At 45.4% G+C, this 57,671-nt stretch carries 42 protein-coding genes (1 of these 42 cut by a window edge); 24 read left to right on the forward strand and 18 right to left on the reverse strand.

The window, feature by feature from the left end; translation table 11 throughout:
* Positions 1–54 precede the first annotated feature (54 nt).
* Positions 55–612 (forward strand): PadR family transcriptional regulator, encoded by a 558-nt coding sequence (locus ACUUJN_RS01090; protein WP_023986500.1) that lies wholly within the window; start codon positions 55–57, stop codon positions 610–612.
* A gap of 222 nt (positions 613–834) precedes the next feature.
* Here the strand turns inward: ACUUJN_RS01090 and ACUUJN_RS01095 are convergent, their stop codons facing one another.
* A complete protein-coding gene (locus tag ACUUJN_RS01095) occupies positions 835–1,986 on the reverse strand; it encodes a glycosyltransferase family 2 protein (protein WP_023986501.1) in 1,152 nt (383 codons plus the stop codon).
* Positions 1,987–2,337: 351 nt separating this feature from the next.
* Between ACUUJN_RS01095 and ACUUJN_RS01100 the strand changes: the two genes are divergently transcribed.
* From ACUUJN_RS01100 to ACUUJN_RS01135, 8 genes are all read left to right on the forward strand, one after another.
* Positions 2,338–3,060, forward strand: a complete 723-nt coding sequence (locus ACUUJN_RS01100) for a GntR family transcriptional regulator (protein ID WP_023986502.1) — start codon at positions 2,338–2,340, stop codon at positions 3,058–3,060.
* Positions 3,061–3,354: 294 nt separating this feature from the next.
* Positions 3,355–5,739 (forward strand): phosphoketolase family protein, encoded by a 2,385-nt coding sequence (locus ACUUJN_RS01105; protein WP_034094952.1) that lies wholly within the window; start codon positions 3,355–3,357, stop codon positions 5,737–5,739.
* 278 nt (positions 5,740–6,017) lie between these two features.
* Positions 6,018–6,860: an aldo/keto reductase gene (locus ACUUJN_RS01110; protein WP_076265135.1), complete on the forward strand. Its 843-nt coding sequence runs from the start codon at positions 6,018–6,020 to the stop codon at positions 6,858–6,860.
* A gap of 183 nt (positions 6,861–7,043) precedes the next feature.
* The gene (locus ACUUJN_RS01115) at positions 7,044–7,703 is read left to right on the forward strand and encodes a PspA/IM30 family protein (RefSeq protein WP_023986505.1); all 660 of its coding nucleotides are present in this window, start codon (positions 7,044–7,046) and stop codon (positions 7,701–7,703) included.
* Positions 7,704–7,729: 26 nt separating this feature from the next.
* Entirely contained in the window at positions 7,730–8,764 is a 1,035-nt protein-coding gene (locus ACUUJN_RS01120) for a TFIIB-type zinc ribbon-containing protein (RefSeq protein WP_484669171.1), read from the forward strand.
* Entirely contained in the window at positions 8,761–9,555 is a 795-nt protein-coding gene (locus ACUUJN_RS01125) for a TPM domain-containing protein (protein WP_023986507.1), read from the forward strand. Before ACUUJN_RS01120 ends, ACUUJN_RS01125 begins: the two co-directional genes overlap by 4 nt.
* Before the next feature lie 140 nt (positions 9,556–9,695).
* A complete protein-coding gene (locus ACUUJN_RS01130; protein WP_028541887.1) occupies positions 9,696–10,688 on the forward strand; it encodes an SPFH domain-containing protein in 993 nt (330 codons plus the stop codon).
* A 258-nt stretch (positions 10,689–10,946) separates the two neighbouring features.
* Positions 10,947–14,696 carry an alpha-L-arabinofuranosidase C-terminal domain-containing protein gene (locus ACUUJN_RS01135; RefSeq protein WP_484669172.1) on the forward strand — a complete coding sequence of 1,250 codons (3,750 nt, stop codon included), beginning with the start codon at positions 10,947–10,949 and terminating at the stop codon, positions 14,694–14,696.
* A gap of 102 nt (positions 14,697–14,798) precedes the next feature.
* Here ACUUJN_RS01135 and ACUUJN_RS01140 read toward each other — a convergent pair whose 3' ends face one another.
* Positions 14,799–16,196: a phytase gene (locus ACUUJN_RS01140; RefSeq protein ID WP_279834994.1), complete on the reverse strand. Its 1,398-nt coding sequence runs from the start codon at positions 16,194–16,196 to the stop codon at positions 14,799–14,801.
* A gap of 110 nt (positions 16,197–16,306) precedes the next feature.
* Positions 16,307–17,182 (reverse strand): helix-turn-helix transcriptional regulator, encoded by an 876-nt coding sequence (locus ACUUJN_RS01145; protein WP_484669173.1) that lies wholly within the window; start codon positions 17,180–17,182, stop codon positions 16,307–16,309.
* Positions 17,183–17,374: 192 nt separating this feature from the next.
* Here ACUUJN_RS01145 and ACUUJN_RS01150 point away from each other — a divergent pair, with 192 nt between their 5' ends.
* The 3 genes from ACUUJN_RS01150 to ACUUJN_RS01160 all read left to right on the forward strand — a co-directional run bounded on the left by ACUUJN_RS01150 (position 17,375) and on the right by ACUUJN_RS01160 (position 22,383).
* Complete coding sequence (locus ACUUJN_RS01150) at positions 17,375–19,318, forward strand: glycoside hydrolase family 127 protein (RefSeq protein ID WP_068938371.1); 1,944 nt, start codon at positions 17,375–17,377, stop codon at positions 19,316–19,318.
* A 27-nt stretch (positions 19,319–19,345) separates the two neighbouring features.
* Positions 19,346–20,716: a glycoside-pentoside-hexuronide (GPH):cation symporter gene (locus tag ACUUJN_RS01155; protein ID WP_023986522.1), complete on the forward strand. Its 1,371-nt coding sequence runs from the start codon at positions 19,346–19,348 to the stop codon at positions 20,714–20,716.
* 275 nt (positions 20,717–20,991) lie between these two features.
* Positions 20,992–22,383 (forward strand): MATE family efflux transporter, encoded by a 1,392-nt coding sequence (locus tag ACUUJN_RS01160; RefSeq protein WP_053324395.1) that lies wholly within the window; start codon positions 20,992–20,994, stop codon positions 22,381–22,383.
* 88 nt (positions 22,384–22,471) lie between these two features.
* Here ACUUJN_RS01160 and ACUUJN_RS01165 read toward each other — a convergent pair whose 3' ends face one another.
* Positions 22,472–23,461, reverse strand: coding sequence for a zinc-binding dehydrogenase (locus ACUUJN_RS01165; protein ID WP_484669174.1), 990 nt, complete (start codon positions 23,459–23,461; stop codon positions 22,472–22,474).
* A 135-nt stretch (positions 23,462–23,596) separates the two neighbouring features.
* On the opposite strand from ACUUJN_RS01165, the gene ACUUJN_RS01170 reads away from it, so the two are divergent.
* On the forward strand, positions 23,597–24,469 hold the full coding sequence (locus ACUUJN_RS01170; RefSeq protein ID WP_484669175.1) for a LysR family transcriptional regulator: 873 nt from the start codon (positions 23,597–23,599) through the stop codon (positions 24,467–24,469).
* A complete protein-coding gene (locus ACUUJN_RS01175) occupies positions 24,447–25,595 on the forward strand; it encodes an RDD family protein (protein WP_484669176.1) in 1,149 nt (382 codons plus the stop codon). The genes ACUUJN_RS01170 and ACUUJN_RS01175 overlap by 23 nt, the downstream gene beginning before the upstream one ends.
* Positions 25,596–25,755: 160 nt before the next feature.
* On the opposite strand, the gene ACUUJN_RS01180 is transcribed toward ACUUJN_RS01175, so the two are convergent.
* The gene (locus tag ACUUJN_RS01180) at positions 25,756–28,014 is read right to left on the reverse strand and encodes a beta-L-arabinofuranosidase domain-containing protein (RefSeq protein ID WP_484669177.1); all 2,259 of its coding nucleotides are present in this window, start codon (positions 28,012–28,014) and stop codon (positions 25,756–25,758) included.
* Between the two features lie 130 nt (positions 28,015–28,144).
* Between ACUUJN_RS01180 and ACUUJN_RS01185 the strand changes: the two genes are divergently transcribed.
* From ACUUJN_RS01185 to ACUUJN_RS01210, 6 genes are all read left to right on the forward strand, one after another.
* A complete protein-coding gene (locus ACUUJN_RS01185; RefSeq protein ID WP_028541895.1) occupies positions 28,145–29,038 on the forward strand; it encodes an AraC family transcriptional regulator in 894 nt (297 codons plus the stop codon).
* 112 nt (positions 29,039–29,150) lie between these two features.
* A complete protein-coding gene (locus tag ACUUJN_RS01190) occupies positions 29,151–29,606 on the forward strand; it encodes a PTS sugar transporter subunit IIA (protein WP_023986529.1) in 456 nt (151 codons plus the stop codon).
* Entirely contained in the window at positions 29,606–29,923 is a 318-nt protein-coding gene (locus ACUUJN_RS01195; RefSeq protein ID WP_023986530.1) for a PTS fructose transporter subunit IIB, read from the forward strand. Before ACUUJN_RS01190 ends, ACUUJN_RS01195 begins: the two co-directional genes overlap by 1 nt.
* Before the next feature lie 99 nt (positions 29,924–30,022).
* Positions 30,023–31,138 carry a PTS fructose transporter subunit IIC gene (locus ACUUJN_RS01200; RefSeq protein ID WP_023986531.1) on the forward strand — a complete coding sequence of 372 codons (1,116 nt, stop codon included), beginning with the start codon at positions 30,023–30,025 and terminating at the stop codon, positions 31,136–31,138.
* A 43-nt stretch (positions 31,139–31,181) separates the two neighbouring features.
* Positions 31,182–33,857, forward strand: a complete 2,676-nt coding sequence (mngB, locus tag ACUUJN_RS01205; protein ID WP_076159860.1) for a mannosylglycerate hydrolase — start codon at positions 31,182–31,184, stop codon at positions 33,855–33,857.
* A 46-nt stretch (positions 33,858–33,903) separates the two neighbouring features.
* The gene (locus ACUUJN_RS01210) at positions 33,904–35,871 is read left to right on the forward strand and encodes a BglG family transcription antiterminator (protein WP_341063620.1); all 1,968 of its coding nucleotides are present in this window, start codon (positions 33,904–33,906) and stop codon (positions 35,869–35,871) included.
* Between the two features lie 38 nt (positions 35,872–35,909).
* On the opposite strand, the gene ACUUJN_RS01215 is transcribed toward ACUUJN_RS01210, so the two are convergent.
* Together ACUUJN_RS01215 and ACUUJN_RS01220 are read right to left on the reverse strand one after the other, a co-directional pair.
* Entirely contained in the window at positions 35,910–36,314 is a 405-nt protein-coding gene (locus ACUUJN_RS01215) for a type II toxin-antitoxin system death-on-curing family toxin (RefSeq protein ID WP_023986534.1), read from the reverse strand.
* The gene (locus tag ACUUJN_RS01220; RefSeq protein ID WP_013308294.1) at positions 36,311–36,574 is read right to left on the reverse strand and encodes an AbrB/MazE/SpoVT family DNA-binding domain-containing protein; all 264 of its coding nucleotides are present in this window, start codon (positions 36,572–36,574) and stop codon (positions 36,311–36,313) included. The genes ACUUJN_RS01215 and ACUUJN_RS01220 overlap by 4 nt, the downstream gene beginning before the upstream one ends.
* 194 nt (positions 36,575–36,768) lie before the next feature.
* Here ACUUJN_RS01220 and ACUUJN_RS01225 point away from each other — a divergent pair, with 194 nt between their 5' ends.
* The 3 genes from ACUUJN_RS01225 (at position 36,769) to ACUUJN_RS01235 (ending at position 40,036) form a co-directional block, all read left to right on the forward strand.
* Positions 36,769–37,707 carry a YwqG family protein gene (locus ACUUJN_RS01225; protein ID WP_484669178.1) on the forward strand — a complete coding sequence of 313 codons (939 nt, stop codon included), beginning with the start codon at positions 36,769–36,771 and terminating at the stop codon, positions 37,705–37,707.
* 210 nt (positions 37,708–37,917) lie between these two features.
* Positions 37,918–38,436 carry an RNA polymerase sigma factor gene (locus ACUUJN_RS01230; protein ID WP_484669179.1) on the forward strand — a complete coding sequence of 173 codons (519 nt, stop codon included), beginning with the start codon at positions 37,918–37,920 and terminating at the stop codon, positions 38,434–38,436.
* Complete coding sequence (locus ACUUJN_RS01235) at positions 38,420–40,036, forward strand: DUF4179 domain-containing protein (protein ID WP_484669180.1); 1,617 nt, start codon at positions 38,420–38,422, stop codon at positions 40,034–40,036. Before ACUUJN_RS01230 ends, ACUUJN_RS01235 begins: the two co-directional genes overlap by 17 nt.
* Positions 40,037–40,163: 127 nt before the next feature.
* On the opposite strand, the gene lacZ is transcribed toward ACUUJN_RS01235, so the two are convergent.
* From lacZ to ACUUJN_RS01275, 8 genes are all read right to left on the reverse strand, one after another.
* Complete coding sequence (lacZ, locus tag ACUUJN_RS01240; protein ID WP_264454292.1) at positions 40,164–43,208, reverse strand: beta-galactosidase, LacZ type; 3,045 nt, start codon at positions 43,206–43,208, stop codon at positions 40,164–40,166.
* 52 nt (positions 43,209–43,260) lie between these two features.
* Positions 43,261–44,085: a carbohydrate ABC transporter permease gene (locus tag ACUUJN_RS01245; protein ID WP_025722097.1), complete on the reverse strand. Its 825-nt coding sequence runs from the start codon at positions 44,083–44,085 to the stop codon at positions 43,261–43,263.
* The gene (locus tag ACUUJN_RS01250) at positions 44,082–44,978 is read right to left on the reverse strand and encodes a carbohydrate ABC transporter permease (protein ID WP_013308301.1); all 897 of its coding nucleotides are present in this window, start codon (positions 44,976–44,978) and stop codon (positions 44,082–44,084) included. Before ACUUJN_RS01250 ends, ACUUJN_RS01245 begins: the two co-directional genes overlap by 4 nt.
* Before the next feature lie 101 nt (positions 44,979–45,079).
* Positions 45,080–46,369, reverse strand: coding sequence for an ABC transporter substrate-binding protein (locus ACUUJN_RS01255; RefSeq protein WP_023986539.1), 1,290 nt, complete (start codon positions 46,367–46,369; stop codon positions 45,080–45,082).
* A 231-nt stretch (positions 46,370–46,600) separates the two neighbouring features.
* Entirely contained in the window at positions 46,601–48,421 is a 1,821-nt protein-coding gene (locus ACUUJN_RS01260; RefSeq protein ID WP_484669181.1) for a cache domain-containing sensor histidine kinase, read from the reverse strand.
* Between the two features lie 38 nt (positions 48,422–48,459).
* Entirely contained in the window at positions 48,460–50,019 is a 1,560-nt protein-coding gene (locus ACUUJN_RS01265) for a response regulator transcription factor (protein ID WP_484669182.1), read from the reverse strand.
* A 260-nt stretch (positions 50,020–50,279) separates the two neighbouring features.
* A complete protein-coding gene (udk, locus tag ACUUJN_RS01270; RefSeq protein ID WP_013308305.1) occupies positions 50,280–50,915 on the reverse strand; it encodes a uridine kinase in 636 nt (211 codons plus the stop codon).
* A 75-nt stretch (positions 50,916–50,990) separates the two neighbouring features.
* Positions 50,991–51,512 (reverse strand): ClbS/DfsB family four-helix bundle protein, encoded by a 522-nt coding sequence (locus ACUUJN_RS01275; protein ID WP_071639122.1) that lies wholly within the window; start codon positions 51,510–51,512, stop codon positions 50,991–50,993.
* A gap of 374 nt (positions 51,513–51,886) precedes the next feature.
* Between ACUUJN_RS01275 and ACUUJN_RS01280 the strand changes: the two genes are divergently transcribed.
* Entirely contained in the window at positions 51,887–53,980 is a 2,094-nt protein-coding gene (locus tag ACUUJN_RS01280) for a pectate lyase family protein (RefSeq protein WP_484669183.1), read from the forward strand.
* A 91-nt stretch (positions 53,981–54,071) separates the two neighbouring features.
* Here the strand turns inward: ACUUJN_RS01280 and ACUUJN_RS01285 are convergent, their stop codons facing one another.
* The 3 genes from ACUUJN_RS01285 to ACUUJN_RS01295 all read right to left on the reverse strand — a co-directional run.
* Positions 54,072–54,416 carry a hypothetical protein gene (locus tag ACUUJN_RS01285; protein WP_023986544.1) on the reverse strand — a complete coding sequence of 115 codons (345 nt, stop codon included), beginning with the start codon at positions 54,414–54,416 and terminating at the stop codon, positions 54,072–54,074.
* Between the two features lie 147 nt (positions 54,417–54,563).
* Entirely contained in the window at positions 54,564–57,524 is a 2,961-nt protein-coding gene (locus ACUUJN_RS01290) for a DEAD/DEAH box helicase (protein WP_484669184.1), read from the reverse strand.
* Positions 57,521–57,671 carry the 3' portion of an SWIM zinc finger family protein gene (locus tag ACUUJN_RS01295; protein WP_053324408.1) on the reverse strand. 1,514 nt of this gene lie beyond the right edge of the window, so only the last 151 of its 1,665 coding nucleotides appear in the window; its start codon lies off the right edge, out of view; the stop codon is at positions 57,521–57,523. The genes ACUUJN_RS01290 and ACUUJN_RS01295 overlap by 4 nt, the downstream gene beginning before the upstream one ends.

A 57,671-nucleotide genomic window follows, 5' to 3' on the forward strand; every position in this document is an offset into this window, starting at 1 on the left:
AAAGCATGACATACTACGGAGATTTGCTAGAGGTAACAGGAGGCACAATATATAATGGCGAGACAGTCAGGAAAAACCAATACAATGTTTGCGGTATTAGGCATTCTGAGTCTGGGTCCTCATACCGGTTATGATATAAAGCAACATATGGAGCAAAGCACTAGTTACTTTTGGAATGAGAACTATGGTCAGATCTATCCCAGCCTGGCAGAGCTACTGGATCGAAAAGATATTGCAGTCGAGGTTATTCGACAGAAAGGAAAGCCTGACAAGAAACTCTACAGCATTACCGATCAGGGAAGGCAGACGTTGTCAGACTGGCTTTCTCAGCCCATGGAGCATGTGGTGATGCTTAAAAAAAATGAGCTGCTGTTGAGGGTGTTTTTTGGCGGGAATTCTTCGCCTGAAACGATTATAAAGCACATACAGGAGTATAAAGAAAAGCTAGTGGAAAGCTTGCATATTTTTGAAGAACTTGAACGTTGGCTTATCAACGTAGAGCATAAAGACCATAATCACAAATATTGGATGATCACAATGAGCTATGGTAAAAGTCAGTTTAGCAGTTTAATTAGCTGGTGCGATGATAGCATTAAAATATTGAGTTCTTAGCAGTTGGTAAAACTCATATGTAATGAATAATCAGAAAGCATGCTGGACTATCAGAGGAATAGTAAACTAGTAACGACAATTCTTGTCGTTATCTCCGGACATGGCGACTCCTCCTCCATAAAGCTGCTTGCCAAGTTGGGCTCGCACCTTTATGGAGGAGTTTTTTTATCCCGTAAGGAGGATGCAATACACATGATTTTGTACGCTGTAAATGAGTAACTATTATTCCACCAGCTTTTCAGACTTCACCAGCATTTCTCGTAACACGTGAGCGACTCGACTTTTCCGGTTCTCTGCTTTCTTTTTTATCAAGTGTAATGATTTTTTGTATGCATGAGTATGGCTTTGATCGTAGAACTGTTTGGCTGCAATGCGTAATGTTCTTCTTAATAACAGTGCTGATGAGCGTGTTAACCTAGAGCGGAATCCCCTGCGCAATACCCGCAACGTATTTTTGTAGGTCTCAAAATCCTCGGATGGAGGGATAAGGGCAAATAAATTTAACGAGGAGTCATTGAATCCGTAAGTTTCATACATGATTCTCAGATTTTCTGTATTTAAAACGTTACCTCTGAGATAGGTTGGATGTTCCTGATGATATCCGACCACCTCTTTGATGCAATAAAAAGGGATCTTCAAGCGATGCAGTCTATAGCCAAGGTCCCAGTCTTCGAGTCCATACAGCACAAACCGTTCATTGAAACCTCCAATACGAATCAAGTGGCTGCGTCTGATGGCTACACAACGAGTAACCAGCAGCATCCAGGGAGCGACATCCGTTGTGGCAAATTGTTTCTGCGTATTGGGGGGGACTCTTGTGGGACTAACTACTTTAGACAGTGCACCCGTTTGGTGAAGGATATCTTCAGGGGTTATGATTGGAGTAATTTCGTTCGCTGCTTCATAGTCAGCATTCCATAAGTTGGACTGCGTAAGTATGTTGCGACATTGTTCTTTTTCTTCAGGAGAAAAGTCAGGGTAATAATGGGTAAAAGCATCGTCCCATGAGTGAGGAATGCCTGAGAGCACAGACTTGGGATATTTACGGTGATAACGGCTCACGATCCTAATGAATTCCGGTAATACTACAAAGTCAGCGTCGCAGAAGATGATGTATAGCCCTTTTGCACGGCGCAGTCCCAAATTTCGAACGGCAGATCGACCGCGTTGTTCCTGATGTGACACATAGATAAGAGGATAGGATGCTTTGAAGCCTTCGACCATTTCTTTCGTTCCGTCTGTAGAACCGTCATCAGCTACAATGACTTCGAATAGTTGCTTTGGATAGGTTTGTGTCTCAAATGAAGCGAGTGTGAGCAACAATTGCTGGGCTCGATTATAGGTTGGAATGATGACGCTGTAGCGGATAGCCAATATGATCTCCCCCCACCATTCTTATTAGAAAACGTTTGAACAAGATGAATAATAACAATGTATTCAAGGATTTTAGCCTGGTCTAGTCAAACATCCCTCAAGGTTCGAAACAGGCTTGGTCTTATTACTGATGCTAAGGTGGGGGTTCTGTATTTTCTGCTGTTTTGCAGGTGCGTTCAGTGGTGTTATATATGTGTAATCATGGTATTATGCATAGAGATGTAAAGTAAAAGCGACGGCGCTTCCTATCCGCTGAAAGCCCGCTCAGCAAACAGAAACAAACATGAGATGAAATGGGCAAGTTATGGTAAACTATATAGAGTTATAGAAGACCTGAAAGAGGAGTACTATATGACACAATTTGTCTATAAGCAAATTATTGACGATCTCAAGATGAAAATCTTTGCGGGAAAGTTTGCAGATATGAGATTGCCAGATGAACGTAGTCTTAGTGAGACTTACCAGGTTAGTCGTAGTTCAATTAAACGTGCTCTGACTAAAATGGAGAATGTCGGAATTATTTTCAAAAAACAAGGTTCCGGGACATTTATTAATCCATTATACATAAGAAATGAATCTATCTTTAACTACGAAGGCTCTAATCTAGGGGTCACTGATAATTTTCAAATGCATGGTAAAAAGCCTAAGATCAAAGTATTGAGTTTTGAGGTCATTCCGCCAACGGAAGAATTACAGCGCGATTTGTTCTTGGAGACTCATGATTTTGTTTACAAAATTGTTCGCTTACGTCTGTTTGATGATGATCCTTTTATGATTGAAACGGGCTATATCCCCATTAAAATTGTCCAGAATTTAAATCAGACAATTATCGAGGGGTCCATTTTTAATTATTTGGAAGACTCCCGGAACTTGGCCGTCACCAAATCTTTTTTATCCATTTTTGCAGAACCGTCTCAAGAGAATGATCAAAAGCTGCTACATTTAAATGAAAATGAGCCTGTAGGTATTATGGAAGGTGTGTTCTTTTTAGATAACGGTACGCCATTTGAGTTTTCTCATATGCGATTTCATTACAAATATTTGAAATTTAATACCTTTGTATCGGTTCACTAATGATAAGACTGGAGAATTCTCCGGTCTTTTTTTTATGGTTTTGAAAAAAGGATTGAAGCCTGCAATTACCTCGTTTATTACAAATTTTATTGGTTTATACTTCTATATATTTTAATGTAAGAGCTTTTTTACTGTCTTTTTAATTTATATTTCATAGTATGTTCAAAATTTCACAAAATTGGACCGTATCACTTGTGAAAAAGGTTGAATTAAATTGGGGTAGCGTTATGATGTACATGTAGATGAAATTTCCGGAAATAAATTACAAACAAAACTACTTAGGGAGTGGACACAATGTCATTATCACCCGTGTTAGCAGATTATTCATCTAAAACATATTTGGAAAAACTTGATGCATATTGGCGTGCAACGAACTACATTTCAGTAGGTCAGCTTTATTTAAAAGATAATCCTTTGTTGAGAGAGCCTTTAAAAGATTCAGATGTGAAGGTTAAGCCTATTGGACACTGGGGCACAATTCCGGGTCAAAACTTTATTTATGCACATCTAAATCGTGTTATTAATAAATATGATTTGAGCATGCTTTACATTGAAGGTCCTGGTCACGGCGGCCAGGTTATGGTTTCAAATTCTTATCTGGATGGTAGTTACACTGAAATCTATCCACAAATTACGCAAGATATCCCAGGTATGAAGAAATTGTTCAAGCAATTCTCTTTCCCTGGCGGTATTGCTTCACATGCTGCTCCTGAAACACCTGGATCTATCCATGAAGGTGGAGAATTAGGTTACTCCCTTTCTCATGGTGTAGGTGCCATTCTGGATAATCCTGATCTGATTTCGGCTGTTGTTATTGGTGATGGCGAAGCTGAAACGGGCCCATTAGCCGCTTCGTGGTTCTCTAACCGATTTATCAACCCCATCACGGATGGTGCAGTGCTGCCAATCTTGCACTTGAATGGCTTTAAGATTAGTAACCCAACGATTATGTCTCGTCAATCGAAAGAAGAATTGACCTCATACTTTAAAGGTTTGGGTTGGGAGCCGTTCTTTGTTGAAGGTGAAAATCCGGATCACATGCATCCAGAAATGGCGAAAGTATTGGATACAGCCATCGAGAAGATTGAAGCTATTCAAAAGAATGCGCGTGAAAATAATGACCTTACTCGTCCGGCGTGGCCGATGATTGTATTCCGTTCACCTAAAGGCTGGACAGGTCCGAAGGAATGGGACAACGTGCCGAATGAAAATTCATTCCGTGCCCATCAGGTTCCAATTCCGGTTGATCAAAAAAATATGCAACACGCACCTGCTTTGTTAGAATGGCTGAATAGCTATAGACCAGAGGAATTGTTCGACGAAAACGGTCGTTTAAACTCTGAGCTTGCTGAAATCCTGCCTACAGGCGATAAACGTATGGGAATGAACCCTGCTGCGAATGCGGGTAACCTCATTAAAGACTTGAAATTACCGGATTTCCGTAACTATGCGCTGGATAATTCCGTACCTGGTAAAGTGATTGCGCAAGATATGTCGGTTTTAGGGAAATACGTTAAAGATGTGGTTCTTTTAAATGAAGAAAATCGTAATTTCAGAATCTTCGGACCGGATGAAACGATGTCTAACCGCTTGGCTCCTGTTTTTGAAGTAACCAAACGCCAATGGATGGACCAAATTATTGAACCTAATGATGAATTCTTATCATCCTATGGCCGCGTAATTGATTCTCAATTATCCGAACACCAAGCTGAAGGATTGCTGGAAGGTTATGTATTAACAGGTCGTCATGGTTTCTTTGCAAGTTACGAAGCCTTCCTGCGTGTGGTTGACTCGATGATCACCCAACACTTTAAGTGGCTGCGTAAAGCAACGGATCAAGGATGGCGTGCAGATATCCCATCATTGAATGTCGTAGCAACCTCAACAGTGTTCCAACAGGATCATAATGGGTATACACACCAAGATCCAGGTTTGTTAGGTCATTTGGCTGATAAAAAACCAGAATTTATTCGGGAGTATCTGCCAGCGGATGCCAATTCATTGTTGGCTGTTTTCGACACCATTTTAAATGACCGTCAAAAGATCAATTTGATTGTTTCGTCTAAACACCCACGTCCACAATGGTTTAGTGCTGATGAAGCGAAAGAATTGGTGGACAAAGGGTTGAAGATTATTGATTGGGCAAGTACAGATCAAGGTGGGGAACCTGACCTTGTCATTGCTTCTGCTGGTACAGAGCCAACTATTGAAAGTTTAGCTGCGATTTCCATTTTGCATGAAAAACTGCCTGACTTGAAGATTCGGTACATCAACGTGGTAGATTTGCTGAAACTGAGAAGTCAAAAACTAGACCCGCGTGGATTATCCGACGCCGAGTTTGATCATTTTTTCACAAAAGACAAGCCAGTTGTTTTCGCTTTCCATGGTTACGAAGGTCTGATCAAAGATCTGTTCTTTGATCGTCACAACCATAACTTGCATGTACATGGTTACCGTGAGAATGGCGATATTACGACACCATTTGATATGCGCGTATTGAATCAGATGGATCGCTTCGATCTAGTGAAGGAAGCTGTTCTAAGCTTACCTGACGCTGAGAAGTATACCAACATTGTGGATGAAATGGATGCTACGGTTAAGAAACATCATCAATTCATTCGCGAAGAGGGTATTGATTTACCAGAGGTAGAGAACTGGGTATGGAAAGGCTTGAAATAAAAACACAGACACTTCAACTTTATGTTGGACAACCAAGCCATCAAGCATGAAGTGGAATATATGATCTGGTAGTGGTATACAAGTGCCTGACCCCTTTGACTTCAAGTATGATTTCAATGGGGATCAGGCGCTTTTTGATTTAGCACACAGAGAACTTGGTAGAGAATTTACAAGCTAGTGGGTATATACATATATAGGGAACGAAATGAATTTCTATATTTTGCCTGAGGATTAAAGAGGTGTTATGGTATATGAGAATAGTAAAGGAGGCTGTTAATATGAACCATCAAATTCCGGAGAAGGTATTGAATGATGGCACTAAAGTGCCCGTCATTGGATTTGGGACTGTTGGATTTAAGGGTGCAGATGGAGTACAGGCGATTACCGGCGCAATTGATGCAGGTTACCGTCTGATCGACACAGCGTTCAACTATGAAAATGAGGGGGCTGTCGGGAAAGCGGTCCGGCAGAGCTCTGTGCCCAGAGAGGAATTGTTGATTTGCTCCAAACTACCGGGTCGCCGACATGCTTACCAAGAAGCCATTGTAACGATCGAAGAGTCATTATATAGAGGAGGTCTGGACTATTATGATCTTTATCTGATCCATTGGCCGAATCCCCAAATTGATCGATATGTTGAAGCCTGGCAGGCGTTGATTGAGGCGAAGAAAAGGGGCTATATTCGTTCCATCGGGGTCTGCAATTTTCTGCCCGAGCATAATGAACGTTTAATTCGGGAAACAGGTGTCGCCCCGAGCATCAATCAAGTTGAATTGCATCCATTGTTTAATCAGGAGCACCAGCGTACAAAAGATGCTGAACAGGGCATCGTGACCGAATCGTGGAGCCCCTTGGGGCGTGGTCACAGCATACTGGAGAATGAAAAGATTGGGGAAATTGCTGCTGCTCATGGTAAAACGACTACACAAGCGATTTTACGTTGGCATATCCAACTTGGAGCGATCCCGATCCCTAAGGCCTCTTCTTTAAAACACCAGACGGAGAATTTGGATATTTTTGATTTTGAGTTGTCTCCAGAGGAAATGAACGTGATTTCGGCATTTAGCAGTGAGGATGGGCGGATATGGGGTCAGGACCCCAAGTCCTATGAAGAACTATAATCAGGAACAATAAATAGAAGGGTTCAAAAATCTGTCGCGGGTTTTTGGACCCTTTGCTTTTATAATAAAACGAACACACATCCGAAAGTGATCAGTGGGCCAGTATATAGAGCTATGATGAACATTTTTTACCGGATTTGATGTATGATATGGTGGGATGTAGTCCTTTCGAAGGAGGTCATCATGGGAATTTTGTCGAGGTTTAGGGATATTATGAAAATGAATGTTAACGCCTTAGTGGATAAGGTGGGAGACCCGGAGAGAACCATTGACGATTATATGCGGAATTTAAACAGTGATCTAGGCAAGGTGAAAGCGGAGACGGCCTCAGTGTTGGCTGATGAGAGAAGGGCAAAAAGAGCACTGGATGAATGCAAAGCCGAAATCAAAAAGCTCCAGCATTATGCCAGTAAGTCTGTGGAAGCTGGTAATGAAGAGGAAGCTCGAAAGTTTCTGGAGAGAAAAGGTTTGCAGGCGGAGAAATTGGAACAATTACAAACGTCCTATGATTTAGCTTCGACAAACGCCGTAAATATGAAACAAATGCAGGAGAAGTTGGTGTCCGATATGGGACAACTAGAAGCGCGGCGCGCTGAACTTAAAGGGAAGATGGCGGTTGCCAAAGCACAGCAAACCTTGAACTCTATGGGCAGCAAGAATTCTGCTTTCGAAGTTATGGAAGAACAGGTGAACAGAGCGTATGATGAAGCGATGGCTATAGCCGAGCTTCGGGCAGGAACGAAGGACGACCTGGATGCTTTATTTGCACAATACGAGAAGAGTACGAATGCAGAGGATGAACTGGCTGCGATCAAAGAAAAAATCAACCATAAGGAATCATAACAGTATCTACATGAAGAGGTGAGCAGATGCCGGTTATCGAATACAAATGCCCAAACTGCGGCAGCGGCATGGTCTTTGACGGTGAGACAGGGATGTTATCCTGTCATAGTTGCGGAAGAGAGGACAATATCGAATCTATTCCTGATCCTCTGATAAATCGTATTTTTTCAGAAGATGAGGCCCATGAGTATCATTGTAATAACTGCGGAGCAGTGATTATGACCGAAGTGGAGACGAGTGCAACGGTGTGCAGCTTTTGTGGTTCTGCCGTGGTTCTCGGGGATCGACTGACTGGCAAGCTGGCTCCAGCGCAGGTTATTCCTTTTTCAATCAGTAAGGAAGAAGCCATAGCTGCTTTCAAAAAATGGTGCAAGAATGGCCGTCTTACGCCGAACCGGTTCATGATAGCAGACCGAATCAAGGGAATAACCGGGATGTATGTGCCCTTCTGGTTATATGAATTACATAATAAAATTGAGGTTCAAGGTGAAGGTACCCAAGTGAGAACCTATACGAGCGGAGACTACGAATATACGGAAACGAAGCATTTCGATGTATATCGGAAAATTCGTTTGAATTATGTAAAGGTTCCAATTGATGCTGCGGAGAAAATGAACGATGAGCTGATGGATAAATTGGAGCCTTTTCCATACGATCAGCTAAAACCCTTTAAAACGCCATATCTAGCAGGTTATATTGCGGAGAAGTACAGTTATAACGAAGAAGAGCTTTTCCCGCGAGTTAAAGAAAAAGTGAAGGAATATATTGATGCTTATATTCATTCTACGGTGTCAGAGTATACGGCCGTGAGTTATACGGAAAAGCAAATTGATACTACATTAAAACAAGCGGATTATGTCCTGCTCCCGGTGTGGGTCATACACTATGACTATAATCAATTGGAGCATACGTTTGCTATGAACGGACAGACGGGCAAGGTAGTCGGTAGGCCTCCGATTAGCAAGTTCAAAGTGACGGCTTGGTTTGCAGGCATTTTCGGCATTACTCTCTTTTCATTGAGATTAATCACTTGGTTGATGATGGGAGGGGGATTTTATTGAAAAAGCATAGAGCGATTATAGCCGTTTTGTTGTTCTTTGCTGCTTTTCTGGCAGTTCCTATGGAAATGAAGGGCGAACCAGCAACGACAGAAATGAAGCCATTGATTTATGATGAAGCGGGTCTGCTCAATCAGGAAGAGTATGATGTGTTGAACGCTATGGCTAATCAATACGGAGCGGAAAGAGAAACGGACATTATTATTTATACTACTCTCAATCCCGACAATATGGATGTTATGAAAATGACGCAGGACTTTTATGATGACCATGGCCCTGGGTATGACAGATCTCATGGGAACGCGGTCATTTTAACGATGGATATGAGAAATAGAGAGGTGTACTTGGCCGGATTTTATAAGGCAGAACGGTATCTGGATGATGACAGGCTTACTAAAATACGCCATGAGATTAGCCCGGACCTGACGAACGGCAACTATGGGCTTGCATTTCAAAAGTATATTCTGAGTGCGCACAAATATTTGGCCATCCGTCCAGGGGTGAATCCAGACAGTATATTTTTTAAGGGCTGGCTTCATTTGGCGGTTGCCCTGGGATTGGCGGCGATGATCGTGGGCAAGATGGTTTCCAATTCTGGCGGTCGGGTTACGGTAAATCGGCAGACCTACGAGGATTCGAACGCTTCAGGAGTTCTGGAGCATCGAGATCAGTATCTTCACACAACGACAACGAAACGGAAGATTGAAAAGAGCAGCAGTAGCAGCAGCTCAGGCGGTGGTGGCGGAACGACCAGCGGCGGTCATTCGCATAGCGGCAGCAGAGGATCATTTTAACTGAGGATTTTGTAAAAATCCAATAAGCACTTTCAATGAACAATATATAGATCGAAATGGTCTAGTTCGTCTATATATTGCACTTTGGAGCGACTGGAATCGAATTTTGCAAAATCCTAAATTGAAAGGATGGATACAGTATGGGGTTCTTCAGAAATCAATTTGCAAATGTTGTAGAATGGGAAGAATTTAGAGATGATATGATTTTCTGGAAGTGGAGCAACCGTGAAATTAAAAAAGGCAGTAAATTAATCATCCGCTCCGGTCAAGATGCGATTTTTGTAACTAACGGCAAAATAGAGGGGATTTTCGAGAATGAAGGGTCGTATAACATGGACTCTGACATTATTCCATTTCTATCCACATTAAAAGGGTTTAAATTTGGTTTTAACAGTGGTATGAGGGTAGAGGTCTTATTCGTTAATACGAAGGAGTTTACGGTCAAATGGGGGACGCAGAATCCAGTGCTGATCCCGACCCCTCAGCTGCCAGGCGGTATGCCGATTCGTGCCAATGGCACATTTAATTTTAAAGTGAACGATTATGTTACGCTCATCGATAAGATTGCCGGAGTGAAGGACAGTTATCTCGTTGAGGATGTGAAAATTCGGATTACTTCGGTGTTGGATCAGTTATTGATGAAGTGGATTAGCAGAGAAGGAAAGGACATGTTCAATCTGCAGGCGAATGCTTCTGACATTTCAAAAGGTATTCAAGAAGATCTGGATATGCAAGTGATGGACAACGGTATGACGATTACTGGCTTTCATGTGATGAGCTTCAATTATCCTCAAGAAATCCAAGATATGATCACGAAGACAGCCTCTCATGAAATGATCGGTAATCTGCAAAAGTACCAACAAGTGACGATGACGGACGGGATTGCATCGGGTAATGTAAAAGGCGGCGGTGCTGCTTCGGATATGGCGAGTATGATGATGGGGATGAATATAGCAAATGAAATGATGAAAAATTTGAACCCGAACCCAAAGCCTTCGGCTGAGACTCAGCCTACACCTGCTGCCCCCGCTCCATCTGGAGACGGTAATAAGCCCAATTTCTGTCCGAATTGCGGTACAAAAAACGAAGGAGCTAACTTCTGTCCGAATTGTGGACAAAAATTGAACGGATAACATAGCTACGGTCAAACTTCTTTATTTCAGAAAAGTTCCGACTGGGTCAAGTAATCCTGTAAGCCAAAAGGCAGTTATCGCAGAGTATCTTCTGTGATGGCTGCTTTTTTATGTAGTTCGTTCAAGTATTTTCTTCATAAATCCGATTTATTGGATTGAAAAAGGTACTCAGGATAAGGTACTATAGCTATATAGTATGTATTTATATTAACTAATTAGTTATTACATTAATAAACTATGGGTATAGGAGCAACGAAGATGACCAAATTCCAAGATCAAATCATTGCGCGTTACAAGTTTGATGATGCAGAGAACGTCGGCAAAGATAGCTCAGGGCAAGGTAACGATGGGGTTGCTTCAGGCACAGTAACACCTACGATTTCCCATGCTACCGGTAGAGCAGCTTTGACGCTTGAGGGTGGCCCCAACGGTACATCGTATATCCAGCTTCCTTCCGATCTATTCAAAGATGTAAGCGATAACACCGGTGTGACGGTTACTGCTTGGGTCAACTTCGGCAGATTCACAGATATGTGGGAACGTGTCTTTGACTTTGGTAAAGCCCATACAGGACCCTATATGTTCATGACACGGAATCTGCGCGGAACCCTTTTCACCGAGGCGGATTTGTCCGTAGACCCGGGAAGAGGCTTTGTCAGGGATGAGTGGATGCACATAGCCCTGTCTGTGATCGGCACGGAAGGCGGCACATTAAGCAGTGCCGGTCCGGTGATATATGTCAATGGTGAAGTGGTAGCGGATGGTTCCATCAGCCAAACTTCCAGCGGTAACTATGCCAAGCTGCGTAAATGGTTCGAAACGTTTACAGACTCGTCCAACTACAGCAACAATTTTATCGGTCGCTCCCAGCATGCGGCGGATGTAGACTTTGCCGGCTCCGTTTCAGACTTTAGAATTTATAAAGCAGGCTTGTCGGCAGATGAAGTCATTGAGGTCATGTGCGATTCGTTGACAGATGAAGAGATCGTGAAGCTTGCTAGAGATAAATATTTGTCCTTTCCAACGACGATTGTGACCAAGGACTTATCTCTGCCAACCGTTCTGATGGGCGGTAGAGTAGAAGTGACCTGGAAATCCAGCCAACCTAGTATACTCTCTGACAATGGGCAGGTGCAGGCGATTACCTCCGCACAAGGGGTTACCGTCACAGCTTTATTAACGAAGGGCTTAAGCCAGATTGAAGAAAGCTTTGAAGTATCCGTTCTTCCTGAACAGCTGCCTCCGTACACGCTGACCATTCATGGAAATAAGGAAGTACTGGATGTCAGCGAAGTGATGTACGGCTTGTTCTATGAAGATATCAATAACGCGGCAGATGGCGGGATTTATGCAGAACTCGTTCAGAATCGCTCCTTTGAATCTTTCGAGTTTGATACGTATTCCCATGCTTCCGGTGAATGCGGCTGCTCTACAGGACGGAACCGCAACCCGTTGTTTGCCTGGTCTGGTGATACGGACAAGATGACTCCACAACATAGCGGTGGATTAAATGAGTTTTTAGGCGCAAAAGACAAAGAAGTGAACTCTTATTATGTGACGGTAGCGGATGGTGCAACGATTCGGAACAAGGGCTTTTCCGATTCTAACCAGAATTGTGCCATGTCCATCCAAGAGGGTGCCAAGTATGAGTTTACCATCTGGGCGAAGGCCGATTCAGCTGGCGCAATCACACTGCAACTGCAAGACTCGAATGAAAAGGCTATTAGTGATTCGGTTACGATACAGGTGGAAGGTGGCAACACGTGGAAGAAGTACGGCATCGATTCCAAACTTGTGCTGACAGGCTCAGCTACGGTTCTCGGGCAGCTGGCGCTTACATTTGAAGGGGACATTTCGGTTGATATGGTTTCTTTATTCCCACAAGATGTATGGGGCGCAGGAGAGGAAGCGCAATCCCCATCGGCACATGCTAACTTCCAGGGAAATCCTAACTACCGACTGAGAAAAGATTTGGTGAACGCACTGGTTGGCATGCATCCGAAGTTTTTGCGGTTTCCAGGTGGTTGTATTTCCGAGGGTTCGTTTATATGGGAAAACGTATACGATTGGAAGGAATCGATTGGGGATATCGAGCTGCGCAAGGAAAACTTTAATGTATGGGGCTATATGATGACCATGGGCCTTGGTTATATGGAGTATTTCCAGTTGGCAGAAGACCTGAATGCAGCTCCGCTTCCGGTTATGGCCTGTGGCGTTCTCTGCCAAGCCCGTTCCGATTACGCTCATCCGGCTGGAGGCGCATTAAGAGAATACTATATTAAGAACTTTACAGATCTGATCGACTTTGCGATCAGTGTGGATTTTGAACATAATGAATGGGCTGCTATGCGTAAAAAAATGGGCCATGAAGCTCCGTTCGATCTGCGTTATTTGGGTGTGGGTAACGAGAACTGGGGCACAGAATTCTTTGCCAACTTTGAAGTGTTCAAAACGTCGATTGATGAGTATATGGAGAAAAACTATCCGGGTTATGAGCTGCATATCATCTCCACGGTTGGCGCTCAAGCAGACGACGATGCATATCAACAGGGCTGGAAGTTCTTAAGCGGTAATATGACCGGTTCGGCTAAGGTTGCTTTTGCAGATGGTGACCAGGTGACGGAAGAAACGGTAACCTGGTATGAGAAGCAAAAGGACTATATGGATACCATTGCAGACGAGCACTACTATCGTTCTAACGAGTACCTGCTGAATAACGTGGACCGCTATAACTACTACTACAGAGCTTATAACGTGGACGGCAGTATAAATTGGAAAGCAACATCAAAGGTTTTTGTCGGGGAGTACGCATCAACGGATAAAAATACTTTAGCAGGCGCTGTAGCAGAGGCAGCGGTGATGACGGGCTTCGAAAATAATGCCGATGTCGTTCGGCTAGCTGCCTATGCACCGCTGTTTAACAAGGTGCTGACAGATGGAACCTACAGATGGACGCCAGACTGCATCTGGTTCGATGACGAAACGGTGTGGTTTACGCCGAACTACTATGTACAGCAAATGTATGCTAAATATTTGGGGAATAAAGTATTGAGCACTTCTTTCTCTACTTACAAAAACGGCAAGCCAACGGATCTCATTCCTCAGGGTGGAATTGAAATAGCGACAGGCAACGCGGAAGTTATGATTAAGCGTGTGACTGTTACTTCCAACCAGGACGGCAGTGTTTTGCTGGATCAAGACTTTACCCAGGAATTGAATTCGGCCTGGCAGGTCATTCCCGGTTCCGTGGGCTCTACAGTGGAGGAAGGCAAGGGGCTTGTCCTCAAAGCTCAGGATAGCGGTTTGAATGGTCTGTACATCTTGAACGACAGCTGGAGCAATTACAAGGTAGAGGTGGTCGCTTCCCGTATTTCCGGCACGGACGGTTTTTATGTGGGTGCGGGTCTCACGGATATTTCTGCGGAGAAAAAGGACGTTGTCGAATACGCGATCGGTTATGGCGGCAAGGCTACCGGCGTGAAGGTTTACAAGCAAGGCATAGAAGGCTACACATTGGGTGACTACTCTTCCAGTACAGCGGCAGGTAACTTGAGAGCAGCTAGCTATGAAGAGTTGGCTGACAACACGGACTACACCATAACAGTGAACTACGGCGGTGAAACGGGCAGTAATCTGATTTGCTCATACACCGACGGCGAGACGACCAGCAAAGTGCTGGACTACAAGCTGGAGGCTTACAACAGAGACGTGTTCAACTCGGTAACCCAAGATGCTGAGCATGTATACGTGAAGCTGGTGAATGCTGACAACGTAGATAAGGTAATACAGCTGAATCTACAAGATTTGAGTGTTGAGTCCATCGCTAAGCTGGTTACACTAACCGGCGATTCCTCGCTTGTTCATGTACCTAACGTGAACAAGAAGAATGACGAGAAGGTAGTGCCTACCGAACAACAGATTACGCTTCATACCGATTCTGTCCTCTTAGACTTACCGGCCAACTCGGTAAATGTGCTAGTGCTGGATCTTAAACCTTTTCCTGCTTAAAAGCAACAAGGGGTGTCCCAAGAAGCCGTTTTATGGCTTTTGGAACACCCCTTTTTTTCTATGAATAGAGTCGGAATGTTGAGTTGATTTCCCCGACGGGCATTACTGCGTGCTTCTGTTTACCAATTCACGCGGGTTGATGCCATCGTCTATCGTTAGCGGAGTAGGGGCTCCCGTAGCGATTCGCTCCCAAGGCACCATTTTAAAGTTCTGATTTAACTTTTTGCCGTTTTGAAGATTTTCGTCATCTTGTGCAACGAAGATACCATGAGGGAAATTCTTGCCTAATCCGTAGCCAAGAACATCAATACCGTCTGTGACAGACGTACCGTCAACGGTAGGGCTCGCGCTGATCGTAAAGTTGCTTATATATGCATTGTCGCCTTGTCGTTCATAGATCGCATAGCTGCTGTTTCCTTGACTGGAGGCCATGAGATACCCCTTGCCATCTTTACCGTAATACAATGTAAGTCCTTCTATGTCATCGTGGAGTCTACGCCCATCTGCAATATCAACACGTCGCAGCGGCTCGGATGAACCGTCTGGCTCGGCACTATACTTCCAAATGGCGTAATCCTCTTCAGCGATGTAGATCGTACCATATTCATCATCAGCAACCATGCCCTCAGATTGCGTATCTAGCTTGAACTGGCGGACAAGCTTACCTGCAATTTTGCCACTTCCGTCATCAGTCAGCTCATATTGTTCAAATTCACCCTCTTTGCCCAACACGAGCGCGTAAAATTTATCTGTCTTGAGGCTATGGTATAAGCTGAATCCGTACACTTCTTTCATAGATGCTTTAATAGGTTTGCCAACCACGTTGGTCAGCTTTCCTGATGCACCGTCAATGGCAAAGATATCAATCGTGTTGTTGGTTCGATTGGTTGCCCCTGCGATATCAATTTTTTTGCCGCCCAATGTGAAACCGTAACGAAGGTCCACGTTATTCATTTTTCCGACCTTCATGTTTTGCAGTTGTTTGCCTTCCAGATCATAGACTAAAATCCCGCCGCCTTTATTGGTTGCTAAAATTCTACTTTTCTCTGGCTCGGCCGGGTTGAGCCAGATTGCAGGGTCGTCGGCTGCGTCTTCTCCATCCTCCACAGCTTCTGTTTCAGCAGAAGGGATCACTTTATAGGTGGGGACTGCATCCTTTGGATCTGCATATTTGCTGTTCTCTGCTTCAAGCGCTGTAAGAAGTTTTGTAGGAAGATATACATTTCCATTCATCATCTTAATTTCCCGGTCCGCTTTTCCGCTTAGTCCAGCTAGACGATATTGCTTCTCACCCACTGTAAAGGTCCCGACAATGCCATTTTTCAGTTTGACCAAAACAGAGTGGTCATCACTGTCCCATGTAATTGTGGCCCCCATTTTATCTGCCTGTGTTCGTAGTGATGCATACCCGGATGGCTGAATGTCTGCCGCATGGGTCAGTTCTGGTGATACCAGAACCCCCGTTAAAATGGCTAATAATGCGAGTTTAGTTGACTTCATATGTATGCCCCTTTTCTGAAGTGAAAATGATATAACCGACTCAGTATAAAGCGAGAATATCAAAAGGATACAATGAAAATGTAAAAGGAATGTAAAGGAGATGTAAGCATTCACTGGACTGGCTTCCAGTATTGTTGTCTGTAATTCTTTGGAGACATTCCGAACTTTTCTTTAAAGCATTTGGAGAAATAGCTTGCTTGGGAGAATCCTGTTTCCTCGGTAATTTGTTGGACAGACCAGTCAGTTTGCAGCAAAAGACTGCGTCCTTGATCCAGGCGATAATCCATTAAATACTCAAGTGGTGTGCGCTGGAAGGCGACCTTCATGCATCTGGCGAGATAGTTCTGATGTACGTGAAAATGGGTCTCCAAATCCTTATTGGTGATTGTATTTTTGTAATTCTGTTTTAGGTATATTTCGATCTGTTCCGCCAACTTAGAGGAGCTGTCTTTATTATTCTGATCATACTCCAAACTCTGAAAAACATTCACAAACGTCTGTTGGGCCTCCCATAGTGCCAGCTTTCTAGGTTTTAAAGTAGAGGCTAGTAAATAGTCTAATTTCGAAAATAGCTCATGCGGATTCACCACTTTTTGAATTTTGGGCAAATGAATGGTCGTATGTTCTGAATGAAAATGCAGCTCGGGAATGGGGGTGCTGGGTATAATAGGATTGGGCGAGGATTGTGCGCACCACATGCTATTGGTTTGAAAATGGAACCAGTAAAAGGAGGTTTGTTCTGTACATGCCTCAATGGGAAAATGATGTTTATCCGGTTCAAGAATGAGAGCGTAATTTTCAGTTACCTTCCACACTTCGTCCTCTTCGCCAATGTGCAGCAATCCTTCTTTAATGATTATTACGTCAAAATAACCCAGATTATACCTATTCGGGTGCCAATCCCCTTTTTGATATGTAGTAAAATTCCCCTCAATGAAATAAGGCAGCGGAGGGACAAGGAATGATAGAAAGTCTGTTTTGCTCATGGAAGCCAGCTCCTTTGTGTGTGAAATCGTATAAGTTTTAGTTAAAGATCGCGATTTTTTTTATAAATTCAGGTTGATAAAATAAGGACGTAGCAAGGGGAGCTCAGGTTAGCTTGTACGATATTATCATTACTTTATCCTTATTTTTTCAAAAATGAAAGCGTTCTATTTCCAGGAAGGGATGTTTATCCAATGAAAACGGCAAAGCCAGTTAAGCATGTCATCGTTGATGATTTATTTTGGAAAAAGTATAAGCAGGTTGTGGCGGAAGAGGTTATTCCTTATCAGTGGAAAGCATTAAATGATGAATTACCAGATACAGAACCCAGTCATGCGATTGAAAACTTTAGGATTGCAGCCGGGGAATCCAGTGGGGAGTATTATGGAACCGTTTTCCAGGACAGTGATATTGCCAAATGGCTGGAGACAGTTGCCTTTAGCTTAAGGGATCATCCGAATCCTGCGCTTGAAGAGCGGGCTGATGAAGTGATTGAATTGTTGGGAAGAGCTCAAGCTGAGGATGGGTATCTGAATACGTACTATCTGCTGAAGGAACCCAATAATCGCTGGACGAACCTAAGAGATAATCATGAGCTGTATTGTGCAGGGCATTTTATAGAAGCGGCTGTTGCTTATTATGAAACGACGGGCAAAACGAAGTTTCTTCACATTATGGAGAAATACGTAGACCTGATTCAGCAGATTTTTGGTACGGAAGAAGGGAAACGGAAAGGCTACCCGGGACATGAAGAAATTGAGTTGGCCTTGATCAAATTATACGACGTAACTGCAAAGGATCAATATCTCAAATTAGCGCAATATTTTATTGAACAGCGGGGACAGCATCCTATTTACTTTGCAGAGGAACAAGAAAAGAGAAAACATATTCAAACAGAGCCTACCTGGAATGATGATAACAACATTAATTTTGGCTTAGGCTTCGAATACCAGCAAGCACACCAACCTGTGCGGGAACAAAAAGAGGCAGTCGGCCATGCGGTGAGAGCGGTGTATCTGTATATTGCGATGGCGGACTTGGCTGCGAAAACAGGGGATGCTTCCCTGTTACAAGCCTGTGAAACGCTGTGGGATGATGTAACGAATCATAAAATGTACATCACCGCAGGGATCGGTTCTACTGTAAACGCGGAAGCGTTCACTTGCCATCACGATCTTCCCAATGACAGCATGTACTGTGAGACCTGTGCCTCTGTAGGGCTGGCCTTTTGGGCCAATCGTATGCTGCGCTTAGCGCCAGACCGGAAATATGCCGATGTTTTGGAGCGTGCGCTATACAACGGAACGATTAGTGGGATGGACCTGGATGGAAAACGGTTTTTCTACGTGAATCCGCTGGAGGTTAATCCTTTTCAAAAATCCAGAAAAGATCAGGAGCATGTAAAAACAGAACGGCAAAAATGGTTCTTCTGCGCCTGCTGTCCGCCCAATTTGGCACGAATGATTGCATCGGTTGAGGACAATATGTACACCCAAACGGATGATACGTTGTATACGCATCTGTATATTGCCAGCAAGGTGAACATGACTTTATCTGGTCATGAGGTTGAAATTACACAAACTCATCATTATCCATGGGATGCGGATCTAACCTTTTCGATCCACGTAACAGAGCCGACTTCCTTCAAATGGGCACTACGGATTCCGGGTTGGTGCAAGCAGGCAGAGGTGAAGGTGAATGGGGAAGTTATATCATTAGACCATCTGGAAAATGGCTATATCGAGATTCAGCGTACTTGGAAGGACGGAGATGTGGTAACTCTGCATTTGGCTATGCCAGTTGAGCGCATTCGGAGCAATCCACTTGTCTCCATGAACCAGCAGCAAATTGCTCTCCAACGCGGCCCAGTCGTGTTCTGTCTGGAAGAAGTGGATAATGGAGCGAATTTGGCAGGATTAAGATTGACGAAGGATAGCCTCATTACGGAAGAATTCAGCGAAAACCTGCTGGGTGGCATTGTAAAGCTGACCATAGAGGGATACCGGGTAAAAAATTCGAACGCATTATATAGCTCGGAGCCTCCTGAATTTGTTCCTCAACAAATTACCGCCATTCCTTACTACGCCTGGTGCAATCGGGCTAAAGGGGAAATGCGTGTATGGGTTTATGAATCATAATTCATTCGCATGGGGAGAGGAAAGATCATGAGTACGAGAATTGTGAGTACGGAATCACCGGAAAAGGCAGCAAGTACCGTTCCTTTTCATCGTAAAATCAGCTATTCATTAACGGATACAGCAGGCAATCTACTATACTGTGTCATTTCCAGTTATCTATTATATTTTTATACAGATGTATTCGGTCTTTCTATCGGGATTGCCGGGACATTACTATTTATCACCCGTTTTATCGATGCCATTGATGCCCCGATTTGGGGCATCCTGATTGACCGAACCAAGTCGAAATACGGCCAGAGCAGACCCTATTTTCTATGGTTAGCTATTCCGTTCGCTGTGTTCATGGTCCTTACGTTTACGACACCCAATTGGAGTGAGTCGGGCAAAATTGCATATGCCGCCATTACGTATATCATAGCAGGTATCCTTTATACCGGAATCAGTACGCCGATTACGTCTATTCTGCCTAATCTGAGCACCAATTCTAATGAACGCGTAGTCTTGAACTCCTTCCGCATGGTCGGGGGGAATGTGGGTTTCTTCATCGCCACGACGTTTACGTTACCTTTGGTCGCTTTCTTTGGACAGGGGAATGATCAAAAAGGATTTTCCTTAACGCTCGTTTTATTTGGAATCATGGCGATTATTATGTTTTTCATAGCGTTTGCCGATTTGCGAGAAAATGCAGCAGTGAAAACGAAATCCGTTCCCATTGCTAAAAGCTTTACAGCCATCAAACGAAACTGGCCCTGGATGCTCGTTGTAGCTGCCAACTTGTGTTACTGGATTGGTTTGAATATTCGTTCAGCAACGCTAATCTTTTATCTGCAGTACAATCTGGACAGTAAGGACTTAGTACCTTTAATCAATGGACTGACCTCCCTGCAGTTGATCTCGATGGTTCTGATTCCGTTTTTCGCCAGAAAATTAAGTAAAAATGCGATTATGATTATCGGATTGATATTAGCTGCGCTGGGTCAAGTCGTGATTTTAATGGGCAGTACAGACTTAACCCTCATTATTATCGGCTGGATTATTGGTGCGTTAGGATCAGGCTTTGCATGTTCTATGCCGTTTGCGATGTTGTCAGATACAGTCGATTATGGGGAATGGAAAAATGGTATTCGGGCAAGTGGTTTCCTGACCTCCATTGGAAGCGCATTCTGTATTAAAGCAGGTAGCGGAATCGGCGGATTATTGCCAGCATGGATCATGGGCAGCACTGGTTACATCGCTGGGAAAGTTCAAACCCCTACGGCGTTGTCCGGCATTCAGTTTAGCTTTATCTGGCTGCCATTTATCGTCTTCTTGATCGGAATCATTCCTATGTTTTTTTATAAAAAATTCGAAAAGAATGAAGCTTCTATCCAACAAGATTTAATTGCGAGAAGATCATAGACATTCTTTTAACAAGGGTTTAATGATATATTAAAACATTATAATGCTGCTCCAAAACCTGTTCGCTGAGCTGAGCAGGTTTTTTTGTTTTTTTCTATTCAAATGTGAGTAAAGCCATTGACAGGATTTTCTTTTGGAGCAATACTTCTATGTAGAGAAAAGTGTACAGAATCAAGAACTAGACACATCTAGCCTTGCAACTTTATACATTTTTTCGCCATGAAGGCTCTTCTGTTGAAGGGTTTTTTTCAATTTGAGAAAAAGAATGTGATGATATGAGTCAACTGAGTGTAAGGATGAGAACACATGGCTTTCTGAATAAGCATTTTTCAGGAGAGTCTATTGATTATCGACAGATTATTGCGCTGTTTATCCCGCTTCTGATTGATCAGGCTTTTATTGTGGGTCTTAATTTGGTGAACACGGCAATGATTAGCTCGTCGGGGATGGCGGCAGTCAGTGCTGTAAATATGATCGATTCTTTGAATATTTTTCTGATTAATGTGTTTGTTGCAGTGTCTACCGGGGGAACGGTTGTCGTGGCACAGTATAAGGGGAGCGGTAACGACCTCATGGTCTCTAAAGCTGCATCCGGCACCATTTCCTCCGTTTCCTTGCTGGCCTTATGTATCAGTTTGTTTATGATGGTTTTGTACAATCCGATTTTAAGTGTTCTGTTTGGTTCGGCCTCGCCAGATGTATTAGCTAACGGTAAGGTATATCTGCTGGGAAGCTGTATGTCTTTTGTGGGGATTGCAATCGTTGAGGCAGTGTGTGGGGCGCTGAGGGGCATTGGGAAGACGAGGGCATCGCTGGCTCTTTCGCTCATCATGAACCTCTCGTATGTGCTTCTTAATGTGGTATTCATTAATGTATTGGATATGGGTGTGCTGGGCATGACGATTGCCGTCAATGTGTCCAGATATGCAGGAGCAGTATGCGCGCTGATCTATTTGGTCAGGGTAGATGATGACTTGCGTGTTCAGCTTAGAGATATGCTTTATTTTAATCTGGCTATGCTTAAAAAGATTCTGTTTATCGGGCTTCCCTTTGCAGCGGAACAGATGTTTTTTAATGGGGGCAAAATTTTAACCCAAATTTTCATTGTGAGCCTGGGGACAAATGCGTTGGCGACCAATGCCATTTGCTCATCCCTAGCTAATGTGTTCCAAATCCCTGCAAATGCTTTGGCTCTTACGATTGTAACTGTGGTCGGTCAATGCATGGGGCGTCGAAATGTCGCGGATGCCCGGAAGTTTACCAAATCGTTTATTTGGCTGTCGTCTTGTTCATTTATTGTAATGGGATTAATCCTGATGCCTTTGTTTGAGCCGATGGTGGGGCTGTTTCATCCGCCTGCCGAAATCGTAGATGACATTTTTGTTGTCATACTGATTAATACGTTGGCCCAGATTCCGCTCTGGTCCATAGCCTTTATCACACCCTCTGCGCTTAGAGCAGCAGGTGATTCGAAATTTACGTCCCTCACCTCGATGCTGTCCATGTGGTTATGTCGGGTGGTGCTTGGATATATTTTGGGCATAGTGTTCAACCTGGGGATTGTTGGTGTCTGGTTGGCTATGGATATTGAATGGGGCGTGCGAGGGATCGTTTTCCTTTGGCGCTTCCGCGGCAACAAATGGGTCCAGCATCGTTTGATCGACTGAATAGGTCCACTACCATAAAATTGACTTCTGGATGAAGGCATTTTACGGTAGTGGATTTTTTTCTACTCCTATACTTCGTTCAGACCCCTTACCCTATCCTGATTCCTATATTGCCTAACTGCGCTCCCTGCTGCATACGGTGGAAGGCTTGCGGTGTGTCTTGTAGAGGAAATACGCTATCTATAATCGGATGGAGTGCATGGCGCTCCATAAACTGAAGCATAGCTGCGAATTCTTCGCCACTGCCCATAGAGGTGCCGATGATGCTGATTTGAGGGAAAAATATAGACCGCAGCGGAATCTCTACTCGATCTCCTGAGCTTGCGCCAAATGTAACGATCCGACCGTTCGGCTTGAGGATATCAAAATATTTATCGAATGTAGCAGGACCGATACTGTCAAGAACCAGATCCACAGTGTCTCCGTTCATACTTTCTTTCCATTCGCTATGGCTGTCGAATGCATGATTAGCGCCATGGGCGAGGGCAGCCTGACTCTTGGCTTCGCTGCGTGATGTGACGGTGACCCGTGCACCTGCCGCTAAAGCCATAAGCATGGCATACGTGGCTACACCACCGCCAATACCGGGAATGAGGACGTGCTCACCCTGCTGTAACTGGCCTCTTGTGAAGAGCGCGCGATAAGCGGTCAAAGCAGACAAAGGCAGTACCCCTGCTTCTTCCCATGAAAGGTATGCTGGCTTGCTGACGGCATTTTGGACGGGGATGATAACCGATTCAGCGAATGTCCCGTCCGAAGGTCCGCCCAGAATGGCTGGAACCAAGGGAACATGATGCGTATTCTCCCATCCGATACAGGGATTGATAATTACATTGGTGCCTACCAGCGAGGTTGGGACACTAGCACCCACAGCCTCAATCACACCTGCTCCATCCGATCCGAGAATGAGTGGAGCATCGTTGGCAGCTCGATCTGCCATGAGGAATAGGTCCCGATGGTTCAAGCCTGCGGCTTTGAGTTTTACTCTCACCTTATCGTGCCCTGGCTGTCTGTCCGTAACGTCTGTATACATCAGACCCTCAGGGCCATTTTTGCTGGCATGTATCAGGGCTTTCATTTTAAAACCTCCCGTGGTGCGAATTTAGATGCAATTGCATGTATATTGAATTGTACAGAGCGGCAAGCATCCGGTAAAATGAACAAAATCGAACGTGAGTATCACAAATGATCATACCAAGCAGGTGACGTGTACATGGAAAGCAGTGATTTGAAAATTTTTCGGGCCGTCGCTCGCGAGGGCAGTATCACGAAGGCTGCGCAAGCCTTGAACTATGTACAGTCCAATGTGACCTCGCGGATTCAGCAGCTTGAGGCACAATTGAACGTACCGCTATTTCGCCGATCTAACCGGGGAATGGCGCTAACGCCAGCAGGAGAGAATCTGCTGGAATATGCGGATACCATACTGACCTTGCTGGACGAGGCTGAAAAGTCCACTCAATATTCAGACCAGCCTGCGGGACCTTTGCGACTGGGGTCGATTGAGACGGCGGCGGTTACGCATCTGACTTCTTTATTGACGGAATATCACGCTCAATATCCTGATGTCCATCTATCGCTTATGACAGGCAGCACCCATGATCTCGTACAAAAGGTATTAAATTACGAATTAGATGGAGCGTTCGTCTATGGCCCCGTCGATGATCCGCATATAGAGTATGTTGCAGCTTTTGAGGAGGAGTTGGTGCTCATCTCGGAACCAGGGAAAAAGGACATGGACGAGCTGCTTGCCAAGCCTATGCTGTTTTTCGACGTAGGGTGCACGCATCGTACAAGAGCGGAAAGCTTTCTGAGCGAAGCAGGTGTGGCTGCGTATCAGGTTATGGAGTTTGGGACATTGGAAGTCATTTTGGGTGGTGTAGCCTCTGGTCTAGGGGTGTCCATGTTACCACAATCGTCGATTGCAAAGGCAGAGGAGGCGGGAAGTATTGCTTCTCATCGTTTGCCCAAAAAATATTGCAAATTAGAGGTGTGGTTTGTTCATCGGCGGGATTCGGTTTACTCCAGTGCACTGTCAGGCTTGCTTCACTGGATGAAAAAGGATGCTATACTTAACCGGGATTAAATTGACAGCAGAGGTGTATCATTTGGAGGAACATGGTGTAACGAACAATCCATCTACAGTCGCTCCGGGACCATATGCGACGACTGGCGGCTATCATCGACGAGAACCGGATAAGATGGCAGTATTATCAGAAACATACGGAGCCTCTATTTTTTTCAGAAGATGGGCGGCTTGGATGGTTGACTTCATTCTTATCGTCTTTGGGTATGGAGGGCTGGTTTATTTTACAGCGAAAAAAGTATCTGAAGCGGAAACCCCAAATATGGGCATGGTAGTGATGCTTTTCCTGATTGGCTCCTTCTGCTATTATCTGTTACTGGAAGGACTTACGGGCTATACGCTGGGCAAATTTGTACTTCGTATTCAGGTCGTGAATGGAGAAGGAAGGCCGCCAGGCATGGTTAAATCCTTGATCCGCACCCTCATACAGCTGGTAGATACGAATCCGCTGTTTTTTCTGGGACTGCCCGCGGGGTTATGTGTGCTGGTGACACCTCGGAAACAACGGATTGGAGATATGGCTGCGAGTACATATGTGGTTAAGGTAAGGGATTTGGGAAAGGCCGGCAGAAAGAAAACCGGGATTTTTGCAGGAGCAATCATCCTGATGACGATCATTTCGATTGTCTTTGCTGTATCTTTAATTTCTACGCTCATTACTCAAATCGTGAAGCCTGAGGTATTTACCAGTAAGGATAGCCAGTTTGCGGTTACGGCTCCGTGGAATTGGTCACGAGATAATATGATTAATGAGGAAGCGGATATTTCCATTAAAAATGAATTGACCGAAAGATATTTGATTGTATTGTCTGAACCGAAAAGCGACTTTGACAGCAGTATGACTCTTCAAGAATATAAAGGAATCATTGAGGAACATTTGGTGTCAGGAATTACGGACTCTGAATTGGGGATTGCCTCCGACTTGGTGGTGAATGGATACCCAGCCATTGAGTTTACCCTAAAAGGAGAAGTAGACGGGACTCCGATCATGTATAACGTGACTACGATTGAAACGCCTTCACATTATCATCAGGTGCTTGCCTGGACCTACGCTTCCCGATACAGCAGGGCACAGCAAGAGCTACGCAAGATTAGAGACAGCTTCCGTGAAATGAACATGCTGTGAAGTGAACATGGAGCAATAACGATGAATCGAAGTTATAAGGCAGTAAGCAGAACAAGCAGACAGCTTATAGGAGCGTCTGCTTGTTGTTTTATAAGCTTCCTTTAAAAAACGAACATCAAAACGGAGTAGGCGAAATAGTAGATTTATATAGATAATTTGATCATACAATAGAGTGTCTAATCACTCGTAATCCAGCTACTTTCGCCACTTTACCTTGTGGATGGGCTGTGAATTGAATCGTCACTTCATTCTTCTGGCTCGTCACAGATAGAGGAAGCTCATAGGTGAACGTTTCGAATTTATTCATTTCCTCAGACTCCAGCTTGCCTTCCCCTAAAATCTGACCATCCGCAGTGATGTCAAAGTCACCATGAGGACGGCTCAAGTCCTTCAAATAAGTGACCGCCAATTGGACAGGCTCATCCGAAAGCACCTTCATGACAAAAGAGAACCAGCCCCCAGGCCAGGTATCGCGATATTTGCGGTTATAGATGGACCCCAGACCTACATGCTCGCCAGTAAAGGCATGATCCCGTTCAGGCTGCATTTCGGCAGGCTGCACAACGTCCACTGTAAGTCGTTCCAGCTCTAGCTGATACGCTAACGCGGTACGATATTCTGCCTCGGTTGCTGTCCATTCGTCCTTGGAAAAGAGATCCCAATAGACGGTATATGAACGATCATACATCTGATAAAACGGACGAAGCTTCAAGTCTCCGATATAGCCTAAGTCGGTCGTATGGAATGTATTGGGCTCGTTCCGGTCAGCAATCAGCTTCGTTGTTAATGAGTCGGCCGATCCGATCAGAACAGACGCAAGCAGACGTTCTTCGTTGGATTCCTGCTCAACAGGACCAAGGTCCCCAGCCAGCACTAGCGGCCCATACATAAAAGCAATTCGGCGTGGATTATCCGGCATTTCCTCGACTCTCACGGTCATAGGAATGTCATACTCGATCGTATCCCCATTGTTCCATTCCCGTTCAATTACAACGTAGCTGGTAGGACAAGCCTCTGTGACGTACTCTTCCCCGTTGATTTTAATCATCATCCCTTGCTCTGCCCAATGCGGGCATCTTAGCTTGATCGCGAAGGATTTGGGCTCCTTGCTGATGACGCGCAGCGTTCCCCGTCCATTTTGCGGAAAGAGAGTGTCTTGTTTGAGCTGTACGCCCATCTCTTCCCATGACACGGTAGAAGGGACATATTGATTGACATAGATCGTTTCTGGCGTGTGAAAATAAATCGCAGTGCCGTACATGGAGTGGCTTTCCATACCGGAACCGACACAGCATGTAAAATCCTCATATTGAGAATTAAAGGACTTGTGTCCTCCCATTTCCAGCGATACAAAATAGCACACACGTCCATCTATAGGCTGCTGTGAAGCCAGAATATGATTGAACATCGCTCGTTCATAGTAGTCGGCATAGGCTGCATAGGCGTCCCACTCGAACATATGTCTTGTTAATTTCAGCATATTGTAGGTGTTACAAGTTTCACAGGTACCTTCGCCCAAGCGGTCATTCAGCTTCCCGGGTTCACCAAAATGTTCATTATAGCTATTGCCGCCGATCACGTAGGAATGCTTGTGAACAACCCGATCCCAGAAAAAGCGAGACAGGTCCGCATATTGCGGTTTGCCCGTCATTTCAAATTGCCGTGCAGCGCCAATGATTTTGGGAATTTGCGTATTGGCATGTCGCCCTGCCAGCGTATCTTGGCTATCTGCGAGATCATTGAGCACCTCTCCGTGATAAAAGCGTTCCGCAAGGCTTAAAAAGCGTTCTTCTCCCGAATGTTCCGCCAGATCGGTCAGCACCTCGTTCATACCGCCAAACTCGCAATGCAGCACCTGCTGCACCTGATCATCGTCCAGCCCTTGAAGTACATCCTCCAGCCAGTTGCCGAGTTTGATTTCTATAGACAGGGCCTTGGGATGATGCGCCAGCAGATGTGCATCACGCAAGCCCGCAAAAAGCTTGTGCATGGTATATAGCGGCACCCAGCCGCCGTTCAGATCAAAGCCCTGGGAGCGGATATCTCCGGCTTTTACTTCCTCAAAAATCTCTTTCCCACGTGGAATGCCGGAAATGTATCCGTTTCCATGACTGTTTTGGCATATTTCCAGTTCGTCGACCACATAGTTCACGCGTTCCAACAGTCTTTCGTCGCCTGTGGAGGCAAACATCAGTGCACAGCCGGACAGGTAGTGACCGAGTGTATGTCCGCTGATGCCACGCGCTTCCCAGCCTTCATAGTGAGCCGCTTTGGGCTCCAGTCCCGCATATTCACGAAAGCGTGATAATAAACGGTCGGGTTCCAAACTCAGCAGATAGGCCGTATTCAGTTCCATCGCATGTAAAAGTGGGCCGGAATCAATTCTTACTTTATGCAAGTCAAAAGCTTTAGCTTTCAAAATCATCGCTCCTTAGCTAAGATGAAAGTGTATATTTCTCCACTACATTAGCATTGGAATCGCGGTATGTCAGTAGCTTAACCATACAATGGGTGGACAAATCCGAACATGAACCTAAAGAGGCGATAACATGACCTATCTAAAAGTAAATGTAGATGCTCCGATTCAACTGATCTCGGCAGGCGAGTTTGTTAACGAGGTACCTTGGAAGCATATGAGTCGTTCCATTGAGAATTTTGAGCTGATCCTAGGTGTCCAAGAGACGGTATATATACGGGAGGAACGGGAAGATTTTGAAGTAGGCGAGGGAGATATTCTATTGCTTTACCCCGGTCGTACGCATAAAGGATACCAGGAGTCATTGCCAGGCGTGAAATTTTATTGGTTTCATTTCGATGTTCCCACGACCCCGAATGTATTATCTAATGAAGAAATGAAGCAGGAAACAAGTGCTATGGATGGGCTTTTGCAGCGTCACGGTGTGATGCGTGATATCTATTTACCGCAATGTGTACAGGCAGACAACGGAGATCGGATTCATATTATCGTCAATCAGATTTTGCATGTAGCCAACTCACATTACCTTACGTATCACAGTGCAAATTATTTGTTCACCTCGTTACTGATCGAGATATCTGAACTGGCGCTTAGCCGCTTGCTTTCCAATCCTGTCAGTTCACAGGGGAATGTGAGTTTTAACAAAATTATCGAGTGGACTCGAATTCATGCTGAAGAGCCGTTGACTGTGACGGATTTAGCCCGAAAATTCAATTACAACAAGGATTATATCTCTCGTTTGTTCAAGCAAAATACAGGCATGCGTCCCCTGGAGTTCATTCACAGTATTCGTATCAACAAAGCCAAAGAGTTGATTTCCCGTACAGATATGAGCATTAAGCAGGTTGCCGAAGAGGCAGGATATACCGATGAGAAGTATTTTATGCGTTTGTTCAAAAAAAGAGCCCACATGACTCCTTCCCAATACCGGAATGCCTATCACAAAACTTTTATGAACAATGTCTAGTGCATTTCCGCTTGGATAGGGAAATTTTATAGATAAAACATGGAGGAAGAGTCGGCTAAAATAAACTTGTAAGCGTTTCACCTATAGATAGAAGGGAGGAGAGACATCCACCATGATTACTAGAGAACAGATTTATTTGGATGAGAAGCTGGAGACCAAATCGGCTGTGTTTGAGTTTATTGCCCAAGAGGCTGAAAAGCTGGGTGTCACCGTCCATAGGGAACAACTGGTGCAGGATTTGTGGGAGAGGGAAAAGGTATATTCGACAGGGCTTCAGGATCAGTTTGCCATACCTCATACGCAGAGCGAAGTGGTCACCAGACCAGCAGTCCTCGTGATCCGATTGGAACATAGCATTGACTGGGCCTCTCATGATGGCAAGCCTGTCCAGTATATTTTTAGTATTTTGGTGCCTAAAGGGTCCGTGGATGTATCCCATTTACAAATTATTTCCTCGCTCGCAACCCTGCTCTTAGAGGATTCCTTTAAAGAGGCGGTAGCGGGTGCCAATAGCAGCAGCGATGTGTATCATTTGCTGGAACAGTATACAGAAGGGTTGGTGTCATAATGAAAATTGTAAGCGTTACATCCTGTATCGCAGGGTTGGCTCATACTCCAATGGCGGCAAAAGCACTGGAAAAAGCGGCGGCACAGCTCGGTCACCATATTAAAGTGGAGCAGCAAGGCGCACTAGGCCAAGTGAACAAACTTACGGAGGAAGACATTGCAGCGGCGGATTTTGTACTGATTGCCTCGGATCAGACAGTGAAGGATGCAGAGCGTTTTGAAGATAAAAGAATCGTTCGCGTTAAAATCGGTCATGCGGTCAACAATGCGGAAGCGGTTCTTACCAAAGCGGTGGAGGCCATCTCTGCTCAAAAATAAGATTAGGGAGGCAACACGGACAATCAGCAGCGTAGATGATCTGAATGATATCCGATGAGCCTTTGAATAACAGTAGTATTCATGATGGGGGAGAACATGATGAAAAAATGGCTGAGTGAAGCTAAAAAGCATCTGATGACAGGTATTTCTTACCTGCTTCCGGTTATTATTGCAGGCTCCTTGATTGTTGCCGTGTGTAAAATTATCGGTCTGACAATGGGTGTCACTGACTTTGGTCCATATGCTGACAAAAGTGGATTTCTTCATATTTTATACTTAGTCGAAAATGTAGGCTGGCGCGGAATTGGACTGCTAAACATGGTTCTGGCTGGGTATATCGCCTATTCAATTGCCGACAAGCCTGCACTTGCTGCAGGGCTGATTGGCGGCGTGCTGGCACAGGAGACGAATGCGGGATTCTTGGGCGCTCTTGTTGCAGGTTTTTTCGCGGGGTATGTCACCCTCTGGGTGAAAAACAAAGTGAAAATCACAGGTCCGGCCGCAGGTTCTGTTCCGCTAATTATTTTGCCGCTCATTACGGTAGGCTTAACCGGGATTCTCATGTCCGTCATCCTAGGTGGGCCGTTGAGCGCGATTAATGAAGGACTGGTCAACTGGATTAAGCATATGAGTGAGAGCGGAACCAGCACCTTGGCGCTAGCCTTAATTTTGGGAGCCATGATTGGGTTCGATCTTGGGGGTCCCGTCAATAAAGCTGCCTGGATGGCGGGAAATGCGTTATTCCTGTCGGGTGTGTATCTACCCAATATTTTCGTAAACATTGCCATCTGTATTCCACCGCTAGGCTATGGAATTGCAACCTTAATTCTGAAACATCGCTTTTCCAAAACATATCGGGAAGCTGGAAAAGGCTCCGTGATCATGGGCATTATCGGAATTACGGAAGGGGCTATCCCGTTTACACTGCGTAACCCTGCCAAGCTGATTCCATTAAATATGATTGCCTGCGCAGCAGGTGCAGCATTGACGGCTTTGCTGGGCGCACATGTCATCATGCCTCCAATTGGCGGTTTGTATGGCGCCATCTCCGTAGGTACTCCGTTTGCATATCTGGCTGGAGGGGTTACAGGCGCATTAATCATTGTGGCAGGAACCTTGCTCGTCAATTTCCGTGAGGAAGAACAGCAGCAGGCTGAAACGAAAGAGGCCTCTGTTAAGAAAAATGGAGAAGACATTGAGCTTGTATTTGACTAAATATCACTAGATAAAGAATAGACAGCATGGAGGGAGAACGAGAATGAGCCGTACGAAAGTGCATGTCATACCACATACTCACTGGGATCGAGAATGGTATTTTACCACTTCCAGATCCAAAGTCTACTTGGTGAAGCATGTGAAAGAAGTATTGGATGCGTTGGAGAATGGGGACGGTTTTAAATACTATCTTTTGGATGCCCAAGGGTCCTTGCTTGACGATTATACCCGCTGGTGCCCGGAGGATGAAGAGCGCATTCGCCGTCTGGTAAGCGATAAACGCCTGATGACCGGGCCGTGGTATACGCAGACGGATCAATTGGTGATTTCCGGTGAATCGATGGTCCGTAATCTGTATTACGGTATGGAAACGGCGCAGAAATATGGTCATGCCATGAAGGTCGGTTATGTGCCGGATGCCTTCGGCCAGTCGGCGCAGATGCCGCAGATTTATCAGGAGTTCGGTATTCGGCATTTTCTATTCTGGCGCGGGGTAGCCGATAATACGAATCCTAAAACCGAGTTTTTGTGGAAGGGGTCGGATGGCAGTCAGGTGTTTGCGGTACAGATGCCGTTTGGCTACTACTATGGTGGGAATATTCCAGAGGAAGCGGGAGAACTTGAGGCGTATCTCGACAGCCAGATCGGTGCGCTGGAAGAAAAAGCGTCTACCCGCCATGTTTATTTTCCCAACGGCTTCGACCAAGCACCTATCCGCCTGAACTTGCCAGAATTGATTCGCACATTCAACGAGCTGGACCCGGAACGGGAATATGTGATGAATGAGCCGGAACGTTTCCTTGAAGAGATTGAAAAGGACAGCAACGACCTTCCTGTACTGAAAGGAGAGCTTATGGAAGCCAAGCATATGCGTATTCATAAGTCGATTTTTTCCACACGAGCTGACCTTAAGCAGCAAAATAACGAGATTGAACATTTAATCGTGAACACGCTGGAGCCTGTACTGTCGATCAGCCATGCACTTGGGCATGAATATCCACATTATATCGTGAAGGATATATGGAAGCTCTTGTTTGAAAATGCAGCCCACGACAGCATTGGTGGATGCAATAGTGATACGACGAATCGGGATGTGGCTTTTCGTTATAAACAGGCGCGAGATATCGCGGAGAATGTATTGGAGCTGCACAAGCGACTGATCGCGTCGAAGATTAAGCAGGAGGAGACTTTTGCCTTCACCATCTTTAATACGTTGCCTTACCCGCGCAAGGGAGTGACAGAAATTGATGCTTACTTGCCGGAAGGAAGCTTTGTCATTCGGGATACGAACGGTCAGCAGCTTTTGTATACGATTACCGAGAAAGTGGAACAAACAGACTACGTGCTCGGTCAGCATATTGATCTGAATCCGAGCAAAAAGGTGTACCTGCCTGAGCGTGTATTCCGTGCCAAGTTGTTGGTGGAGCTTCAGGAAGTACCTGCTATGGGGTACACACAAATTATATTTGATTTTAGTGCAACAGGGGATGCAACAGCAGAACGTAGCAACGGAAAACATATTGAAAATGAATTCTATAGCATAGCCGTACAGGAGAACGGGGCATTAAGCATCACGGATAAAATTTCGGGACGTGTGTACTCAGATCAGATGGTGTTCGAGGAAAACGGAGATGATGGAGATTCCTACAACTATTCTCCACCGGAACGTGATCTTACAGTTTCTTCGCTTGGTACTGATGTGGAGACGATAACATCCAAAAGTACGGTATCCGAAGAATTGTCCCTTCGGATGAAACTGAAGGTTCCGTATGATTTAAATGAGCGTTCCGCTGCTGGGACTTCAGCTGAGTTGCCACTGCAGGCATCGGTCTCCTTGCGGAAAGGTGAACGCCTGATACGTTTCTCGGTGGATGTGGACAACCGAGTGCTGAGTCACCGTCTGCGGGTGCTATTTGATACCGGGATTGCCTCTAAGCTATCTATTGCAGATCAGCCGTTCGGAGTCATTGCCCGTCCAACTACGCTGGAGGAAGTAAAGGTATGGGAACGGGAGCAGTGGACGGAAAAGCCGATCACCATTGAAGCTATGCAAAGCTATGTTGCATTAAACAATGGTTCCCATGGAGTAGCCGTGATGACTGAAGGAGTAAGGGAATATGAAATCATTGGACATGAACATGATACAATAGCGCTGACGTTATTCCGCACTTTTGGTTATATGGGCAAGGAGAATCTGCTATACCGCCCGGGTCGTGCCTCAGGAGAAAAGATCGTAGAAACGCCAGATGCACAGCTGCTCGGTGAGCTTTCATTTACGTTTGTTCTACATGTCCACGAGTCCGGGTTTGATGAGGCGGGCATTGCTCAAGCGGCCAAGGAATATTTAACACCATTGTCCAGCTACCAGCTGTCTGATTTTCTGAACGGCCGTTTAATTTTTGCCTTCCGAGACGAAGAAAGAATATTTGAGCAAAACTATAGCCTGTTATCTTTTAGCAAGGATTCCAATGTAATCTTGAGTGCATTCAAGAAAGCAGAGCATAGTGATGGTTATATCGTCCGTGTATTTAATCCTTATTTAGAGAAAAATGCGACTGCACATATCACATACAGCGAATCGGCCCATTACGAGTTGGTTTCGCTGGATGAGCGTTCGAAGGGAGAAACATTGGTTTCGTCCGATACGGAAGGTGCACAATTGCCGGAATTGCAGCATTGCAAGCTGTTAACGGTACTGGTAACCCCGGAATTGAACTAACGTGGAAGCAAAATACGGTTTATCGGAAAGGAGGTCTTATATCTACATGATTTTTCCCTACAAACGCTTGAAAAAGCTGTACCAGCTCGTCAGTGGAAATGATCAAGGCTGGTCTTGGACCACCAAAGCGCTCGCTGAGCGGCTGGAGGTAACAGAGCGGACCATCCGCGATGATCTTAAGAAGCTGGACAGTATGCTGAATGAATATGGAGCATATCTGGAATCCAAGAGGGGTAGCGGCTATACGATTAGGGTTGATGATCGTGAGAAATACCATTTTTTTGCGGATGAAAGTCAGGAAGAAACAGAAGTAAGTCAGCGGCTACCGGGGGCTCCGGAAGAGCGCATACGGTATGAGCTGTTCAAGCTGCTGAATGCGAGGGAATACGTGAAGATGGAAGATCTCGCCGATGAGCTATATATTAGCCGGGCCACGATGAATAATGATTCTAAAATCATCCGTCGGATTCTGGAGGATTATAGCCTTACTCTGCGCACCAAGCCGGGACATGGTGTAAAGGTGATTGGGGAAGAAAAGAGTATTCGTTACTGCCTGGCTGAATATGCTGACGTCCGCGATGAAGAGGGACAACGCAGCGACATGCCCTTGGAACAACAACAGCTGTTTCAAGGATTGGATCTACCGCAAATCCGGACAATTATTCTAAAGCATTTGCGGAGCGTTGGGACCAAAATGGCTGATTTGGCGCTGAAAGATCTCATCACTCATTTGGCGGTCATGGTGCTGCGAGTGAAGGAAGGACATGGTTTAGAACGCTTTGAGGCGGTGGTGGGCAGTCCGCGGGATATTGAATTGGCTAGCGCCATGCTGAGGGAGATGGAAGAGGCCTTTGGCATCACCTGTCCAGAAGGAGAGTTCGATTATGTTCTGCTGCATGTCGTCAGCAAAAAGATGGCCGAAACCGAGTGGGAGCGCCTCCAGTCCGATCGTCTCTTCTTAGCAGTGCGCGGGATGCTGACATTCGTCTACGAACGCTTTACCTATGACTTGCGTGACGATGAACGGCTGTCCAAGGATTTATTTGTACATTTGAAGCCAATGCTGACCCGGCTGGAGCATGGTATGAACATGCGTAATCCACTGCTTGGACATATTCGCAAGTATTATCCGCTTGCCTATGAAATCACAGTTGGTGCGGTAAAAGAACTACAAAAATCGTTTCCGTACGACATCAACGATAACGAAATCGGTTATTTGGCACTTCATATCGGGGCTGCATTGGAACGCAAATACAATATCCCTCATCGACGTCGTAAAACCGTGTTGCTGGTGTGCGGCTCCGGCTACGGAACCGCCCGGATTCTAGAATCCAGGCTGCGTTCGCTGTTCGCTGAGCTGGATGTATCCCGAGTGGTTTCACTTCGGGAATACGAGGAGATGTCCACCGTCGATGAGGACCTCGTCGTTTCGACCATTCACTTACAGCAGCGTAAGGATAAACCGTCCGCGGTGATTAGCCCGATTCCTTCGGAACGGGATATGGAGACAATGACGCGGATGGTACGGGCCAGCGATGAGGAGCAGGAAACTTCACTGCTACGGTATTTTGACAAGCAATGGTTTATGACCCGATCCGATCAGCCGAGCAAAGATGCCCTGATTGAAGAAATGAGTGGTATTTTAAAGCAAAAAGGAGTGGTGACTGACAAGTTTTTGCCAGCAGTCAAAGAAAGAGAGAAGCTGGGCTCTACTGCATTGGATCGAGGGATGGCCATCCCCCATCCCCTGGAGCTAAGCTCTAACCGAACGGTCGTAAGCGTGTGCTTGCTGGAAAATCCAATTCCTTGGGATGCCAACCATGAGGTTCATGTGGTATTCCTGCTTTCAATCTGCAAAGAGGACTACGAACAGGCCATGGGGATTTATGATTTGTTTGTAGAACTGATCCGCCAAGAAGAGACGCTGGAACGATTAAAGCATTGCCATTCCTTTGATGCCTTTATGCTAATCGCCCGTCAGGTGCTTGCAGTCAAGAGCAATGATTACCATTGAACCTAAAAAAGAGATCATTCGTGATCTCTTTTTTAGGTTCACACATGTAGTTTGGAAGAGTGGAGCTCGATTAATAAAGCCAGCTGATTCAACGAAAATTTATGATTAACCATATCTACAGTAAAGTCTTCGGCTGCTTTCTGATCCATTTTAAATTGAAAGCCATTGTAGCGCAAAAAAATGAGTAATGCAGTAAAAGCTGTTCGCTTGTTTGCATTGTGAAAAGGATGGTTTTGCCCTAGGGATTCGAATAATGCAGCGGCTTTGCTGAATATTGTGGGGTACGCATCTTCACTAAAAGCTGATGATTGAGGACGTAGAACAGCAGACTCAAGTAGACTGGTATCTTTGACGCCGATTTGTTCGCCTTTGCTGTATCTTTCAATCATAGCGACATTAATAGCTATAACTTCTTGAATGGTTAAGAAACGAATGCTGCTCATCTATCCTTAAGTCCTTTAAGGGTTTCGTCATATGAATCCATTACTTGAGAAAGATTTTCAAGAAAATCATCACTTAACCCTGAGGGCAGAGTTATTTTGTTCGATTTTTGTATAATGATTTGTCCGCTCTTGTGATCTACTTCAACCTGAACTGTATCTCCTTGGCCCAGTCCGAGCTGCTTAATGGCTTCTGTCATAGTAATCCCTAAGCTATTTCCGAATTTAGTAATTTTACGTTCCATTCCAATCACCTTACCCATCTCTTTATCCTCCTTATTATACTATTCAACTGTTATAACAATTATACATGGTTTCAGGGTATATAAACATATACTTTTTAATTCAACTTATATCTGCTAGAAAAATAGATTGTCAGGCTTTTATTTGGTAATCTGAGGTAAGGGTTTAAATGGTTGCAGGCTATATTATTACTTCATGAAAAGGGGCGAGCGAGATGCTACAACCACTATTAAAGGATGAACTGACTCGAATACTGGAAGGGCATTCACTGGATGAAGATTTAAAAGAAGAGATTCATCAGGAAGCTCAAGCTGCTATACAATTTCATGTGGATCATGAGGAAAATTACGAACACATTGGAAATAGTCGGATCGCCGGCTACCCGGATTTGCCGCCCTCGATCGAGTGGCCGTGTGATTCAGACGGAGAATATTATACGTTTATTGCTCAAATCAATTTGGGTGAAATGCCTTTTTCCCCATACGAGGGGTTGCCTCATCAGGGTATACTTTACTTTTTTCTTGGGCTGGATGAGCCCGCCTATGATATTGACCATAAAATCTTTTACTATAACGGTGACAGCAGCGCTTTGAAGAAAACCTTGCCACCGACCGGGAAGGTTGAAGTATGTGCTGAGAACAGGGGTTTCACATCTTATGCAATTTCTTTTCAGCCGATTGTTACCCTGCGGTCGGAGGGTGAGCTAGGAGATGTTCTTGTAGATCAGTATGAAGAGCTGTATGAGCTTGTTTGTGAACAAAGTGACACGGTGTGGGGTCAGCATCAATCTTTTGCAGGGAACACCCGGCGGGATGCTTATCTACGCCGAAACGGGCTGGAGGGTCTTCTGTTTAACTGGCATAAGAGTGAGAGTCAGATCCATAAGGAAATCGAGCAAGCTATGCATAGGGGAAGTACGGATTATGCGGAGCATTTACGATCCGAGGTGTTGTCTCAGCTGCAAGAATATCAGACGAATCGGGAAAAGCACGATCAGGCTTCGGAAAATTGGCATGTTCTGCTCTCGGTCTCTTCTTTGGACGAGGTTGGTATGTGCTGGTGGGACGCAGGGTATTTGGAATTTTTGATCGATCAAAGAGACTTGAAGAACCTTGATTTCTCGAACACATATGTCAATCTTGCTACGAGCTAGCCCGATGCGGCAGACTCATGCTGATTTAGGGCAAATGATGGCGGTTAGAGCAGGGCGGTTTTTTGATTGATAAAAGCAGTGAATTGAGCATATGGCACAGTAGGTTTGTAGGTGGTCCTATACAGGGCCGCCTTTTTTCGATGTAAATGAACGATTGTACTCCGTTATTAGTCTTAATAGATGAGACCACAACAAGGGAGGTGCACGTATATGACTGATCGAGAGCTGTTTGAACTATATAAGGAGCAGATATATTATTTTTGTTATTATTTGATGCAAAATCAAGCAGATGCAGAAGATGTTTGCCAGGAAGTGTTTGTCAAAGCACTTTTGGCCGACAGGTCCAGAGTACAAGATCTCAAATCATGGATTTTACGAATTGCTTCTAATGAGTGCAGCAATGTGCTTAGAAGGCGGAAAACTGGACTGATGAAGGAAATACGAACTTTTTTATTGTCACGCCCTCATTTATTTAATCCGGTGGAAGAGAGCTTATATCATCAAGAAACTAAGACAGAGCTACACAAGCTATATAACAAGCTTCCAGATAAAATTCGAATGGTCGTGGTCCTTCGTTATGTAAACGAATTGACTGTGCCGGAGATCTCTAGAGTTATAAATATACCCGAAGGAACAGCTAAATCTAGATTAAATCGGGGGCTTAAACTGCTAAAAAAAATGGTGATATCCCAAGTAAAGGAGATGAGTAGCAGTGAGTCGGTATTTTGAAAAAGAACAGAACATTCCTCAACCTGAATATGATGCAATGTGGGTAAATATAGAACAGGAAGCAACCAAACGAAAAGCAACTCTGCAACAGTCCCAGGAAGCACCTATGCATAGAGCAAAAATTGTTCCAGCGAGTATCGTATTCTCATGTTTTCTGCTCGTCGCCATCCCTGTATTCGCTAGTGTGACTATCAATTGGGATAGAATAGGCGGACGTAGTGTAACCAATGCGCTAAATAACGATATTGGCCAGCGGTATGATCTAAAAGCATCCAGTGCAGGCATTACGATGAATTTGAATGGTGTTGTAACGGATGGCGAAAAAATGAAAATGCTTATCTCTCTGGATCCAGGAACCGATCCAACCAGTTATATTGGGTTTGCTATAGAGAAAACTATGGTAACTAGCAATTCTGATACCAAGGAACAAGCACACGGATATTTAAATTACGATCCTAAAAGCCAGAAACTCCTTGGCATTTATGAAACTATTGATACTTTAAAGGATCGTAAAAAAGATTACACACTTGAGGCACAGAATCTAATTTTTTATCGTAATCAGGATATTCCTTTAAAGACGGATCATCAAGCCGGGGATACCCTCGTTACCGGGACCAAGCAGTATCCTAACATTTATATAGAATCCGTTCGACAAACCAACAACAAGACTGTTGTCCGCTTTAGAGTTGCTGCAGCTCCATCCGATTTAGGACGTGGGAACCCGCATTTGGTAATGAAAGTGGGCGACAAAGAGATAGACGCCATCCCAACCATTCTACCTAGCGACAGCCCAGACTTGCATATTGAGCAGGTATTCAACATGACTGCACAAGATTGGAAAAAGGCAAACCTTCATTTTTGTTACATTGAGGAAGCAAAAAGAATTGAAGGTACTTGGAAGTTCGAATTTGAAGCGGATGGAAAAAAAGCAAGTGAAGCGATTTATTCCAAGAAGCTGCATAGCAGCGCTGAATTCCAAGAAAATACAGGCACTACCTTAGACCAACTGATTGTTACCCCCTTGGATATTGAAATTCTAGTAACAGAGCGTGATTCACTTAAAAAAGGAATTGTTCATTATAAAACAGCTCAGCTGGTTATAGGTGATAAAAAAATTAACGGAGGGTGGAATATTAAAGGAGCTGGTCCTGAAAATTATCAACACTTATATCAATTTGAATCTCCAGAGTGGTATAAGGACTGGTCTGATGTTCCAATGAAACTTATATTGAAAGATGCTGTCATCGAGAAACGTGATACGTCTAAGAATTGGATCACTCTTCATAAACCTAAAGAAGAAAAACAGTTCGCTGAGCTTAATGCGGACGGTTATCAAATTGATTTCACATACTATACGGAGGGAAAAGATTTGATTGTCGAATCGAAATCCGGTTCCCCTGGCTTCAAAGGCGTCAACCAAACAACGATGCGAATTAACGGCAAAGAAGTAGTGCCTGAGATTATTGCGAAGGGCATGGTATCCACAGGAGTTAATGTTGACCGTTACAAAAACATTGAATTAGACGGAAAATTGGAACTAAATCCTGGCATCTACAAGTACAGCGATCCTGGACGTGATATTGAAGTTTTTTTGAAATAGATATGGCCATCGCTGCCTATTCTGCAGATACGTAAATACAAAAGCCCTTCCAGCTTTAGCTTCTCATGAGGGAAGCAGCGGAAGGGCTTTTGTTATATCTACTTGTCTATACAGTGAGCGTGCTTATTTATACTCGTTGCACGGTAAATTCGAATTCCAGCTTTTGATCGGCTGTAATTTGGTATTCTTCATGTACCGGAGCTCCCCAGCTATCGTCGCCGCCTACGCCCATTTGTTTACCGGCTATGGTGACAACGGTGTAATACACGTTTGGTAGCTCATACAGATGGTAGGCACTTTCCAGCTCAAACGCTGTAAACGGCGAAATATTGCATTCCACAGGTGCGGTGGCAGGAGCAGTAATGCGAATACCGCGTTGAGAATCGTCGGTAATATCGACACGGCGCACGCCTGTACGGTTACCGGATTCCTGCGGTACGACATACCCGGATACGTTATCCGCAGCTTCGTTACGGAATACGCCTAGTCTCGCGCCAAAGGCACGGTCGATGTAATTCTCTTCCGGTCCCATCGCGTACCAGTCCAGATGGCGGTAGTCTGCCGGAACCTTGAACGAAAGGGCAAAGATCGGCAGATTAGGCAGTCCTGAGACGCCTTCATAAGTCGATTTTACGTTCAGACTGCCATCCGCCAAGACGGTGTAGGCTACCGTTACCTGTACGTCGGCATGAATGCTTAGGGTGTAGCGGAACGTAATGGTCACACGGTCTGTCTGCTCTTCCGTGACCTCGATGCCTACACATTTACGCGTCAGGCTTGCAGCGAACCAGCCACCGGCTTCGAAGCCCAGAGCAGTTCCCCGATCATTGTCTGTGGTCGCCCGCCAGAACAATGGGGCAGGAGGCATGGCGATCATCTCACGTCCGGCGTAGCGAAGTGAAGTCAGGCTGCCTGCTCCTTTGGAGAACATGATACTGAAATCTGCACCGTGAACGCCAATGTTAACATCGCCATGCACCACTCGTAGGGCTCCACCTGTAGGAGCTCTCAGCGGATTTGGATCTTCCACAATGAAAATATGTTGTCCGAAGGCTACTTCATGCCCAGCCTCAGCCCAGAGCGTCGCTTCCTTCAATACGAGCGCCGTGTGAATGACATATTCCCCAGGCTTCTTGTCTGTGCTTGGGAACGTCAATGGAATATACGCTTCGGTCTGAGCCGCCACATCTACATGAATGGCATTACGTGCGATTTCTTGGCCTTCATGCAGTAGACTGTATACTAGCTCATAGTCGCCCGTTCCCTCGAACAGGCTTTCATTGCGAATGGTTACGCCTTTGGTATCCGGGGTGAGCTTCAGATTTTGATACAGGAATTTGACCTCCTGCATCTTCGGCGAAACCTTCCGGTCCGCATAGACAATTCCGTCCGTACAGAAGCCATAGTCTGTGGCACGGTCGTCAAAGTCGCCGCCGATCGCGAGGTACTCGCGTCCGTAGCGATCTTTTTTCATAACAGCCTGATCAATATAATCCCATATAAAACCGCCCTGATACAGCTCATATTTGTTCTCCAGCTCTGTATACTTGTGCATGCCGCCTACGGAATTGCCCATCGCATGCATGTATTCGCAACTGATATACGGCTTTTGCGGATTGTCGTTTAGATATTGCTCGATATCTGCGGGTTTGGCGTACATCCGGCTCTCCATATCGCTGGTATCATCGTACGTACGGTTGTGAAACACGCCTTCGTAGTGTACCAAACGGCTCGGGTCGGTGGCTCGGAAATAGTTGGCTACATTGCGCAGCACTTCACCTGCATATGACTCATTGCCGCAGGACCAAATCAGAATGGACGCATGGTTTTTGTCCCGTTCCAGCATGGAAATGGCGCGATCCATGACGATATCCTGCCACTCAGGCAGATTGGCGGGAATATTCCACGATGGCTCGACGGCGCCGAGTTTTTGCCAGGAACCGTGTGTTTCCAAGTTCATTTCATCAATTACATAGACCCCGTACTCATCGCATAGCTCATACCACAGAGTCTGATTTGGATAATGAGAGGTACGAACAGCGTTCATATTGTTCTGCTTGAGCGTCCGGATATCCCACAGCATATCTTCACGGGAAATCGCACGTCCGGTGCGAGCGTTAAATTCATGGCGGTTCACACCTTTAAAGACGATGCGTTTGCCGTTCAAATGCATGACCTTGTTTATCAGCTCAAATTTACGGAAGCCAATTTTTTGTGGAATGACTTCCACGAGCGATCCACTGGCATCATAAATTTGAATGAACAACGTGTACAAATAAGGTTTCTCCGCGCTCCAGCGCTGCACTTGCTCCAAGGCTGCTGACAGCGAAGCTGTGCCATCAGTAAAGTCAGCTTTCAAAGAAGCTACAACATGGCCGGCAGCATCTTTCACATCGACAGTTGCATAGGCCGTTGCCGGCTTTTCCAAGGTCAATTTCAGCTCCAGAAGGCCCTGCGTGTAGGAAGCATCCAGATCCGCTTTGGCATGTAGGTCACGTACGTGAAGAGTAGGGATGGTATAGAGATATACGTCTCTGAAAATACCGGAAAAACGCCAAAAGTCCTGATCCTCCAGCCACGCTCCCGTACTTCTTTGATATACCTCTACTGCCAGCTTGTTTTCGCCTGCTTGCAGGAACGGTGTCAGTTCAAAATCAGACGGTGTAAAGCTGTCCTCGCTGTAACCGACAAATTGTCCGTTCAGCCATACATAGAAAGCCGACTCGACGCCTTGGAAGGAAATGAACACAGGCTGCGCGCCCGAAGCCATATTTTCCGGCAAAACAAAGCTTTTGATATAGCTCCCGACCGGGTTGTGGTCCTCCGGAATATGGGGTGGACGAACGTCCGAATGTCCGTCCCATGGATACATCGTATTCACGTACTGCATTTGGCCAAAGCCTTGCGTCTGAATGTGACCCGGTACCTGAATATCGCTCCAGCCGCCATACTCAAAGCCAGGGGCATAGAACTCTACCGGACGGCTGGCTGGATTCGTTGCATAGTTAAACTTCCAGCTCCCATTCAGGCTATGACGCCAAGCCATATCAGCTTGCTGCTCCGCTTCCTGAAGCGTAGCGTAATATTTGTGATCGGAATAGGCGGGCAGCCGATGTACAGCAAATTTGGTTACGTCGGTCAGCCAGTCCAGACTAGGGGTATGGATGGTCAAGGCGAACACTCCTTATTTTTAAAATGAACTGAAGATCGTACACAGAAGTCTGTTATTTAACCGAACCCACCATGCCCGCTACAAAGTGTTTCTGCATCAGGAAGAATACCAGTGCAGTCGGCAGTGTGGACAGGACAATGGCGATCATGATGACACCGTAATCCGGTGCATAGCTGGAGCCAAGGTTCGAGATCAACAGCGGAATCGTTTGATTCTCCGGCGTTTGCAGCACAATCAGAGGCCAGAGGTAGTTGTTCCAGCTGGACATGAATGTGATGATCGCGGCAGCGGCATAGGTTGTTTTCATCGTGGGCATATACACCCGGAAGAACAGACCCAGCTCGGATAATCCATCCATACGACCTGCTTCCAGTAGATCCTTTGGAAACATCTTGGTGCTTTGACGGAAAAAGAAGATCAGGAACGCCGTAGTTACGGTCGGAATGACGACAGAAGAGAGTGTATCAATACCGATCCACGGTATGACATTAGAAATACTGCCGAACATCCGGTAGAGCGGGATCATGATCGCCGCAAACGGAATCATCATAGACATCAGCAGGATATTGAAGACAACGTCTTTCGCTTTACTTCTGTAAATTTCAAAGCCATAACCGGCCAGTGATGCGATTAGCATAGCCAGCAGCGTAGTTGAGATGGAGACTTTTGCAGAGTTACTTAGTGCGGTAACGATGTCTACTTTCTCAAGCAAATTGTGCATGTTATCCATCAGATGGGAGCCAGGCAGAAGCTTGCCTTTGGTCACATCGACCGACAGGTTCGTGGAGCTGGATAGCATCCAGAGGAACGGGAAAATCGAAACGAACGACACAATGATCAGAAAGGCGTACGTAAATGCTCTTTTTGTTTTCATCATTTTTTCTCACCTGCCACTTTGAACTGGATAATCGACAAGATAATGATCATAATGACGATGGAATAAGATACGGTCGCCGCATAACCAAAGTCGGATGAATATTTGAAGGAGAGATTGTAAATATATTGCGAAATTGAAGATGTCGCGTTCCCTGGCCCACCCTTGGTAATATTCATAATTTCATCGAAGAGTTGGAGTGTACCAATCGTTGATGTAATCGAAGTGAACAGGATAATCGGCTTAAGCAGTGGAACTGTAATGCTGAAAAACTGTCGGATAGGGGAAGCTCCGTCAATACGGGCCGCTTCGTAGATGGAACTGTCAATGTTCTGAAGACCGGATAGGTAAAAGATCATATTATAACCAGTCCAGCGCCATGTGATCGCGATAATAATTGTAACCTTGGCCCAGAAAGGATCTGTAATCCATTGGATGGGCGTGCCAATCACGTGCAGATTCAGCAATAAGGAGTTTACCAGACCGTCAGACGAGAACAAGTACTTGAAGACAACCGAATATGCTACAAGGGATGTGATACACGGCAAGAAGATAGCTGTGCGGAAAAAGCCCTTGAATTTCAGGTTTTTATCATTCAACAATACCGAAATGAACAGAGCCAGAATGACCATCAAAGGTACCTGGAAAATTAAATAGATAAACGTATTCTTCACGGCGGTTATAAACATTTTATCGGTGAAGAGTCGCTTGTAGTTATCAATGCCGTTAAAGCTCAGATTAGACCCTGTACCTGTCTTAAAGGACAAGATAAGCGCCTGAATCATCGGATAGAAATAAAAAGCGGCGATCATGATCACTGCGATGGATATGAACAACCATCCTGTCATACCTGCTTTGAGACGTGTTGTAGTTATTTTGGGCGCGGCTGTCTTCATACCATGTCAACTCCCTGTGCAGCAATAAAACCTTGAACTCGCAAGCCCAAGGTTTTAAGTGCTTATCGTTTTATTGTTTAGCCTTGGCTAGATGGACTGTCTTATTTAAGCTGTGCTTCCGCCTGTCCTTGAGCATCTTTCAGAACTGCGTCTACATCTTTTCCGTTCAGATAGTTTTGAATTTCAACGGTCATGATATCCTCAATGGCATACGTGTGCAGGCCATAATTGACTTTTGGAACTTGCTTAGTCCATTCTGCAAATTTCTTGTATACTTTGTCGCCTCCGAAGTACGGATCTTCCACGTCATAAGCTTTACCGCTGGAAGCTGCGTTCAATGAACCGACAATTCCAATTTTGCTCAGCATATCTTGATACAGTTCTTGATCTGTTCCGAATGTCTCTTTCAGGAAATCAGCAGCGGTATCTTGACCGTCCGAGTTAAGGACATACCAGGAGCTGCCGCCGAGGCTGGAAGCATTCACGGATTCAGGTATATTTTTCAGCTTAGGGAAAGGAACAACGGCCCATTTACCCGATTGCGAAGCTTCTGCTTTGATCGAAGGTGTAATCCAGTTACCTGTAGGTACGGAAGCAACTGCACCGCTGTTGAATGCGGCCAGGAACTGACTCCAGTCGGCATTCATTTTAACAATGTTAGCGTCGAACAAGGATTTGTACGTCAAGAGCGCTTCTTTCAGAGCTGGATTACCAGCCAGGTTTGGTGTTTTACCGTCTTCTTTCAGGTACCATGAACCTGCAGTTTGGATCATACCACGGATCAGACCGAGGTCATTTGGATCTTGAGTCAGCATTTCTTTGCCTGTTTTTTGTTTTACGGCTTTACCAATTTCAATAAATTTGTCCCAATCAATATTAGTCAGGTCCGCTACTTTGTAGCCGGCTTGTTCCAGATAGTCCGTTCTTACATACAGTCCCATAACACCGGAGTCGAATGGAACACCATACTGTTTGCCGTTGTAGCTAGTCGGTCCGATTTTATAATCAGCGAAGTCGGTTGCTTTGATCGTGCTGCTCATATCATGGAAAGAATCGGGATAGGCTTGCAGGAAGTTCTGTGCCCGATAATCCTCGATCAGAACCACGTTCGGCAGTCCTTTGGTAGAACCGGAGTTAAGACCGGCATTCATTTTTTGTACGATATCGTTTTGAGCATATTCAACAATGTTTACGGTTACATCTGGATGTTTGGCAACGTAGCGATCTTTTGCCAGCTTCAGGGCTGCGATATTAAAGTTCGGGTCCCAAGCCCAGACGGTGATTTCTTTTTTGCCTGAATCTGTGGTAGTCGCTGCTTTCTCGGAATTGCTGGAGCATGCGGATAGCAAGATCAAGCTTGCAATCAGCAGAAGGAAAGTCATTTTTTTCATTTTGTTCAACCCCTACTCTTTTTTTATATGTTGCTTGCTAGTTCTAAACCTCTTGAATGAAAGCGGTTACCTTATTTATAAATCTAGTGTACCATCCATACTTTGTCGGCGTTAGGAATATCTTTATACGGATTGGTCTTATTATTATGATTTATCAAAAAAGGTACCGCTTACATTTGTATTTTGTTTTGGTTTAGGTACTTTTTTTAGGTTGAAGCTCAGTGTATAGATTTATTTAGTGGAGTCGTTGTCGTTTGATTTCAAAATCAATGGCAGGGTCATTCTTACTTTGGTGCCCTCGCCCTTTTTACTGGAGATGGTCACGCCGTATTCTTCTCCATATAAAAGGGTAATGCGGTTGTGCACATTCTGGATGCCGATGCCTGTGAACAGTTGGCGCTTGCTCTTGGGATTCGGAAGTCCGTCTTGCGCCGTATGCCCGTCCAAATCCATACCGTCTCCATCATCGACCACCTCACAGATCAATGTATCCTCCGTTTTGGACACCAATATATAGATGTGCCCTACGTTTTTTTCATTAAACGCATGGAAAAAAGAGTTTTCGATAAAAGGCTGAATGATGAGCTTGGGCACATGGTACTCCAGACAATCGGGTGATACAAAATAATTCACTTGTACCCGCTGCCCATAGCGCACATGGTTAATGAACACATAATTTTGCATGTTGGCCATTTCCTGCTCAATGGTGATCGTTTCACTCACATTGCTGATTGTATTTTGCAGTAAGGAAATGAGTGCATTGATCGTCTCGGCGGCTGTTTCCTTATTTCCTTTGAGCACCAGCATTTTGATCGAAGCCAGTGTATTGTACAGAAAATGCGGATTGATCTGCCGTTGTAGTGCAGCAAGCTCTGCGTTCCGTTGACCCTTTTGCGTCTCTAAAAGCTTACGGATATAGTCATTTAATTCATCCAGCATGTAGTTGTAAGCATGACTTAATTGTCTAACCTCATAGCTGCCCGTTACCGGGATATAATTATCAAAATTTTTCTCGCGTACGGTCGACATTTGCTTGACCAGTCGAGTCAGGGAACGAATCAGACGACGGGATATCAGAAAAACGATCACCAAAGCAATCAGTACGATGGCAATGCAGATCCATACAACGGATTTAACGTCAATAATTTGTCCAATCGCCGCTTGTCTGTCGATCATGTTCACCAGATAAAAATCAAATGAAGGGATATAGTTGGAAAGGAGGATACTCTCCTTATTCATCACTTCTGCATTAATGTAGTTAAGTCCCTGTTCATTGATTTTTGTGGCATAGCCTAGCAGCTCACTGGAGCGTTGTCCGATCAGGTCCTGGCGGTTGCTTGATACAATCAGTCCCGACTTGTCCAAAATAAGCACATCATTGCCATTGCTTGTGAAATTGTTGTAGAAACGGCGAAATTCAGGTTCCCGGATAGCGATGTAGATCATGCCGTACAGGGTGCCGCTGGTCCGCTCCATAAATGGTTTGGAGGCGATAATATAGGGTGTTGGCTTTTGCGCGGTATTATTCATTTGTTGCTGAAATAATTCAGTATCCAACTGATACATAAGCTGTGCCGGTCGTGCTACACTTCGGGCTGTAATAGCATTGCTTTTAAGCTCTTCCGCAGTTACAGGCCAATAGGACGAGTCAGAGTAAAAGCTCCGGCCGTTCAGACCTGTTACAGCGACACCGACATCATAGGCATCGACGTTCGATTTAATTTGCTTCATTTGCTGTGCCATTCCGAAGTAAATTCTTGCCGAGTTAATCGAGTCAGATTGACCGCCAGTCAGATAGTTTTTGACCGTTCCATTTTCCGAAGCATGGGTTACGGCATTCACGATAGAATCATTGAAGGATTCAAAGCTGGATTGAATCTGGCTGAGTACCTTGGCATTTGTAATACTGAATGTCTCAGCAAAAAGTCGTTCAGACATCCGAATCGTCACCAAAGAGGTCAGCAAGGACACCGCAGTGATGCTGACCACCATAACAATAAAGATTTTGAAGAACAGACCTTGATATTTGATCTTATGGATATACCTTTTCATAATCAATCTCTTTTCTGCTGGCAGATGTGGCTTACTCTCTAATAGAGATGCTCCCGGCGGTACTGGCTGGGCGAGTAACCCTTCACTTTTTTGAACACTTTGGTAAAATAGCTGGGGTCCGAATAGCCTACCGTGCTGCTAATATCCGAAATGGACATCGTCCCCGACCGTAGTAACTCCGCGGCTTTTTCGACCCGAATTTTGTTTAGATACTCGCTAAAACCCTCTGTATGGTGTGCTGTAAAATAACTGGACAAGTAGGAAGGGTTAAAATGAAAATATTGCCCAAGTGTCGTCAAATTGAGTGTTTCAGCATGATGCTCCTCAATATACTCCAGCAGTTTTTTCATGCTTGCGCTACTTCCTTGCTGCGTTTTAGCCATGATCTGTCTGTTCGCTTCCTCCAAAAAAGTCTCCAGAAGGCGCACGGCTTCATGTACATGAGGGGCATCATTAATTGTTTTGAAATAGGAATATTTCGCCGCATCCAGCTCCTTCATATCATACCCCTGATTCCCAAGCAAAATCGTAATGTTGAACACGATATTTCCGAGAAGCGATTTGAATTCAAAAGCGGTAGAGGTATAGTTGCCGGACATGGCGGCTACATAGGATCTCAAATCCTGAAAAGCTGTATCAAAATGCTCACGCTTCATCTCTTCTGTAAACTGTTTTAAGTTGAACGAGCTGTTCACCTGTACAGGCGGAGGGAGTTCGTCTTCTATTAGCAGCGCTGTTCCTGGGAAATAAAAGCGGTAACTCAGCAGTTTTGGCAGTTCATCCTGATAGACGTCACTAATCTGATTGAAGTCATCAAATAAATGGCTAACTGCCCAGCCTGTCTGTGGATCGACCCGCTTTGTCTCCTGAGCAACTTCCCTAACCGCAGCCATCCAGGCGTCTACTTCCCGTGGATCAAGATTGGCTAAAATCACAGCCGCATAGACATCAGACGGCAGTTGTCGCAGTACGATGTGCTCACAGGCAGAGGATACTTGATCTGATAGCTTGGAAAATAGGTCCGAGGCAGAGATAGAGCGTCCTTTATTCTGCGGTGCTGACTGTTCCACGCCTATAAGCGCAAAACGGACATAAGGAAATGCTTGCTTCAGCAGCTCAGCGTCATAGTCCATGCTATATCCGGAGATCAGCTTTTCGATCACATGATCTATTGTAATTTGACTATTATTAGCATCTGCCTGATATTGAATGGATGGAATTTTGCGAGCGGTTCTCTGGAGCACTTGGAGTAGCTCATCCGTGTCCAGCTTGGGCTTTAAAATATAGTCAGCAACCCCTTGTTGAAAGGTGGATCGCACGTAATTAAATTCACCGTAACTGCTAAGCACGATGACTTCGATATCTGGATAGTTCTGTCTGACTATGCGCGTCAGCTCCTCGCCATCCATGATTGGCATTACGATATCTGTAATGACAATATGAGGGCGCAAGGTTTCAATCAGCTCCAATGCTTCTTTCCCGTTAGAAGCCTCACCTACAATTCGAAATCCATACTGTTCCCACGATAAATGGTGTTTAATCCCTTGCCGTACCAATATCTCATCATCGACAATCAAAATGTTGCATAGCTCATTCATGGCAGCACTCTCCGTAATTATACCTATTCGAGGATTTTGCAAAAATCCTGATTCAAAAAAGACCCCCATCACGTGGACGTCATATCATCTGAGGCACATATTTGACAACGCTTCCAACTTGGCTTAAATCTAAAGCATTTAATCTTTACATGCTAACATAAACCACACGGGGATTCCAAAATAATTTAGTCCAAATGGCATATAAAACAACAAAAAAGGCAGCCGAGAAAATCTCGACAGCCTAAACGACCAGGATTACCTTATACAGTACCCCATGTCCGATCTCCTGCCAAATATTTTTCAGTCAAAATAGACAGCAGTTGAATACCAACCTCATTGTGTCCTCCCTCAGGAAGGATCAGGTCAGCGTATTTCTTGGAAGGCTCAATAAATGCCTCATGCATCGGCTTAACCGTAGTCAAATAGTGATCGTGAATCGAATGGATGGTGCGGCCTCTTTCCTCAATATCGCGAAGAACCCGACGGAGAATGCGCACATCAGGGTCAGTATCCACAAATACTTTGATGTCAAGCAGGCTGCGGAGCTTTTCGTCTGACAGCACATGCAGACCCTCCAACATAACGATGTGATTTGGAAGAAGCTCTACCGTCTCGTCCGTGGAGCGTGCATGAACCGTAAAGTCATACACTGGTGCTTGTGTCGCTTGTCCTTTTTTCAGACATTGGAGATGCTCAATAAGCAATTCGTTGTCAAAGGCAAACGGATGATCATAATTGACCAAAGCACGTTCATCATAACTCAGATGTGAATGGTCTTTATAATAGTTATCCTGAGATATGAAAGTCACTTTATTAGATCCCAGACGCTCAACGACGGCGCGTGCTACCGTCGATTTACCGGAACCTGTACCGCCGGCAATACCAATAATAAGCATGGCGTTTCACTTACCCTTCCCTAAATGTATCCCGATACAACTCAAGTATTGTAGCACAATGCACACTTTTTTTCATCACTGTTGAACTTTGTATTTCTTCCATTTCCGTATCCTGGCTCTGAATGTTTTAAACGGTGCCACCGAGTTGATGTGAATCCATCTTGCCATGGGCCAGTTCGGGTTAGTACCCGTCCAGTTGTGAACGCCTTGAGTGAAGAGCTCTTCATGGCTAAGTGTGTCGATCCAATCCAGCCACTTTTGCTCAGTCAACTTGAACATATCACGTAATTCACGTAAAGATTGGTGGGAATAGGTCTTGTAAAATGATTGATATAGTTCGCCTAGTCTATTCCATTTATAATTGGGAGCGGGCATGATGACAGTTTTTCCTTCCCGTTCGTCCCTGTCCCATGTCATGACAAGATGAAGCCATCCGAGCTGGTAGGCGATCATTTCTGCGGGTGTTTTATCTACTTCGGGGATACGAATATCCTTTTGGCTCTCGTCGATCTCCTGGAATTCACCGTCAAATCGTAAGTAGGAGGCATGAATGGCTTCTTTTAACTCCAATTTGGAAGCGTAGTCGTAGCTGGACATCTAATCGCTCCTTTAAATGATATGGATGATACTCACTCCTTTATATGTACCATTCTCAATATGACAACTGTATGTCTTATACAAAAATAAAAAAATATCGTTTTTTGTGATTTTATGAAACAGCATTTGGCGTGTTCACGAAACAGGATGCAAAATTAATAGAAAAATTAAGACAAAAGATAAGTAATTAGACATATTTTAATATTTATTTAAAAGCCTATAATTATTGGAGTATAGCGCTTGGGGCCCTCATTGGTGTTGGGATATTATTCCCTTCATCAGTACGTTATATACCGTTGGGGCATGTCATGTCCGATGAACGGTGCAACCTTTGCTTTAGTATTCATGAATCTAATCAAGAAGGGGATTGTTATATGAAGTCGAGTTTGTTAAAAAAATGTGCAAGTGTAATGTTAAGCAGTACGTTGGTACTGTCTTTATCATTACCGTTGCTAGGTCATGCACATGCAGATGGAAATTTACAGATAAGTGACGATTTTGAGCAAGGAGAAGCTCAAGGCTGGACCGTAGGTTCGGGGAACTGGTCTGTGGTCAAGGATGGGAATGGTTCTACATACCAACAATCTAGTCGAAGCGAAAGCCATTCCGTCAAAGGTAATGCCTCATGGACGAACTATAGCGTGCAAGCAGATGTATATGTAAATGATTTTAATGGCTCCAATCGAGTCTACGTTGCAGGTAGATACACAGATTCCAACAACTTCTATGCAGCATCGTTGTACAACAAGAAAGACGGAGCTCTTGAGATTCGAAAAAAAGTCAAAGGCTCTATGAAGACACTGGCTACCAATAAAAAATACAAACTGGACACGAATACATGGTACAGAGTCAAGCTGGAACTATCCGGTTCGGAAATCAAAATGTATGTCAATGATCAACTGGAGCTGTCCGCAACAGACACCAGCCTCACTGCTGGAGCCATTGGTTTGGTAACTTCTAAAACAGCTGCCCAATTCGATAATGTGATTGTATCCGGTGCTTCTTCTGAGGGAGAACCAGGAACACCGCCTGTGAATCCGACACCAGGTACAGAGAAACCGACTCCTGGAGTGGATCATAACGCAACCTCCAAAAATAACTATAATTTGACTGGCTTTTCGTATGGTAATACAGGTGGTGGCAATATTGCGGATACAGATGCCAACTACAAAAAGGTTTATAACGCTGTAGATCTCAACGAAGCACTGAAGAAAGGCAGCAAAGTCAAAGTGATTGAGATTATGAACGATCTTGATCTCGGTTGGAATGAAATTCCTAGTGCTGCCAAAGTAATGCCTTTTAGTGCCAACAACCCTGTACAGACGCATCCTGTTCTGAAAAAGACAGGTGTGAGCAAAGTCTATATCGAAAATATGAATGGGGTTACGATTTTCTCTGCCAATGGTGCGAAAATCAAACATGCCGGCTTTGTTATCAAAAGAAGCTCCAATTTGATTTTCCGTAACCTCGAATTTGATGAACTTTGGGAGTGGGATGAAGCAACCAAAGGGAACTATGATAAGAATGACTGGGATTATGTTACCATCGAAGGTACAAGTTCCAAGGTATGGATCGACCATTGCACATTTAACAAAGCCTATGATGGTCTGGTAGATGTGAAAAAAGGTAGTAACGGAGTTACGATTTCTTGGTCTTTGTTCAAAGGAGATGACCGCAGCTCCAACAGCTGGGTAACCCAACAAGTCAACGCGATGGAAGCAGACAAGTCTTCCTATCCTATGTACGCTTATCTGAGAAGCAGTGCAGTAGGCATGAGTAAAGAAGATATCATTGATATTGCAGCAGGACAAAAGAAGGCTCATCTGATTGGTGCTACGGAAATGGCTTCCGACAATGCAGACCTGGAGGTAACGCTGCATCATAATTACTACCTGGATATTCAGGATCGTATGCCTCGTCTGCGTGCTGGTAATGCTCATGCATATAACATCGTTATGGACGATGCTGGATTGGCCAGAGCCAAAAAAAGAATCACTTCTGACATGGCTAAAGCAATTGCCGCAAAAGGATACCATTTTGACGTCGTGGGTAACGGTGCGATTTCAACAGAAAACGGTGCGGTATTGCTAGAAAAGTCTTATTTAATTGATGTGTTTTCTCCAGTGCGTAATAATCAAAAAGATCCTAAAAAAGATGACTACACAGGAAAAATCAAGGCTGAAGACGTCATCTTCTCCGACAACGGTACCGTATTCAGAGGAGGCAGCGAAGAAGCGAATAGCCCATTAGCCCCTTATCCTGCGAAGACCAAGAACTTCTCTTGGAATGGGTTCACAACGTTGCCATACAGCTATACTGCCGAAGACCCTGCTAACCTGGTTGCTCAATTGCAGGCCAAGGATGGAGCGGGTGCAGGCAAGCTGAACTGGTCGAGTGAAAGCTGGCTCAAAACGGTGTACAATACGTCCGTTACGAAAAATGCAATAGTGGAAGAAGATTCCGAATAGGTAGGCCATATAAAAAAGCAGCCAGGACAGATATGCTCTGTTTCTGGCTGCTTTTTTGGTTACCTACGTTAAGGCTGCGTTCGGTACGAACTTAACCAATAACGACAAACGAGGACACGCCAGCAGGTACGGTTCTAACCCGGAATAGCGTTCCATCGTCTCTAAAGGTACGCAGAATAAAAGCCTGGTTCGTAGGTGTACGGACTCTGCTGAATCGGGCAGTACCAAAACCATCGAAGCCTGCAGCTTGCACAAAGCTTCCATCTAGACGCCGGAGTATAGCAAAAAATCCAGTTGTGTTAAAAGGAACACCGTTTGTGTTAGCCCAGATGACCGTAAATCGGCGCAGGGTTTGTGTTGGACTCACATTGCGATATCTCGTAACAGGAACCTTCCTGCCCGTAGATTTCAATGTTTGTGGAGGACGAATGGCCACTTCAAATCAACTCCTTTGTTGTGATGAGATAGTAAATGCACACAAAGGAGTTTTGGACTGTGTTATAAACTACGACTTCTTAAAAATAGGTATATATCGAACTCAAAATGGCATTCCATGTACATTATAGTTCGATTTTGGACCTCCTTATGCCCAATCGCGTCGTAGCGTAAAGAGGTCTTTTAACGCGTCTGTAGACAGCTCAGTAATCCAGCCCTCGGTACTGGTTATGATTTGGTCGCTAAGCTGCTGCTTGCTCTCCAGCATTTCATCAATGCGTTCCTCAAGCGTGCCCAGCGAGATAAATTTGTGCACCTGTACATCCTTCGTTTGCCCCATCCGGTAGGCGCGGTCTGTGGCCTGATTTTCAACAGCTGGGTTCCACCAGCGATCAAAGTGAAAGACGTGGTTGGCGGCTGTCAGATTCAGGCCCACCCCCCCGGCTTTGAGCGATAAAATAAACACGGATGGCTGCTCGGCAGGGGGTAGCGTGTGAGATTGGAATTGATCAATCATTCGGTCACGCGCAGTTTTGGATGTGCTGCCGTTCAGATAGAGCACGGGCTCTTGCAGCTCCTGAGCGAGTACCCGCTGGAGCATCTGTCCCATACCAATATACTGTGTAAAAATAAGGCAGCGCTCGCCCTCCTCCCGCAGTTCCTTGACCATAGCCAGAATGCGCTCCAGCTTGGATGAACGGCTAATGACCGCTTCAAGATCGGACTGACTATAACCGGAAGCCGCGCTATCTGGGAGCGCCTCCTTGGTTAAGAGGGCAGGATGGTCACAAAGCTGCTTCAACTGGGTAAGGGCGGATAAAATGGCTCCTTTCCGTTCAATCCCTTCCAGCTTCTGCATCCGTTCCATCAACTCTTTGACAATCTGGTCATAGAGCGCGCCCTGCTCAGAGGTCAGATGAATGTAGGTTTTCATCTCATTCTTGTCAGGCAAATCAAGCTGTATAGCAGGGTCCTTCTTCTTGCGCCGCAGCATGAAGGGCTGAACCAGCTTTTGCAAATCTAACGTGCGCTGCTCGTTATGTTCCTTCTCAATAGCATTAATGAAGCGATTGCTAAAGGCGCGTGAGCTGCCCAGATAACCTGGATTGATAAAATCATAAATGGACCATAGCTCTGACAAGCGATTTTCAATAGGTGTCCCAGTCAACGCAATCCGATGACGTGCAGGAAAGCTGCGCACGGCTGTGGATTGCTTGGTTTGCGCATTTTTAATGTTCTGCGCTTCATCCAGGCAGACTGAATCCCAGGTCATGCTTTGTAGCAGCTCTTGATCCAGGGTTGCCGTAGCGAAGGAGGTCAGGATGACATCGGCCTGCTCCACTTCTTCGCGGAACAGGTCTCCCTGCTCCCGCTTGCTTCCATAGTGCAGCATCACCTTCAATGAAGGGGCGAAGCGGCTGAGTTCCTTCTGCCAGTTGCCCAGCACCGAAGTCGGGCAAATCAGCAGCGAACTGGAGCGGACGCCCGTCTCGGCGGCAATATCCTGTAGGTGCAGTAAATAAGTAATAAACTGCACTGTTTTACCGAGTCCCATATCATCGGCCAGACAGGCACCCAGTCCAAAGCGACGTAAAAAAGCAAGCCATGCATACCCGTCCCGCTGATACGTCCGCAGCTCGGCTTGCAGCCCGTCCGGCACGTCCAATGCAGGCCATTCCGACTGCCGTCCGAGCTGGCTGATCAGCTTCAGCAGATGGGCATTCAGCTCGACTTCCAGTCGGAAGCGTGCCGCATCCTCCGGCTGCTCGCCCGAGGCGTCGCCTTCAGGCTCGTCGGCGTTGCCGAGCAGGTGTAGCTGCAGGATGTCCTGAAAGGACAATCCCTGAGCACTGTTGATCCCGGCCATGGCCCGGCGGATCTGCGCCAGCAACGCGGGGTCGAGCGCGATCCATTGCCCGCGGAAGCGCACCAAGCGCTCGTTGCGAGCGACCAGCTCGGCGAATTCCGACTCGCTGAGATCGGCATCACCGATGGCAACACGCCAATCGAACTGGACAATCGAGTCCAGTCCGAACAGCGAGCTACCCTTCGTGCGCTCTCCCGCCCCTTCGCCCGGGCGTACCTTGGCCCGCAGCTTTGGCTTCTTGCGGGTAGCTGCCTCCCACCAAGCCGGGAGCAGCACCTGCCAACCGCCTTCCAGCAGACGCTGGCTGTCGGTCGTCAGGAATTGCCACGCCGCTTCGTCGGAGAGCGGGCGATTCAGCACGTCATCGCGGCTTCCGGCACGCTGCCCGGCGGGCAAAATCGAGGTCAAACGTTCTAGCCACCCGGCAGAGCGCTCACGGACATGTGCTGTCCAGGCATCGGGCCATGAGCCGGATGCGTACCCATCATCGGCGAGCTGTACAGACACCAGCAACGCCGGGTCTTGCTTGTCCTGCAACACAAGCTTGAGCTGCCAGGACGGCTCGTCGTCCTCCAGCTCTGGCTCTAGCAGTTGCAGAAGTGGCCGAAATGGCGCGGTATCGGCTTTCCAGCCGATGGCGATGAGCCAGGCCCGCGCGTCCAGACCCGCCGCCGGGCGATTGGGGGCGAAGAGAATCGGATATTCTCTTCGCAAATCGGCGGCTTCCGCTTCGGTGCCGTACCAGCGCTGAAATACGGCAGCCGAGAACGCCGCTATCAGCCCTTCCTGCTCGTCCTTCTCCAAGCGGTCGAGCAAAGCAAGCTCTGCCGGTTGGATGTTTTCCAGTGCTTCCGCATCCCACTTCCATTGCAGCTTCCCCGCCTGGAACGCTGTGAAGCTGGGCACATATGCTTTCGCCTCAATACAGTGAGCAAGTAAAGGGATCAGCCGGAGCCACGGGGCATTGGCCTCGTCCCAGATCCATTCAATATGCTTCAGAAGCTCGCGCTCTGCCAGAAAAGGAATCACCTGCTCCGAGGGTAGCAGGATAATATCCGTGTCTTGAACATGTTGAATCTCCAGCTCGGTGCCATAAAACGAGGCCTCATGCCAAGCAAACAAACGCTGCTTCAGAATTTGGCCGGAAATGCTATAGTTCATGGAGGAATCGCCATAGATCAGCGCGTCTCCATAGGTAGTTAATTGGATATGGACGGTAATCGTTTCGGTATATTGATTCATGATAACAATTTCCCTTTCCGTAATTCCTCCTGTAGCGCCCGCAGGCGGCTATGACGGCTGGTGAAGGTCGTAAAGAACAGCTCCCAGCGTGATTCCTGCTTCATTTTCTTGTACAGCTTGAACAGTCGCTTTAACAGCTTGACTGCT

Source organism: Paenibacillus sp. LRG-1, assembly GCF_057220305.1.

Excerpts from the sequence above, each read along its gene's own strand:
- ACUUJN_RS01165 (WP_484669174.1), bottom strand. The coding sequence starts at position 23,461 with ATGAAAGCCCTGATACATGCCAGCAAAAATGGCCCTGAGGGTCTGATG.
- ACUUJN_RS01100 (WP_023986502.1), top strand. The coding sequence starts at position 2,338 with ATGACACAATTTGTCTATAAGCAAATTATTGACGATCTCAAGATGAAA.
- ACUUJN_RS01190 (WP_023986529.1), top strand. The coding sequence starts at position 29,151 with ATGATTACTAGAGAACAGATTTATTTGGATGAGAAGCTGGAGACCAAA.
- ACUUJN_RS01160 (WP_053324395.1), top strand. The coding sequence starts at position 20,992 with ATGAGTCAACTGAGTGTAAGGATGAGAACACATGGCTTTCTGAATAAG.
- ACUUJN_RS01115 (WP_023986505.1), top strand. The coding sequence starts at position 7,044 with ATGGGAATTTTGTCGAGGTTTAGGGATATTATGAAAATGAATGTTAAC.
- ACUUJN_RS01255 (WP_023986539.1), bottom strand. The coding sequence starts at position 46,369 with ATGAAAAAAATGACTTTCCTTCTGCTGATTGCAAGCTTGATCTTGCTA.
- ACUUJN_RS01090 (WP_023986500.1), top strand. The coding sequence starts at position 55 with ATGGCGAGACAGTCAGGAAAAACCAATACAATGTTTGCGGTATTAGGC.
- udk (WP_013308305.1), bottom strand. The coding sequence starts at position 50,915 with ATGCTTATTATTGGTATTGCCGGCGGTACAGGTTCCGGTAAATCGACG.
- ACUUJN_RS01105 (WP_034094952.1), top strand. The coding sequence starts at position 3,355 with ATGTCATTATCACCCGTGTTAGCAGATTATTCATCTAAAACATATTTG.
- mngB (WP_076159860.1), top strand. The coding sequence starts at position 31,182 with ATGAGCCGTACGAAAGTGCATGTCATACCACATACTCACTGGGATCGA.
- ACUUJN_RS01200 (WP_023986531.1), top strand. The coding sequence starts at position 30,023 with ATGAAAAAATGGCTGAGTGAAGCTAAAAAGCATCTGATGACAGGTATT.
- ACUUJN_RS01150 (WP_068938371.1), top strand. The coding sequence starts at position 17,375 with ATGAAAACGGCAAAGCCAGTTAAGCATGTCATCGTTGATGATTTATTT.
- ACUUJN_RS01110 (WP_076265135.1), top strand. The coding sequence starts at position 6,018 with ATGAACCATCAAATTCCGGAGAAGGTATTGAATGATGGCACTAAAGTG.
- ACUUJN_RS01290 (WP_484669184.1), bottom strand. The coding sequence starts at position 57,524 with ATGAATCAATATACCGAAACGATTACCGTCCATATCCAATTAACTACC.
- ACUUJN_RS01275 (WP_071639122.1), bottom strand. The coding sequence starts at position 51,512 with ATGTCCAGCTACGACTACGCTTCCAAATTGGAGTTAAAAGAAGCCATT.
- ACUUJN_RS01170 (WP_484669175.1), top strand. The coding sequence starts at position 23,597 with ATGGAAAGCAGTGATTTGAAAATTTTTCGGGCCGTCGCTCGCGAGGGC.
- ACUUJN_RS01230 (WP_484669179.1), top strand. The coding sequence starts at position 37,918 with ATGACTGATCGAGAGCTGTTTGAACTATATAAGGAGCAGATATATTAT.
- ACUUJN_RS01260 (WP_484669181.1), bottom strand. The coding sequence starts at position 48,421 with ATGAAAAGGTATATCCATAAGATCAAATATCAAGGTCTGTTCTTCAAA.
- ACUUJN_RS01210 (WP_341063620.1), top strand. The coding sequence starts at position 33,904 with ATGATTTTTCCCTACAAACGCTTGAAAAAGCTGTACCAGCTCGTCAGT.
- ACUUJN_RS01185 (WP_028541895.1), top strand. The coding sequence starts at position 28,145 with ATGACCTATCTAAAAGTAAATGTAGATGCTCCGATTCAACTGATCTCG.
- ACUUJN_RS01220 (WP_013308294.1), bottom strand. The coding sequence starts at position 36,574 with ATGGGTAAGGTGATTGGAATGGAACGTAAAATTACTAAATTCGGAAAT.
- ACUUJN_RS01155 (WP_023986522.1), top strand. The coding sequence starts at position 19,346 with ATGAGTACGAGAATTGTGAGTACGGAATCACCGGAAAAGGCAGCAAGT.
- ACUUJN_RS01175 (WP_484669176.1), top strand. The coding sequence starts at position 24,447 with ATGCTATACTTAACCGGGATTAAATTGACAGCAGAGGTGTATCATTTG.
- ACUUJN_RS01120 (WP_484669171.1), top strand. The coding sequence starts at position 7,730 with ATGCCGGTTATCGAATACAAATGCCCAAACTGCGGCAGCGGCATGGTC.
- ACUUJN_RS01265 (WP_484669182.1), bottom strand. The coding sequence starts at position 50,019 with ATGAATGAGCTATGCAACATTTTGATTGTCGATGATGAGATATTGGTA.
- ACUUJN_RS01195 (WP_023986530.1), top strand. The coding sequence starts at position 29,606 with ATGAAAATTGTAAGCGTTACATCCTGTATCGCAGGGTTGGCTCATACT.
- ACUUJN_RS01245 (WP_025722097.1), bottom strand. The coding sequence starts at position 44,085 with ATGATGAAAACAAAAAGAGCATTTACGTACGCCTTTCTGATCATTGTG.
- ACUUJN_RS01135 (WP_484669172.1), top strand. The coding sequence starts at position 10,947 with ATGACCAAATTCCAAGATCAAATCATTGCGCGTTACAAGTTTGATGAT.
- ACUUJN_RS01250 (WP_013308301.1), bottom strand. The coding sequence starts at position 44,978 with ATGAAGACAGCCGCGCCCAAAATAACTACAACACGTCTCAAAGCAGGT.
- ACUUJN_RS01215 (WP_023986534.1), bottom strand. The coding sequence starts at position 36,314 with ATGAGCAGCATTCGTTTCTTAACCATTCAAGAAGTTATAGCTATTAAT.
- ACUUJN_RS01145 (WP_484669173.1), bottom strand. The coding sequence starts at position 17,182 with ATGAGCAAAACAGACTTTCTATCATTCCTTGTCCCTCCGCTGCCTTAT.
- ACUUJN_RS01140 (WP_279834994.1), bottom strand. The coding sequence starts at position 16,196 with ATGAAGTCAACTAAACTCGCATTATTAGCCATTTTAACGGGGGTTCTG.
- ACUUJN_RS01280 (WP_484669183.1), top strand. The coding sequence starts at position 51,887 with ATGAAGTCGAGTTTGTTAAAAAAATGTGCAAGTGTAATGTTAAGCAGT.
- ACUUJN_RS01225 (WP_484669178.1), top strand. The coding sequence starts at position 36,769 with ATGCTACAACCACTATTAAAGGATGAACTGACTCGAATACTGGAAGGG.
- ACUUJN_RS01130 (WP_028541887.1), top strand. The coding sequence starts at position 9,696 with ATGGGGTTCTTCAGAAATCAATTTGCAAATGTTGTAGAATGGGAAGAA.